A 57,127-nucleotide genomic window follows, 5' to 3' on the forward strand; every position below is an offset into this window, starting at 1 on the left:
AGTCTTCCTTGGTCAGGCGGAAGATCGAGGTGCGGATCAGCCGCTCGTTGATGCCGATCGGCTCCAGCAGGTTGATCAGGCTGCCCAGCCAGACGGTACCGCCGTGGGGTTCGATGGCATCGCCGTAAAGGGTGATGATCAGCGAACTGGCGCGGATCGGCGTCTGTTCCTGGAAGCGGGTGATCAACTGGTTCAGCGGAGCGAGGGCGGTCATGGTCGGGCTGGGCGCGGTCAAAGCCCCGACTATACCTGTCCGCCGCCCCGCCTTGCCATTGGTGCGAACCGCAACGGTCATAGGGGTTTTGCCCCTTTCGGACGGAAGCCCGAGTCGCCCATGCGCGGACGCCCGGCCTCCACTTCCGCCAGCGGCTGGCACTCGACCATGCTCGCCAGGCAGCGCCGGGTCAGTTCCTGGTACTCGCGGGTGCCGCGCTGCTTCCAGGCCACCTCGTCGTCGCTGAGCTGGCGTTTCACCGCCGCCGGCGCGCCCATCACCAGGCTCTGCGGCGGGCATTCGAAGCCGGCCTTGACGAAGGCGGCGGCGGAGACGATGGAGCGTTCGCCGATGCGCGCCTTGTCCATCACCACCGCGTTCATCCCCACCAGCGCGTCGGCGCCGATGACGCAGCCGTGCAGCACCGCGCCGTGACCGATGTGGCCGTTGCGCTCGACCACGGTGTCGCTGTCCGGGAAGCCGTGCATCACGCAGGTATCCTGCAGGTTGGCGCCCTCTTCCAGGACGATCCGCCCGAAATCGCCGCGCAATGCCGCCAGCGGACCGATATAGCAGCCCGGACCGACGATCACGTCGCCGATCAGCACGGCGGTCGGATGCACATAGGCGCTCGGGTGAACCACCGGGGTAACCCCTTCCAGGCTGTAGCACGGCATGTCAGGCGCCCTCCACCGGTGCGTGACGGCGGCTCTGCACCACCACGAAGCGCCGGGTGACGAAGGCGCCGCCGGTGATCGAGGCGTTCGCCGCGGGGTTGCCGCCGGTGGCGTGGAAGTCGCTGAAGGCCGCCGACTGGTTGACGAACACGCCACCGTCGAGGTTCACCGACAGCGCCACCGCCACTTCCTGGGCGAAGGTTTCCGCGCGGTCGAGGAATTCGGCGTCGGTGGAGTACACGCCGAGGGTCATGGCGCCCTTCTCCTTCAGTACCTCGCCGGCCACCTGCAGGCTGTGGGCGCTGTCGTCGGTAGCGATGACGAAGGCGATCGGGCCGAAGCGCTCCTCACCGAAGGCTGCGCGGTCAGCGGCATCCACCTTGAGCAGCAGCGGCGTGCGCACGCGGGCGCCGGGGAACTGCGGATGTTCGCGGCTCTCGCTGTCCAGCAGGATTTCGCCCAGCTCGCGGCAGGCGAGGATGCGCTCGGCGGTCGCCTCGGACTGGATCGCGCCGAGCACGCCACAGGCACGCTCGTTATCGGCAAGGAAGCCGCGCACGGCGGAGGCCAGCGCCTGGGCGACCGCGTCGAAACTGACGCGCTCCTCGCCATTGCGGATGCCGCCGCGCGGCACATAGATGGCCTGGGTGGTGGTGCACATCTGCCCGGAATACAGGCTGAGGCTGAAGGCCAGGTTGCGCGCCGCGGCCTTGAGGTCGCGCACGCTGTCGATGATGACGCTGTTGACGCCGGCCTTCTCGGTGAATACCTGGGCCTGGCGGGCATTTTCTTCCAGCCAGTTGCCGAAGGTGCTGGAACCGGTGAAGTCGACCAGCTTGACCCGCGGGTCGAGGGCCAGCACCTGACTCACGGGTGCCTCGGCGCTATCCACCACCAGGCTGACCAGCGCCGGATCGAAGCCCAGCTCGCCGAGCACGTCCTGCGCCACCCTGACGCTCATCGCCACCGGCAGGATCGCCGCCGGGTGCGGCTTGACCAGCACCGGGTTGCCGGTGACCAGGCTGGCGAACAGGCCCGGGTAGGTGTTCCAGGTCGGAAAGGTGGCGCAGCCGATCACCAGCGACAGGCCGCGCGGGACGATATGCCAGCGCTTGTCCAGCACCAGCGGATCGGCCTTGCCCTGCGGCTTGGTCCAGCACGCCGCTTCCGGCACTTCGGCCATGGCGCGCCAGGCGTAGGCCAGCGCCTCCAGGGCGCGGTCCTGGGCATGGGCGCCGCCGGCCTGGAACGCCATCATGTAGCCCTGCCCGCTGGTGTGCATCACCGCGTGGGCCATGGTCGGGCTCAGCGCGGCGAGGCGCCTGACGATTTCCAGGCAGGCGCCGACGCGCGCCTTGGCGCCGGCGTCGCGCCAGGCCGGCAGCGCCTGTTGCATGCGGGTCAGCAGTTCCTCGCGGTCGTACTGGTCGTAGGTCACGCCGAGATCGAAGCCGTAGGGGGAGCGCTCGGCGCCAATGCGGCCGACGGCTTTCGGTCCCTGCAGCTCGAAATGACGGTTGAGCAATCCGTCGAACGCCGCCTGGGCGCCCTTCACCGACTCTTCCGGGTACTGCTTGAGGCTTTCCCCGTGGGGCGACCAGTAGTCGCGGCGGACGATGGCTTCCACGGCGCGCTCCAGGGTGGCGCGGTGATGTTCGAACAGTTCGAGGGCGGAGGCCTGGGCGGCGGACGACATGGGGAATTCCTCTTCTAGTAGTTGTGGCGGTGCACGCAGCGCAATGGACGAAATACTTCGCAAAGCGATCAGTTTTCGTGTGAATCTTGTATCACATCATTTTGCGACGGGAAAGAACCGTCTGCCGTATCACTTCCACACCCCATCCCGGGCGTCGCCGACAAACGGCTTTCCCGGCTTCAACCCCAGCAAAACAAAGCCTCCAGCTGCTTTCCGAATGGATCATGGCGCTTTCGAACCCACCCAATACAGGACACATAAACACAAATCACTATTGTTGTTTTGTATCACTTTAGGCATATACTGCGGAAAACCCGGGATACCTCCGCCTGACGCAGGGCATACCCGCGATTCCAACAATGAGCCGGCCAGCGATGCCGTGCGTGCAGCCTGAGGACATGCAGATGCCTCGTACCCTTGTCGTCTCGACTCCCCTGCCGGGCGTGCGCCTGATCACCCTGCAGCGTCCCGAGGCCCTCAACGCGCTGAACACCGAACTGCTCGGCGAACTGGCCGCCGAACTGGACAGCGCCGAACAGGACGCCGAAACCCGCGCCGTGGTGCTGACCGGCAGCCGCAAGGCGTTCGCCGCCGGCGCCGATATCCGCGAAATGGCCGAGCGCGACCTGGTCGGCATCCTCAATGACCCGCGCGTCGCCCACTGGCAGCGCATCGCCGGCTTCTCCAAGCCGCTGATCGCCGCGGTCAACGGCTTCGCCCTCGGCGGCGGCTGCGAACTGGCCATGCACGCCGACATCCTCGTCGCCGGCGAAGACGCCCGCTTCGGCCAGCCGGAAATCAACCTCGGCATCATGCCCGGCGCAGGCGGCACCCAGCGTCTGCTGCGCGCCGTGGGCAAGTCCCTGGCCATGCAGATGGTGCTCACCGGCGAAGCCATCGACGCCCGCCACGCCCAGCGCGCCGGCCTGGTCAGCGAAGTCACCCAGCCCGAACTCACCGTCGAACGCGCCCTGCAGATCGCCGGCAGCATCGCGCAGAAGGCCCCACTGGCCGTGCGCCTGGCCAAGGAAGCGCTGCTCAAGGCGCTGGATACCGACCTCGCCAGCGGCCTGCGCTTCGAACGCCACGCCTTCACCCTGCTGGCCGGCACCCGCGACCGCGAGGAAGGCATCCGCGCCTTCCAGGAAAAACGCCGCGCCCACTTCTTGGGCAACTGACAGCCAGGGCAACTGATCCCCCGTTTTCCACCTCTATAGATGGAGCGATACCGTCGATGACTTTCGAGCACATCCTGTTTTCCATCGAGGACGGCGTCGCCCTCCTCAGCCTCAACCGCCCGGAGCAGCTGAACAGCTTCAACGCGCAGATGCATGGCGAAGTGCGCGAGGCGCTCAGGCAGGTGCGGCAGAACCCGGACGTGCGCGTGCTGCTGCTCACCGGCGAAGGCCGCGGCTTCTGCGCCGGCCAGGACCTGGGCGACCGCAATGTCGCGCCGGGCGCGGCCATGCCGGACCTCGGCGAGTCCATCGAGAAGTTCTACAACCCGCTGATCCGCACCCTGCGCGACCTGCCGCTGCCGGTGATCTGCGCGGTCAACGGCGTGGCCGCAGGCGCCGGCGCGAACATCCCGCTGGCCTGCGACCTGGTGCTGGCCGCCCGTTCCGCCAGCTTCATCCAGGCCTTCTGCAGGATCGGCCTGATCCCGGATTCCGGCGGCACCTGGACCCTGCCGCGCCTGGTCGGCATGGCCCGCGCCAAGGCGCTGATGCTGCTCGGCGATCGTCTCCCCGCCGAACAGGCGCAGCAGTGGGGCTTGATCCATCGCGTGGTGGAAGACGCCGAACTGCGCGACGAAGCGCTGAAACTGGCGCGCCACCTGGCCACCCAGCCGACCTACGGCCTGGCGCTGATCAAGCGCGCGCTGAATGCCAGCCTCGGCAACGACTTCGACGCGCAGCTCGATGTCGAGCGCGACCTGCAGCGTCTCGCCGGCCGCAGCGAGGACTACCGCGAAGGCGTCGGCGCCTTCATGGAAAAACGCACCCCGCAGTTCAAGGGACGCTGACCCATGGCCGCTCTCGACAGAACCGCAACAGTCGCCGTCATCGGCGCGGGCGCCATGGGCGCCGGCATCGCCCAGGTCGCCGCCCAGGCCGGCCATCCGGTGCGCCTCTTCGATGCCCGTCCCGGCACCGCCGCCCAGGCCATCGAAGGCATCGACCGCCAGCTCGGCCGCCTGGTCGAGAAAGGCAGGCTCACCGCCGAGGCCCGCAGCGCCAGCGTTGCGCGCCTGCAGGCCGCCGCTGCCATCGAGGAACTGGCCGACGCCCGGCTGGTGATCGAGGCCATCGTCGAGAACCTGGAGGTCAAGCGCGGCCTGCTGCGCCAGCTGGAAGCGCTGTGCGCGGACGACTGCATCCTCGCCAGCAACACCTCGTCGCTGTCCATCACCAGCCTCGCCGCCGGCCTGAACAATCCGCGCCGCGTGGCCGGCATGCACTTCTTCAACCCGGCGCCGCTGATGGCGCTGGTGGAGATCGTCTCCGGCCTGGACAGCGATCCGGCCATCGCCGAATGCCTGCACGCCACCGCCCGCGCCTGGGGCAAGAAGCCGGTGCACGCGCGCTCCACACCCGGCTTCATCGTCAACCGCGTCGCCCGCCCGTTCTACGCCGAAAGCCTGCGCCTGCTGCAGGAAGGCGCGGCCGACTGCGCCAGCCTCGACGCCCTGCTGCGCGATGCCGGCGGCTTCCGCATGGGCGCCTTCGAGCTGACCGACCTGATCGGCCACGACGTCAACTACGCCGTGACCTGCTCGGTGTTCGACGCCTACTACGGCGACTTCCGCTTCCAGCCCTCGCTGATCCAGAAGGAACTGGTCGACGCCGGCCGCCTCGGTCGCAAGAGCGGTCGCGGCTTCTACGACTACGCCGAAGGCGCTTTACGCCCACAGCCGGCCGAACTGAGCAGCGCCGCCCTGGTGGATAGCTGCGCCGTGGAAGGCGACCTCGGTGTCGCCAACGGCCTGCTGCAACGCCTGCAGGACAGCGGCGTCAGCATCGTCCGCCGCGACGGCGCCGGCCTGCTGCGCGTCGGCGACGCCGTACTGGCCCTCTCCGACGGCCGCCTGGCCAGCCAGCGCGCCCGCGAGGACGGCCTGCGCAACCTGCTGCTGATCGACCTGGCGCTGGACTACGCCAGGGCCAGCCGCATCGGCATCAGCTGGTCGGCGGACACCAGCGACACCGCCCGCGAGCAGGCCGTCGCCCTGCTGCAGCGCGCCGGCCTGAAGGTCACCGCGCTGGCCGACATTCCCGGCCTGGCCGTGCTGCGCACCGTCGCCATGCTCGCCAACGAAGGCGCCGACGCCGTGCTGCAGGGCGTCGGCACCGCCGCCGACATCGACCTGGCGATGTGCGCCGGGGTGAATTATCCGCAGGGCCCGCTGGCCTGGGCCGACCGCATCGGCGTCGGCCAGGTGCTGCGCGTGCTGGACAACCTGCAGCGCGCCTACGGCGAGGAACGCTATCGCCCGTCGCTGCTGCTGCGCCGCCTGGATGCCGAGGGGAGGAACTTCCATGACTGATCCGCAGCGTCTCGCCGAAGCCTGCGCAAACGCGATGTTCGAGCGCGACCAGGCCAGCCGGCGCATGGGCATGAACCTGCTGTCCGCCGGTCCCGGCCGCGCCAGCCTGTCGATGCGCGTGCGCGAGGACATGATCCAGGGCCACGGCACCTGCCACGGCGGCTACCTGTTCGCCCTCGCCGACTCGGCCTTCGCCTTCGCCTGCAACAGCTACGACGAAGCGACCGTGGGCCTCGGCTGCAGCATCGACTACGTCGCGCCCGCCCGGCTCGACGACCTGCTTACCGCCACGGCCATCGAGCAGAGCCGCAGCGGGCGCACCGGCAACTACGACGTGCGCATCGAAAACCAGCACGGACAGCTGATCGTCCTGTTCCACGGCAAATCCTACAAAGTGCGCGGCACCGTGCTGGCGCAGGAGACCTCCGATGAGTGAAACCCTTCTCAACGACGCCCTGATCATCGACGCCGTGCGCACGCCCATCGGCCGCTTCGCCGGCGCGCTGAGCGCAGTGCGGGCCGACGACCTCGGTGCGGTGCCGCTGCGCGCCCTGATCCAGCGCCACCCGGAACTGGACTGGAGCGCCGTCGACGACGTCTATTACGGCTGCGCCAACCAGGCCGGCGAGGACAACCGCAACGTCGCGCGCATGTGCGCCCTGCTCGCCGGGCTGCCGGTCAGCGTGCCCGGCACCACCCTCAACCGCCTGTGCGGCTCGGGTCTGGATGCCGTCGGCAGCGCCGCCCGCGCCATCCGCTGCGGCGAAGCCGGGCTGATGCTCGCCGGCGGCGTGGAGTCCATGTCCCGCGCGCCCTTCGTCATGGGCAAGGCGGAACAGGCCTTCTCCCGCTCGGCGGAAATCTTCGACACCACCATCGGCTGGCGCTTCGTCAACCCGCTGATGAAGCAGCGGTTCGGCATCGACTCCATGCCGGAAACCGCGGAGAACGTCGCCGAGCAGTTCGACATCTCCCGCGCCGACCAGGACGCCTTCGCCGTGCGCAGCCAGCAGAAGGCCGCCGCCGCCCAGGCCAACGGCCGTCTGGCGAAGGAAATCGTCCCGGTGGAAATCCCGCAGCGCAAAGGCCCGGCCAGGGTGGTCGAGCAGGATGAGCATCCGCGCGGCGACACCACCCTGGAACAGCTGGCCAAACTCGGCACGCCGTTCCGCGAGGGCGGCAGCGTCACCGCCGGCAACGCCTCCGGCGTCAACGACGGCGCCTGCGCCCTGCTGCTGGCCAGCCCGCAAGCCGCGAAACGCCACGGCCTGAAAGCCCGCGCACGGGTGGTCGGCATGGCCACCGCCGGCTGCGAGCCGCGGATCATGGGCATCGGCCCGCTGCCGGCGACCCGCAAGGTGCTGCAGCAGACCGGCCTGAGCCTGGCCGACATGGACGTGATCGAGCTGAACGAAGCCTTCGCCGCCCAGGGCCTCGCAGTCCTGCGTGAACTCGGCCTGCAGGACGACGACGCCCGGGTCAACCCCAACGGCGGCGCCATCGCCCTCGGCCATCCCCTCGGCATGAGCGGCGCGCGCCTGGTCACCACCGCCCTGCATGAGCTGGAGGAACGCGGCGGCCGCTACGCGCTGTGCACCATGTGCATCGGCGTCGGCCAGGGCATCGCGCTGATCATCGAAAGACTCTGAAAGCACAAGGGTTGCGGGGTATCCTACCCCTCAAGCACTCACGGCCCCTCGAAGGGCCGCAGCACAATAACAACGAGTGAAACCATGAATATGCACGTCACCAACATCGCCTTGCTCGACCCGATGGAAACCGCCAGCATCGACGAACTGCGCCAGCACCAGCTGGACCGTCTGCGCTGGAGCCTGAAGCACGCCTACGACAACGTGCCGCTGTACCGCCAGCGCTTCGACGCGGCGGGCGTCCACCCCGACGACCTGAAATCCCTGGAAGACCTGGCGAAGTTCCCCTTCACCGGCAAGAACGACCTGCGCGACAACTACCCCTACGGCATGTTCGCCGTGCCCATGGAACAAGTCGCGCGCCTGCACGCTTCCAGCGGCACCACCGGCAAGCCGACCGTGGTGGGCTACACGCAGAACGACATCGACACCTGGGCCAACGTGGTCGCCCGCTCGATCCGCGCCGCCGGCGGCCGCAGGGGCGACAAGGTGCACGTGTCCTACGGCTACGGCCTGTTCACCGGCGGCCTCGGCGCCCACTACGGCGCGGAACGCCTGGGCTGCACCGTGATCCCGATGTCCGGCGGCCAGACCGAGAAGCAGGTCCAGCTGATCCGCGATTTCCAGCCGGACATCATCATGGTCACCCCCTCCTACATGCTCAACATCGCCGACGAGATCGAGCGCCAGGGCGTCGACCCGCACAGCCTCAAGCTGCGCCTGGGCATCTTCGGCGCCGAACCCTGGACCGCCGAACTGCGCCGCGCGGTCGAGGAACGCATGGGCATCACCGCGCTGGATATCTACGGCCTGTCGGAAATCATGGGCCCGGGCGTGGCGATGGAATGTTTCGAAACCAAGGACGGCCCGACCGTCTGGGAAGACCACTTCTACCCGGAGATCATCGACCCGGTGACCGGCGCGGTGCTGCCCGACGGCGAGTACGGCGAGCTGGTGTTCACCTCGCTGTCCAAGGAAGCGCTGCCGATGATCCGCTACCGCACCCGCGACCTGACCCGCCTGCTGCCGGGCAGCGCGCGGCCGATGCGGCGCATCGACAAGATCACCGGGCGCAGCGACGACATGCTGATCATCCGCGGCGTGAACGTGTTCCCGACGCAGATCGAGGAGCAGGTGCTGAAGATCAGGCAGCTCGCCGAGTGCTACGAGATCCACCTGCACCGCAACGGCAACCTCGACAACATCGACGTCCACGTCGAACTGCGCCAGGACTGCCAGGGCCTGTCGGCCGAGGAACAGAAGGCGGTGGGCAACGAACTGGGCAAGCAGATCAAGACCCACATCGGCATCAGCGCCCGCGTGCTGCTGCAGCCGAGCCACAGCCTGAAGCGCTCCGAGGGCAAGGCCTGCCACGTGTACGACAATCGGCCGAAGGGTTGATTGGAGTGGTTTGAAGGAGCCCCCGATTGTCGGGGGCTTTTTCTTTTGCCGATGACGGAGGCGGATAACGCTGGTGCGGTTACACATGTAGGAGCAACTGTCTCGCGCCATGGCCAATCGCTGGTGTAGGGCGAATGAAGCGGAACGCTTCATCCGCCGACCAGGCCACGCCGATGGGATGGCGGATAGTGCTGGCGCGCTATGCGCCCTACGTGGCTGCTCATGACCCGCTTGACGCCATACCTGTAGGAGCCAGGGGGACGCCTAGTTCTTGCTGGCGATCCGGGTTTTCCCTCAACGTCGGCGTGGAAGGAGAACACGGCAATCGCCAGCAAGCTGGCTCCTACAAGTTCTGTGCGTGCTTCAGGGGCGGCGCGACTCTGTGTAGAAGCGGGCCATGCCCGCGACATCGCGACCGGTCGTGGGCATGGCCCACTCCTACAAGAACCCCCGTGACCGCCGGTCAGCTGTCCCTCATCTTTTGTCGATACCCGTCCCATCGGTACGACTATGTCCCAAAGGCGGACGGCATCCAGCCCTCCGCATTTCCGTGGAGACCGACCATGAACTACATCGATGGCTTCGTCCTCGCCGTACCCACGGCCAATCGCGAGAAGTACGAACAGATCGCCCGCGAAGCGGCGGTGGTGTTCAAGGATCACGGCGCCCTCAACGTCGTCGAGTGCTGGGGCGATGACGTCCCCGAGGGCAAGGTGACCTCATTCCCCATGGCGGTGCAGCGCAAGGATGACGAGACCGTGGTGTTCTCCTGGATCACCTGGGCCTCGAAGGAAGCCCGCGACGCCGGGATGAAGAAGGTCATGGAGGACCCGCGGATGAAATGCGACCCCGGCAGCATGCCGTTCGATGGGCAGCGGATGATCTTTGGCGGGTTCCAGGTGATCGTCGAGGCCTGAGCCTAAAGACAACAGTATTAATCAGAACATCATAAAAATCCGTATCACATCACAAGACCCCGCTCCGGCGGGGTTTTCTTTTCCTGTAGGAGCGGGCCATGCCCGCGACATCGCGCCCGGGTCGCGAGCATGGCCCGCTCCTACAAAAGCCTCCACCCCACGCCCTACCCTGCGACCATTCGTCAAATCGACACAAAAAACACATACGACACATTATTTTCTGTTTGATATTTGTTTTTGTATCGCTTAAAAATACAGCCATGGCCAAGGCCACCCCAACGAACAATGAAAGGCTGGAGACACGGCATGTATGCACAACTGGTTGAGACCGGCGTGAAGCGCGTGAAGGCGCTGGAGGAGATGTCCGCGGAGGAGCGCGCCTTCCAGGAGAAGATCGACGCCGAGATCAAGATCGAGGCGAAGAACTGGATGCCCGATGCCTATCGCCAGACGCTGATCCGGCAGATTTCCCAGCACGCGCATTCGGAAATCGTCGGCATGCTGCCCGAGGGCAACTGGGTGACCCGCGCACCGACCCTGAAGCGCAAGCTGCAGCTGATGGCGAAGATCCAGGACGAGGCCGGCCACGGCCTGTACCTGTACAGCGCGATGGAAACCCTCGGCGCCGACCGCGACGAGGAGATCGCCAGGCTGCATTCCGGCAAGGCCAAGTACTCCAGCATCTTCAACTACCCGACGCTGAACTGGGCCGACATGGGCGCGGTGGGCTGGCTGGTGGATGGCGCCGCCATCGTCAACCAGGTGGTGCTGCAGCGCACCTCCTACGGCCCCTACTCCCGCGCGATGATCCGCATCTGCAAGGAAGAGAGCTTCCACCAGCGCCAGGGCTACGAAATCCTCCTGACCATGATGCGCCACGGCACCCAGGCGCAGAAGGACATGGTCCAGGACGCCATCGACCGCCTGTGGTGGCCGGCGCTGATGATGTTCGGTCCGAGCGACGCCGATTCGCCGAACAGCGCCCAGTCCATGGCCTGGAAGATCAAGCGGCAGAGCAACGACGAGCTGCGCCAGCGCTTCGTCGACCAGACCGTGCCCCAGCTCGAACTGCTCGGCTGCACCGCCCCCGATCCGCACCTGAAGTGGAACGAGGAACGCGGTCACTACGACTTCGGCGACATCCAGTGGGAAGAGTTCTACGAGGTGCTCAAGGGCAACGGCCCGTGCAACCACGAGCGCATCGCCACCCGCCGCAAGGCCATCGAAGACGGCGCCTGGGTCCGCGAAGCCGCGGTCGCCCATGCCCGCAAAAAACAACAGAAGCGTGCCGCCGCCTGAGCCGCGAGGAGAAAAACACCATGGCTGAATGGACCCTTTTCGAAGTCTTCGTGCGCAGCAAGCACGGTCTGAATCACAAGCATGTCGGCAGCGTGCATGCCGCCGACGCCGCGATGGCCATCGAGAACGCCCGCGAGCTGTACACCCGCCGCAACGAAGGCGTGAGCCTGTGGGTGGTGCCCTCGGCGCTGATCACCGCCTCGTCCCCGGACGAGAAGGACCCGCTGTTCGACCCGGCGCAGGACAAGGTCTACCGCCACGCCAGCTTCTACGAGCTGCCGCCCGAAGTCGGCCACATGTGAGGCAACGGCGATGCATAACGACAAGATCGAATACCTGCTGCGCCTTGCCGACAGCGCCCTGATCCAGGGCCAGCGCCTCTGCGAATGGTGCGGCCACGCGCCGGCACTGGAAGAAGAGCTGGCCCTGATGAACGTCGGCCTCGACCTGGTCGGCCAGGCCCGCAACTGGTACGAGTACGCCGCCGAACTGCTGGACGATGGCCGCGACGCCGATCACCTGGCGTTCCGCCGCGACGAGCGCGCCTTCCGCAACCTGCTGCTGGTGGAACAACCCAACGGCGACTACGCGGTGACCATCGTCAAGCAGTTCCTCTACGACGCCTGGCACTTCCACGTGCTGGCCGCCCTCGCCCACTCCGGCGACGAGCGCATCGCCGGCATCGCCGCCAAGGCGCTGAAGGAAGTCACCTATCACCTGCGCCGCTCCGGCGAGTGGGTCGAGCGCCTGGGCGACGGCACCGAGGAAAGCCACCAGCGCATGCTTGCGGCCATCCCGCAGGTCTGGCGCTTCACCGTCGAGCTGTGCAACGCGGACGAGATCGAGCAGCGTCTGTTCGCCGAAGGCGTGGCGCCGAACCCGGCGGAAATCGCCAGCGCCTGGAAATCCAGGGTCGCCGACATCTTCGCCAGCGCCACCCTGCCGCTGCCCGAACCGGCGGTGAACTTCTACCTGAGCGGCCGCCGCGGCGTGCACACCGAGCACCTGGGCATCCTGCTCGCCGAGATGCAGTTCCTCCAGCGGGCCTACCCCGATGCGACCTGGTGAGCTGATCGCCAGCGACCGCGGCGCCCGTCCCGGCACGGCCACCGACGTGGCCCACGCCTGGACGGTGCTGGGTGCGGTGATGGATCCGGAAGTGCCGGTGGTCAGCGTCGTCGACCTCGGCATCGTCCGCGGCCTCGACTGGCAGGGCGGGCACCTGCACGTGGTGGTCACCCCGACCTACTCCGGCTGCCCGGCCACCGAGGTGATCGAGGACGACATCCGCCACGCCCTGGAGCACGCCGGCTTCGCCGAACCGCAACTGGAACGCCGCCTGACGCCGGCCTGGACCACCGACTGGATCAGCGACGACGGCCGCGAACGCCTGCGTGCCTACGGCATCGCGCCGCCGTCCGGCAGCACCAGCAAGCGCAGCCTGCTCGGGCAGAGCGACGAGGTCTGCTGCCCGCAATGCGGCAGCGCGCACACCGAACGCCTCAGCGAATTCGGCTCCACCGCGTGCAAGGCCCTGTACCGCTGCTGCGACTGCCGCGAGCCGTTCGACTACTTCAAGTGCATCTGAGCGCTGGAGAACAACAATGAGCAAATTCCATAGCCTGAACATTCGCGAAGTGCGTGCCGAAACCCGCGATGCGGTATCCATCGCCTTCGATATCCCGGCTGACCTGCAGGACAGCTTCCACTTCGTCCAGGGCCAGCACCTGGTGATGCGCGCCCAGCTGAACGGCGAGGAAGTGCGCCGCTCCTATTCGATCTGCAGCGGCGTCAACGACGGCGAACTGCGCGTGGCGATCAAGCGCGTGCCCGGCGGCCTGTTCTCCGCCTACGCCAACGAAAGCCTGAAGGCCGGCCAGAGCCTGGAAGTGATGCCGCCGTCCGGCCACTTCAACGTCGAACTCGACCCGGCGCGCCACGGCAACTACCTGGCGGTCGCCGCCGGCAGCGGCATCACGCCGATCCTGTCGATCGTCAAGACCACCCTGGAAACTGAGCCGCACAGCCGCGTCACGCTGCTCTACGGCAACCGTTCGAGCAACGCCGCGCTGTTCCGCGAGCAGCTGGAAGACCTGAAGAACCGCTACCTGCAGCGCCTCAACCTGATTTTCGTGTTCAGCCGCGAGCAGCAGGACGTCGACCTCTACAACGGCCGCATCGACGCCGACAAGTGCGGCCAGCTGTTCCAGCGCTGGCTGGACGTGAAGCGCCTCGACGCCGCCTTCATCTGCGGCCCGCAGGCGATGACCGAGACCGTGCGCGACCAGCTCAAGGCCAACGGCATGCCGGCCGAACGCATCCACTTCGAACTCTTCGCCGCCGCCGGCAGCACCCAGAAACGCGAGGCCCGCCAGGCCGCCGCCGCACTGGACAGCGCGAAGAGCCAGGTCACCGTGATCAGCGACGGCCGCGAGCTGAGCTTCGAGCTGGCGCGCAACAGCGTCAGCGTGCTCGACGCCGGCAACCAGCACGGCGCCGAACTGCCCTACTCCTGCAAGGCCGGCGTGTGCTCCACCTGCAAGTGCAAGGTCATCGAAGGCGAGGTGGAGATGGACAGCAACTTCGCGCTGGAGGACTACGAGGTGGCGGCGGGGTACGTGCTGTCGTGCCAGGCGTATCCGGTCAGCGACAAGGTGGTGCTGGATTTCGATCAGCTCTGATTCACACGCCACACCGAACCCTGTAGGAGCGGGCCATGCCCGCGACCACAAGAGCATCGCGGGCATGGCCCGCTCCTACACAGAAATGCCAGCCAACCGATGCTCGAGACCAAACCGCAGGGTGGAAAAACAGCGAAGCCTTTTCCACCAGCCATGCCAAGCCACGGCGACAGTGGACAAGCAGAGCGTTGTCCACCCCACGGCGATGAACCCTGTAGGAGCGAGCTTGCTCGCGAATGGATTCAAGAGCTTCGCGAGCAAGCTCGCTCCTACGGAAATCCGGGTGGCCACGAACCGCCCGTTCCACCGAGGCACCTGCGTGCGGCGCCTCTTCACAACCACACCTCGACAATTCACAACAAGAGAGGGCGTGACATGACTTCGCAAGAGCTGGAGCGTATTCGGCAACACCCGGACTTCGTCCAACTGGTCCGCCGCAAGCAGCGGCTGACCTGGTCCCTGACCCTGGCCATGCTGGCGATCTACTACGGCTTCGTGCTGCTGGTGGCGTTCTTCCCCGACGTCCTCGGCCGGCCGCTGAACGGCGGCGTTACCAGCGTCGGCATGCTGGTCGGCGTGATCATCGTCCTGCTGTCCTTCGCCCTCACCGGCATCTACGTGCGCCACACCAACAGCGTGCTCGACCCGCTCAACGACAGGCTGAAGCAGGAGTGCGCGCAATGATGCTGTCCCGTCTCCTCCTGCTGCTGGGCGGCCTCTCCGTCGCCGACCTGGCCCTGGCCGCCGACGCCGCGCGCCCGCTCAACTGGCATGCCATCGGCATGTTCATGCTGTTCGTCCTGTTCACCCTCGGCATCACCCGCTGGGCCGCCCTGCGCACCCGCTCGACCGCCGACTTCTACACCGCCGGCGGCGGCCTGACCGGCTTCCAGAACGGCCTGGCGATCGCCGGCGACATGGTCTCCGCGGCGTCCTTCCTCGGCATCTCGGCGATGATGTTCATGAGCGGCTACGACGGCCTGCTCTACGCCCTCGGCGTGCTCGCCGGCTGGCCGATCATCCTGTTCCTGATCGCCGAACGCCTGCGCAACCTCGGCAAGTACACCTTCGCCGACGTGGTGTCCTACCGCCTGGAGCAGAAGCCGATCCGCATCACCGCCGCCTTCGGCACCCTCACCGTGTCGCTGATGTACCTGGTGGCGCAGATGGTCGGCGCCGGCAAGCTGATCGAGCTGCTGTTCGGCATGAGCTACCTCAACGCGGTGCTGCTGGTGGGCGTGCTGATGGTCTGCTACGTGACCTTCGGCGGCATGCTGGCGACCACCTGGGTGCAGATCATCAAGGCGATCCTGCTGCTGTCGGGCTCCACCTTCATGGCCTTCATGGTGCTCAGGCACTTCGGTTTCAGCACCGAGGCGATGTTCGCCAGCGCCGCCGCCGTGCACGCCAAGGGCACCGGGATCATGGCGCCGGGCGGACTGCTGTCGAACCCGGTGGACGCCATCTCCCTCGGCATCGGCATGATGTTCGGCACCGCCGGCCTGCCGCACATCCTGATGCGCTTCTTCACCGTCGGCAGCGCGAAGGAGGCGCGCAAGAGCGTGTTCTACGCCACCGGTTTCATCGGCTACTTCTACCTGCTGCTGATCGTCATCGGCTTCGGCGCCATCGTCATGGTCGGCACCAATCCGGAGTTCCGCGACGCGGCCGGCGCCATCATCGGCGGCGGCAACATGGTGGCGGTGCACCTGTCCCATGCGGTGGGCGGCAGCCTGTTCCTCGGCTTCATCTCGGCGGTGGCCTTCGCCACCATCCTCGCAGTGGTGGCCGGCCTGGCGCTGTCCGGCGCCTCGGCGATCTCCCATGACCTGTACGCCTGCGTGATCCGCAAGGGCCAGGCCAGCGAGCGCGAGGAGATGCGCATCTCGCGCCTCGCCACCCTCGGCATCGGCGTGCTGGCGATCATCCTCGGCCTGCTGTTCGAGTCGCAGAACATCGCCTTCCTCTCCGGGCTGGTGCTGGCCATCGCCGCCTCGGTCAACTTCCCGGTGCTGTTCCTCTCGATGTTCTGGAAGAGCCTGACCACCCGCGGCGCGGTCGCCGGCAGCGTGGCCGGGCTGCTTTCCGCCATCGTCCTGCTGGTGCTGAGCCCGGCGGTGTGGGTGAACGTGCTGCACCACGAGCAGGCGCTGTTCCCCTACTCCAACCCGGCGCTGTTCTCCATGAGCCTGGCCTTCCTCGGCGCCTGGCTGTTCTCGGTGACCGACGCCTCGGCCCGCGCCACGGAAGAACGCGGGCGCTACATGGCGCAGTTCATCCGCTCCATGACCGGCATCGGCGCAGCCGCCGCCAGCCGCCACTGATCACGATCCGGAATACAACAACAATGACTCGGAATCGCCTCACCACGCCGCTGCTCGCGGCCCTCGCCCTGCCCATGGCCCTCCCGGCCATGGCGGGCGGTTTCATCGAAGACAGCAAGGCCAGCCTGGAGCTGCGCAATTTCTACCTGAACCGCGACTTCCGCCAGGACGGCGCGGCGCAATCGAAGGCCGAGGAATGGGGCCAGGGCTTCACCGCCCGCTTCGAATCGGGCTTCACCGAAGGCAGCGTCGGCGTCGGCCTCGACGCCATCGGCGAACTCGGGATCAAGCTGGACTCCAGCCGCGACCGTCGCGGCACCGGCCTGCTGCCGTTCGGCCCCACCAGCAGGGAGCCGGTGGACGACTTCAGCGAGCTGGGCCTGACCGGCAAGCTGCGCGCCTCGAAGAGCGTGCTGCGGGTCGGCACCCTGCAACCGCTGCTGCCGGTCGCCACCTACAACGACACCCGCCTGCTGTCCTCGACCTTCAGCGGCGGCATGCTGACCTCCCGGGAAATCTCCGGCCTGACGCTCAACGGCGGGCGCATCAGCGAAACCAACCTGCGCGACTCCTCGGGCAACGACGACATCGGCTTCGGCGCGGCGCAGAGCGATCACTTCGACTTCGCCGGTGGCAGCTACGCGATCAGCCCGCAGCTGAGCCTGAGCTACTACTACGGCAAGCTGGAAGACATCTACCGCCAGCAGTACGCCGGCCTGGTGCACAGCCTGCCGCTCGGTGGCGGCTTCAACCTGCGCAGCGACATCCGCTACTTCGACAGTCGCGGCGACGGCGAGGAGCGCGCCGGGCGCATCGACAACCGCAACTTCAACGGCATGCTCAGCCTGAGCCGCGGCGCCCACAAGGTCAGCGCGGCCTGGCAGCGCCTGTCCGGCGACAGCGCCTTCCCCTTCCTCAACGGCGGCGACCCCTACGTGGTCAACCTGGTGACCTTCAACACCTTCACCCGCGCCGACGAGGACTCCTGGCAGCTGCGCTACGACTACGACTTCGCCGCCCTCGGCATTCCCGGCCTGACCTTCATGACCCGCTACGTCGACGGCAGCCACGTGAAGACCGCCAGCGTCGACGACGGCGAGGAATGGGAACGCGACACCGACATCGCCTACGTGGTGCAAGGCGGCCCGCTGAAGGGCGTGAGCCTGCGCTGGCGCAACCTGACGTTCCGCTCCGGCAACGGACTGGATACGGCAATCGACGAAAACCGCCTGATCATCGGCTACACCCTGGCCCTCTGGTAAGGCAACCCGGCCGGGCCCGCGCGGTGCCCGGCCGTATAGAATCCTGGAGAACCCGTGATGAGTACCACCCCCACCCTGCAGAGCTTCATCGCCGGCCGCTGGATCGGCAGCCACGGCGCCCAGACCCTGCGCAGCGCCATCAACGGCCTGCCGGTCGCCCTCACCCACGAGGACTCCATCGACTTCGCCGAAGCCATGGCCCACGCCCGCACGCAAGGCATCGCCCAGCTGATGGCGCTGGACTTCCAGCAGCGCGCCGCGCGCCTCAAGGCCCTCGGCAAGTTCCTCCTCGAACGCAAGGAACAGCTCTACGCGCTGTCCCTGCACAGCGGCGCCACCCGTGGCGACAGCTGGATCGACATCGAGGGCGGCGCCGGCACCCTGTTCGCCTACGCCAGCGTCGGCTCCCGCGAGCTGCCGTCGGGCAACGTCGTCCATGAAGGCCCGGCCATTCCGCTGGGCAAGCAGGGCCGCTTCGCCGGCACGCACATCCTGGTGCCGCGCGGTGGCGTTGCAGTCCACATCAACGCCTTCAACTTCCCGATCTGGGGGATGCTGGAGAAGTTCGCGCCGAGCTTCCTCGCCGGCATGCCGTGCATCGTCAAACCCGCCACCGCCACCAGCTATCTCACTGAAGCCGCCGTGCGCCTGATGTACGAATCCGGCCTGCTTCCGGAAGGCAGCCTGCAACTGGTGATCGGCAGCACCGGCGACCTGCTCGACCGCCTGCAGGGCCAGGACGTGGTGACCTTCACCGGCTCGGCCGACACCGCCGCCAGGCTGCGGGTGAACGCCAACCTGGTGCGCAATTCGATTCCGTTCAATGCCGAGGCCGACTCGCTGAACTGCGCCATCCTCGCCCCCGACGTGACCCCGGACGACGAGGAGTTCGACCTGTTCGTCAAGGAAGTCGCCCGCGAGATGACGGTCAAGACCGGGCAGAAATGCACCGCGATCCGCCGCGCCATCGTCCCCGCGAAACACATCGACGCCGTCGCCGAGCGCCTGCGCGAGCGGCTGGCGAAAGTGGTGGTCGGCGATCCGTCGGTGGAAGGCGTGCGCATGGGCGCCCTCGCCTCCCACGCCCAGCAGGCCGACGTCGCCGAGCGCCTGGAACTGCTGCTGCAGAGCAGCGACCTGCTGTTCGGCGCGAAGGATGGCTTCGCCCCGCGCGGCGACGGTGTGGCCGAGGGCGCGTTCTTCGCCCCGACCCTGCTGCGCGCCCGCGACCCGCATGCCGAAGGCGGCGCCCACGATATCGAGGCGTTCGGCCCGGTGAGCACGCTGATGGCCTACGACGACATCGACGAAGCCATCGCCCTGGCCGCCCGTGGCAAGGGCAGCCTGGTTTCCACCCTGGTGACGAAAGATCCCATGGTCGCCGCCCGCGTGGTGCCGGCCGCAGCCGCCTGGCACGGCCGCGTGCACATCCTCGACGCCGAAGCCGCGCCGGAATCCACCGGCCACGGCTCGCCGCTGCCGCAACTCAAGCACGGCGGCCCCGGCCGCGCCGGCGGCGGCGAGGAGCTGGGCGGCCTGCGCGCGGTCAAGCACTACCTGCAGCGCACCGCCGTCCAGGGCTCGCCGAGCATGCTGATGGCGGTCACCGACGAATACGTGCGCGGCGCCAGGGTCTACGAGACCGAAGTGCATCCGTTCCGCCGCCACTTCGAGGACCTCAGGATCGGTGAATCGCTGCTGACCCACCGCCGCACCGTGACCGAGGCCGACATCGTCAACTTCGGCTGCCTGTCGGGCGACCACTTCTACATGCACTTCGACGAGATCGCCGCGCGCGACTCGCAGTTCGGCAAGCGCATCGCCCACGGCTACTTCGTGCTGTCGGCCGCCGCCGGCCTGTTCGTCTCCCCCGGCGTCGGCCCGGTGCTGGCCAACTACGGCCTGGACACCCTGCGCTTCATCACCCCGGTGGGCATAGGCGACACCATCCAGGCGCGCCTGACCTGCAAGCGCAAGATCGACCAGGGCAAGGTCAGCCCGAAAGGCGAGCCCCAGGGCGTGGTGGCCTGGGATGTGGAAGTGACCAACCAGAACGGCGAACTGGTGGCGAGCTACGACATCCTGACGCTGGTGGTGAAGCGGGAGGGGTGATCCCTCCCGCGCCACGCGGGACCACGATGATCCCTGTAGGAACGGGCCATGCCCGCGACATTCCGGCACCACCGATGCTTCGCGGGCATGGCCCGCTCCTACAGCGAAGCTTTGCCCTGCTTGTTCGCGAGCAAGCTCGCTCCTACAGGTCTGTTGACCACCCTCCTCCCAAGGTGAAAAACTGTATATCCATACAGCAATCTTCACCTCCCCCATGGCCAACCCCCACACCACCGCAGGTCCTTCCTGATGGGCGCCGTCATCGCCCTTGATGCGCTGCTCGACCAGCGCCGCATCTGGAAGGCCCAGCACAACGCTCCGCTGCCCGGTTCCCAGCCCACCGGGCATGCCGGGCTGGATGCCGTGCTGCCCAGCGGTGGCTGGCCGGAGGCGGCGCTCAGCGAGATCCTCCTGCCCCATGAAGGCGTCGGCGAACTGCAGCTGCTCTGGCCGACCCTCGCCCGCCTGAGCGCAGCCGGTGAGCAGGTGGTGCTGGTGGCGCCGCCGCATGTGCCCTACCCCCACGCCTGGCAGGCCGCCGGGGTCGACCTGCGCCAGCTGATGCTGGTCGAGGCGGACGGCCGCGACGCCCTCTGGGCCGCCGAACAGTGCCTGCGCTCGGGCAGTTGCGGCGCCGTGCTGTGCTGGCCCCGGCAGGCTGACGACCGCGCCCTGCGCCGCCTGCAGGTGGCCGCCGAGACCGGGCAGACCCTGGCCTTCGCCCATCGGCCGCTGCGCGAGGCGGTGAACCCCTCGCCGGCGGCGCTGCGCCTGGCGCTGGAGGCCAGGCCGCGCCAGCTGCGCGTGCTGAAATGCCGTGGCGGGCTGGCGCCGGCGCAGCCCATTCCCGCGTCCGCCTGGAGCTGAGGCCGCCATGCTCTGGGCCTGCATCCTCCTACCGCAGCTGGCGCTGGACGGCGTGCTGCGCAACCGGTCCGACGCCGATGCGCCGCTGGCCCTGCTCGCCGGCCCGCCGCAGAAGCGCGTGCTGCAGGCGGTCAACCCGGCCGCCCGCGCCCTCGGCCTGAAACCCGGGCAATCGCTGCTGGCCGCCCAGGCGCTGTGCCGCGACTTCGCCACCGCCGAGCATGATCCGGCGGAGATCGAGCGCTGGCAGAACTTCCTCGCCGCCTGGGCCTACGGCTTCAGCTCGCAGGTCAGCCTGCACTACCCACGCGCGCTGCTGCTGGAGGTGCAATCCAGCTTCGGCCTGTTCGGTCCCTGGCCGCGTTTCGAGGCGCGTCTGCGCGAGGAATTGAGCGGACTCGGCTTCCACCACCGCATCACCGCCGCGCCCAATCCGGCCGCCGCCCGCGTGCTGGCCAACGCCCACGACGGACTGGCGGTGAACGATCCCGCCGAGTTGCGCGACATCCTTGGCCGCCTGCCGCTGGAGCGCAGCGGCCTGCCCCGCGAGACCGCCAGCGCCTTCGCCCGCATGGGCGTGCGCAGCCTGCGCCAGTTGTTCGCCCTGCCCCGCGCCAGCCTGGCCCGGCGCTTCCCGGCGGAGCTGCTGCAGCATGTGGACAGCCTGCTCGGCCAGCGCGCGCTGGCGCTGGATTTCTACCGGCCACCGGACGAATTCGATTCGCGCATCGAGCTGAATTTCGAGGTCGAGTCGCACCAGGCGCTGCTGTTCCCGCTGCGCCGCCTCACCGCCGACCTGTCCGCCTATCTCGCCGGGCGCGACAGCGGCGTGCAGCGCTTCAGCCTGCTGCTGGAGCATCGCCAGGGCGCCACCCGGCTGGACGTCGGCCTGCTCGGCGCCGAACGCGAGGCGGCGATGCTCTTCGAGCTGACCCGCGGCCGCCTGGAGCAACTGCAACTGGACGCCCCGGTACAGGCCCTGCGCCTGGTCGCCCGCGACCTGCCGGCCTTCGTCCCCGAGCATCGCCAGTTGTTCGACGAACGCCCGCAGCAGTCGCTGTCCTGGGAACAGCTGCGCGAACGCCTGCGCGCGCGGCTTGGCGACGAGGCGGTGCACGGCATCCGCGCCGTCGCCGATCACCGTCCGGAATGCGCCTGGCAGAACGGCGATGCCGGCAAGGTCGTCCCGCCGCCACAGGCGCCACGCCCCGGTTGGCTGCTGGCCGACCCCACAGCATTGCGCGAAGCCAATCTGCGCATCCTCGCCGGTCCCGAGCGCATCGAGTCCGGCTGGTGGGACGGCGGCGACGTTCGCCGCGATTACTACCTGATCGAAACCCGCGATGGCCGCCACGGCTGGGCCTATCGCACGGTGGGCACGGAGGGGCCGCTGCTGCTGCACGGCTGGTTCGCATGAGCGCCGACTACGCCGAGCTGCACTGCCTGTCCAACTTCAGCTTCCAGCGTGGCGCCTCCAGCGCCGAGGAACTGTTCGAACGCGCCGCCCGCCTCGGCTACCGCAAACTGGCGATCACCGACGAATGCAGCCTGGCCGGCATCGTCCGCGCCTGGCAGGCGGCGAAGGCCAGCGGGGTGGCGCTGATCGTCGGCAGCGAAGTGCAGGTCGAGGCCGGCCCCAAGCTGGTCCTGCTGGTGGAAAACCTAACCGGCTACCAGAACCTCTGCCGCCTCATCACCCAGGCCCGCCGCCGCGCCGACAAGGGCAGCTACCGCCTGCTGCGCGCCGATCTCGACCAGCCGCTGGACGGCCTGCTCGCCCTCTGGCTGCCGCAGCGGGATGGCGACGCCGCCTGGCTGCGCGAACGCTTCCCGGATCGCCTGTGGCTGGGCGTGGAACTGCATCGCAGCGCGGACGACGCCGGCCGTCTCGCACAGTTGCTCGCCCTCGCCGAACGCCAGGGCATCCCGGCGGTGGCCTGCGGCGACGTGCACATGCACGCCCGCGGCCGCCGCGCCCTGCAGGACTGCATGACCGCCATCCGCCAGCACTGCCCGGTAGCCGAGGCCGGCGCATACCTGTTCCCCAACGGCGAACGCCACCTGCGCCCGCGCGAGGCATTGGCCGAGATCTACCCGGCCGAGCTGCTGGCGGAAACCCTGCGCATCGCCCAGCGCTGCACCTTCGATCTCAAGGAGCTGCGCTACCAGTACCCGCGCGAACTGGTCCCGGACGGACATACGCCGACCAGCTGGCTGCGCGAGCTGACCGAAGAAGGCATCCGCGAACGCTGGCCCGACGGCCCCACGGCGAAGGTGCGCGACGCCATCGAGAAGGAACTCGGACTGATCGCCGAACTGGGCTACGAAAGCTACTTCCTCACCGTCCAGGACATCGTCCGTTTCGCCCGCGAGCAGCACATCCTCTGCCAGGGGCGCGGCTCGGCGGCCAACTCGGCGGTGTGCTTCGCCCTCGGCATCACCGAACTCGATCCGGACCATATCGACCTGCTGTTCGAGCGCTTCATCTCGAAGGAACGCAACGAGCCGCCGGACATCGACGTCGACTTCGAGCACGAGCGCCGCGAGGAAGTCATCCAGTACGTGTTCCGCCGCTACGGCCGCCACCGCGCCGCGCTCACCGCTGTGGTCAGCACCTACCACGGCGCCGGCGCGGTACGCGACGTGGCCCGCGCGCTCGGCCTGCCGCCGGAGCAGATCGACGTCCTGGCACGCTGCTGCGGCCGCTGGAGCAGCAGCGCGCCGCCGCTGGAGCGGCTGCGCGAAGCCGGCTTCGATCCGGACAGCCCGATCCTGCGCCGGGTGCTGGCGCTCACCGGCGAACTGATCGGCTTTCCGCGCCACCTGTCGCAGCATCCCGGCGGCTTCGTCATCTCCGAGCAGCCGCTGGACAGCCTGGTGCCGGTGGAAAACGCGACCATGGCGGAGCGCACCGTGATCCAGTGGGACAAGGACGACCTCGATGCGGTCGGCCTGCTCAAGGTGGACATCCTCGCCCTCGGCATGCTCAGCGCGCTGCGCCGCTGCTTCGACCTGCTGGCGGCCTATCGCGGCAAGCGCTGGAGCCTCGCCAGCCTGCCGGCGGAAGACCCGGCGACCTACGCGATGATCAGCCGCGCCGACACCATCGGCGTGTTCCAGATCGAGTCGCGGGCGCAGATGGCCATGCTGCCGCGCCTGAAACCGAAGGAGTTCTACGACCTGGTGATCCAGGTCGCCATCGTCCGCCCCGGGCCGATCCAGGGCGACATGGTGCATCCCTACCTGCGCCGGCGGAACGGGGAGGAACCCATCGAATACGCCGCCGACGAACTGATCCCGGTGTTCAGGCGCACCCTCGGCGTACCGCTGTTCCAGGAACAGGTGATGCAGCTGGCGATCATCGCGGGCGAGTACACCCCCGGCGAGGCCGATCACCTGCGCCGCTCGATGGCCGCCTGGAAACGCCATGGCGGGCTGGAAGCGCATCGCCAGCGGCTGACCGGGCGCATGCTCGAACGGGGTTATACGAAGGAGTTCACCGAACGGATCTTCCGCCAGATCGAGGGTTTCGGCAGCTACGGCTTCCCCGAGTCCCACGCCGCCAGCTTCGCCCTGCTCACCTACGCCAGCTGCTGGCTGAAATGCCACGAGCCGGCGGCCTACGCCTGCGCGCTGATCAACAGCTGGCCGATGGGCTTCTACAGCCCCGACCAGATACTCCAGGACGCGCGCCGCCATGGCATCGAAGTGCGCCCGGTGGACGTGCGCCACAGCGACTGGGATTGCGGCCTGGAAGACGGCGGCCGCGAGCAGCCGGCGATCCGCCTGGGGCTGCGGATGATCCGCGGCTTCCGCGAGGAGGATGCGCGGCGCATCTCGGCGAGCCGCGGGCAGCGGATGTTCACCGATGTCGGCGACCTGGCCCTGCGCGCCGACCTCGACAGTCGCGCCCGCGAACTGCTGGCCGACGCCGGCGCCCTGCGTGGCCTCGCCGGGCACCGGCACAAGGCGCGCTGGGCGGTGGCCGGGGTGGAAGCGCAGATGCCGCTGTTCGCCGGACAATCGACGGAGGAAGCAGAGGTGTCGCTGCCGCTACCGACCCGCGGCGAGGACCTGCTGACCGACTACGCCGTCCTCGGCACCACCCTCGGTCCGCATCCCATGAAGCTGCTGCGCGGCGCGCTGAAGGCACGCCGTTGCCGCAGCTCCAGGGAACTGGCGGCGCTGGAACACGGCCGCCCGGTGCGCGTCGCCGGCCTGGTGGTCGGCCGCCAGCGTCCGCAGACCGCCAGCGGTGTGACCTTCATCACCCTGGAAGACGAGTTCGGCATGCTCAACGTGGTGGTCTGGCACGACCTCGCCGAGCGCCAGCGGCAGCCGTTCCTGGAAGCGCGGCTGATGCAGGTGGACGGCACGCTGGAGTCGGAGAGCGGCGTGCGCCATGTGATCGCCGGACGGCTGCTCGACCTGGGCGAACTGCTCGACGGGCTGGACGTGCGCAGCCGGGATTTCCACTGAGTCACTTCAGGGCATTGGCGAGGAATTGCCTCAGCCGCTCGCTGCGTGGCGAATCGAACAGTGCCTGCGGCGGCCCCTCCTCCTCGACCCGCCCCTGGTGCAGGAACATCACGTGGCTGGAAACCTGCCGCGCGAAGCCCATCTCATGGGTGACCACCAGCATGGTCCGGCCCTCTTCCGCGAGCTGCTGCATCACGCGCAGCACTTCGCCGACCAGTTCGGGGTCCAGCGCCGAGGTCGGCTCGTCGAACAGCATCACCTCCGGCTCCATCGCCAGCGCCCGGGCGATGGCGACGCGCTGCTGCTGGCCGCCGGAGAGATGCGCCGGATACTGCTGCTCGACCTTGCCCGGCAACCCCACCTTGTCCAGGTAGCGGCGCGCCCGCGCCAGCGCTTCGCCGCGGGGGACGCCGAGGACGCCGATCGGGCAGGCGATGAGGTTGTCCAGCACGGTCATGTGGCTCCACAGGTTGAAGTGCTGGAACACCATCGACAGCCGGCTGCGCATCCGCTGCAACTGCCGGGGATCGGCCACGCGCAGGGCGCCGCTGGCGTCGCGCCGGGTGCGCAGCTCTTCGGCGTTCACCAGGATGCGCCCGGCACAGGGCTGTTCCAGGTAGTTGATGCAGCGCAGGAAGGTGCTCTTCCCCGAACCGGAGGAACCGATGATGGAAATCACGTCCCCCGCCCGCGCCTTGAGCGAGACCCCCTTGAGCACCTCGTGGCTGCCGTACTTCTTGTGCATGTCCTCGACCATCAACTTGTACATTCAGGCTTCTCCGGAAGATCGGTGAACTTGCGGTTTCAGGTAGGCGAGCCAGCGCAGCTCGCCCTTGCGGAACAGCCAGACCAGCAGGAACGCGGTGGCGGCATACAGGGCGCCGGCGATGCCGAACGCCCAGAACGGCGAGTAGGTCGCGGAGCTGGCGTCGCGGGCGACCTTCAGCAGGTCGGGCACGGTGGCGGTGAAGGCGACCGAGGTCGAGTGCAGCACCAGGATCACTTCGTTGCTGAAGCCGGGAAGCGCCCGGCGCAGGGCCGAGGGCAGCACGATGCGCCGGTAGATGTCGAGGCGGCTCATGCCGAACGCCCTGGCGGCCTCCACCTCGCCGCTGGCGGTACCCCGGATCGCGCCGGCGAGTATCTCCGTCATGTAGGCGCAGGTATTCAGGGAAAAGGCGAGAATCGTGCAGTTCAGGCCATCGCGGAAGAAGGCGTTGAGGAAGTCCTGGCCGCGCACCAGCTCCAGGCTGTAGATGCCCGTGTAGCACAGCAGCAGTTGCAGGTAGAGCGGCGTGCCGCGCAGCAGCCAGGTGTACAGCCACACCGGCCCGCGCAGCAGCGGATTGTCGCTGACCCGGGCGATCGCCAGCGGCAGCGCCAGGGCGAAGCCGATGCAGACCGACAGGACCAGCAGCCACAGGGTCATGGCCAGGCCGGAGAGGTGCAGGCCGTCGTTCCACAGGTAGGCCTGCCAGTATTCGCCGAGAATGCCGCTCATGACGCCGCCCTCCCGACGCCCGCCGAGCAGCGCCGCTCCAGCCAGGCCAGGACGAGCTGCGAAAGGCTGGTGATGAGCAGGTACACCGCGCCGCCCACCAGGGTGAAGTAGAAGAACTGCATCGAGCCCTTGCCGGCATCCTGGGTGGCCTTCACCACATCGCCCAGGCCGATGATCGAGACCAGCGCGGTGGACTTCAGCAGCACCAGCCAGTTGTTGCCCATGCCCGGCAGCGCGTGGCGCAGCATCTGCGGCAGGAGCACCTTGCGCAGCGCCTGCCATGGGCTCATGCCGTAGGCCTGCGCGGCCTCCAGCTGCCCGCGCGGCACCGCCTGGAAGGCGCCGCGGAAGGTCTCGGTGAAGTAGGCGCCGTAGATGAAGGACAGGGTGACGACGCCGGCGAGGAAGGGATCGATATCGACCTGTCCGACGCCCAGCCAGTCGGTGAGCGCATTGAGCTGCATCTGCAGGCTGAAGAACAGCATCAGCATGATGACCAGGTCGGGCACGCTGCGGATGGCGGTGGTGTAGAAACCGGCGGCGCCCTGCAGCGCCCGCCGCCCGGACAGCTTGCACAAGGCGCCGCAGATGCCGATGACGACCGCCGCGAGCAGCGCCAGCACGGCCAGCTCCAGCGTGACGAGGGCGCCTTGGAGAATCTGCGGCCCGAAACCCTGCAGGAACATTTTCACTCTCCCGATTCTTGTCGTTGTCGGAGTGCCAGGTCGGCGCCTATTGGCCGCCGTGGAGATCGAAGTCGAAGTACTTGCGGTTGATCCGCGCGTAGGTGCCGTTGGCGAGGATTTCCGCCAGCGCCCGGTTGAGGTCCGCGCGCAGCTCCGCGTCTTCCTTGCGCAGCCCGATGGCATCGCCGACGCCGAAGTAGTCCGGATCGTTCAGCGGCTCGCCGGCGAACTCGAAGTCCTTGCCTTCGACGCGCGAGAGGAACCCGTGGCTGGCCTGGACCGCGCCCTGCAGCGAGGCATCCAGCCGGCCGACCACGAGGTCGGCGTAGACCTGGTCCTGGCTCTGGTAGGAGACGACATCCACGCCCTGCGGCGCCCAGTGAGTCCTGGCGTAGGACTCCTGCGCGGAGCCCTGTTCCACGCCGACGCGCCGGCCCTTCAGCGCCCCGGCCGTCGGCAGCAGGCCGGAACCGCGCCGGGCCAGCAGCCGCGCCGGCGCGTTGGAAACCTTGTCGGTGAAGGCGATCTGCTGCATGCGCCGGGGCGTGACCGTCATCGACGAGGCGATGGCATCGAACTTCCGCGCCAGCAGCCCCGGAATCATCCCGTCCCAGCTGCTTTCCACCCACACGCAGCGGGCGCGCAGCTGTTCGCAGAGTGCCTCGGCGATGTCCACGCCGAAGCCGGTCAGCTGGCCGTCGCGGGTCTTGTACTCCAGCGGCGGATAGCTGGGATCGACGCCGAGGCGCAGGGTTTTCCCGGACCAGTCCGCAGCGCTGGCGGAAGCGGCGACGAAGGCGAGGGATAGGGCGGCGAGGATTGTTTTCATTGTTGTGCGTACCTCTGTCGGTGCGTTGGCGGCGGGATTCGGCTCAGGCGAGGAAACGCTCGGCGAGCTTCACCCAGTAACTGGCGCCCAGCGGCAGGCAGGCGTCGTTGAAGTCGTAGCCGGGGTTGTGCAGCAGGCAGCTCTGCTCCCCCGTGCCGTTGCCGATGGTCAGGTAGGAGCCGGGACAGCGTTCGAGGATGAAGGCGAAATCCTCGCTGGCGGTGAACGGCCGCAGGTCGGCGATCAGCTCCTCCTCGCCCAGCCAGTCGACGGCGACCTGGCGGGCGAAGGCGGTCTCGGCGGGATGGTTGACCAGCACCGGGTGGCAGTGCTGGTAGTCGATTTCCGCCCGCGCGCCGAAGCTCTCGGCCTGGGCGGCGACCAGCCGGGTGATGCGCTGTTCGAGCAGCCGCCGTATCCCGGGGTCCAGCGCGCGCACGCTGAGGTTCAGCTCGGCGCTGTCGGGGATCACATTGGCGGCCTGCCCGGAGTGAATCGAGCCGACCGTGACGATGGCCGTTTCCTGCGGATCGACATTGCGCGAGACGATGCTCTGCAGGGCGATGACGATGGACGAGCAGACCACCACCGGGTCGATCGCCTTGTGCGGCACCGCGCCGTGCCCGCCGTGGCCGCTGATGCGGATGCGCACGCTGTCGGCGGAAGCCATGCAGGGTCCGCTGAGGAATCCCAGGCGCCCCGCCGGATAGCCGGGCACGTTGTGCATGGCGAAGATCGCATCGCAGGGGAAGCGCTCCAGCAGGCCATCCTCCAGCATCCGCCGCGCGCCGCCGAGGCCTTCCTCGGCCGGCTGGAAGATCAGCCGCAGCGTGCCGCGAAACTCGCGCGACTGCGCCAGGCACTTGCCGGCGGCCAGCAGCATCGCCGTGTGGCCGTCATGGCCGCAGGCATGCATGACGCCGTCGATGCGGCTGGCATAGGGCAGGCCGGTGGCCTCGCGGATCGGCAGCGCATCCATTTCCGCGCGCAACCCCAGCGCCGGGCCGGCACCGTTCTCCAGCGTGCCCACCACGCCGGTTCCGCCGATGCCGCGGGTCACCCGGTAACCCCACTCCTCCAGGCAGCGCGCCACCAGCGCACTGGTGTTGCGCTCCTCGAAGCCGAGTTCCGGATGCGCGTGGATGGCCTGGCGGATCGCGACCATTTCCTCGCGGATTTCCGCGACCTGCGGCAGGACGGCGCCGATATTCATTGTCGTTCTCCTCGGGACTTTCCATCCGCCGCCGGACCTGCCGGCGGCTGTTTCGAGGCGATCTTAGGAAAGAGGAACGCAGCCGGGGAGCCGCAGTTTGGTTATGCTGACAACCATTGGTTGTCACCTGGGTATTCCGATGAAACTGCATCAACTGCAGGCGCTGGTCGCCAGCGCCGAAACAGGCAGCATCCGTGGCGCCGCGCGTTCGCTGGGAATCTCCCAGGCCGCCGTGACCCGTGCGCTGCGCGAACTGGAGGACGCCCAGCAGCTGCCGCTGTTCGTCCGCACGCCCAGCGGGCTGTCCTTCACCGAAAGCGGAAAGGTGCTGCTGACCCATGCCCGGCTGGTACAGAAGCAGCTCGAACGCGCGCAACAGGACCTCGACCAGCTGCGTGGCGCCGCCATGGGACGGCTCTGCGTGGGCATCACGCCCTGGGTGTCGCTGACCTTCCTGCCCGAGGTGGTGCTGGCGTTCCGCGAGCGCATGCCGGAAGTCCGGCTGGAGCTGTTCGAAAGCCTGATGGCCGTCGCCCAGCCGCTGCTGCGCGACGGCAGCATGGATTTCGCGGTGGGCCAGCTGCAGCCGTCACTGGCCAGCCAGGAGTTCTCCAGCGAGGCGCTGCTCGCCTACCAGACCGCGGTGCTGCTGCGCCAGGGTCATCCGCGCCAGGATTGCCGCTCCATCCACGATCTGCTCGACCAGGACTGGGCGCTCAACTACGCGCCCGACGGCCACGATGCGCTGATGGAGGAACTGTTCTGGCGCCACGGCGCACGGATCGACGAACGCCGCATCGTCCGCGCGCATTCGCTGGCGATCTCGCAGTACATGGTCGAGCGCGCGGACATGTGCACCTGGGGCCCGGCGATTCTCACCGGCGCCCCGCCCTTCCTCGGTCGCCTGGTCTCGCCGCCACTGGTGGAGCGCTGCGAGCCTCGCCACCTGAGCATCGTCAAACGGCGCAACGGCACCCTCAGCGCTTCGGCGATGTGCTTCGTCGATTGCCTGCTGCAGGTGATCCGCCGCCACGCCCGCTCGGCGCGCCGGGAAGACCGGCAGTTGTTCGAGACGCTGGAATTGCTGGTCTGAGGGGACAGCTCCCCTCCCGATGCGGGAGAGGAGCCAGGGAGAAGGGACGCGCCAGCCTCAGCGCACCGCCTCGAACAACCCGGTCGCGCCCATGCCGCCGCCGACGCACATGGTGACGATGCCGTAGCGCAGGTTGCGCCGCTGCAGTTCGCGCACCAGGTGACCGACCTGGCGCGAGCCGGTCATGCCGAAGGGGTGGCCGATGGCGATGGAGCCGCCGTTGACGTTGTACTTCTCGTTGTCGATGCCGAGGCGGTCGCGGGCGTAGAGGCACTGCGAGGCGAAGGCTTCGTTGAGTTCCCAGAGGTCGATGTCGGCGATCTGCAGGCCCTTGGCCTCGAGCAGCTTCGGCACCGAGAACACCGGGCCGATGCCCATCTCGTCCGGCTCGCAGCCGGCGACGGTGAAGCCGCGGAAGAACGCCTTCGGCTTCAGGCCGAGCTCGATGGCCTTGTCCAGGCTCATCAGCAGGGTCATGGAGGCGCCGTCGGAGAGCTGCGAGGCGTTGCCGGCGGTGACCGAGCCGTCCTCGGCGAATACCGGCTTCAGCGAGTTCAGGCCTTCGAGGGTGGTATCCGGACGGTTGCAGTCGTCATGCTCGACCACGCCTTCCACCACGCGCTTCTCGCCGGTCGCCTTGTCTTCCACCTCGTACTTCACCGCCATCGGCACGATCTCGTCGGCGAACAGGCCCTCGGCCTGGGCGCGGGCGGTGCGCTGCTGGCTCTGCAGGGCGTAGGCGTCCTGGGCTTCGCGGCTGACGTTGTAGCGGCGCGCGACGATCTCGGCGGTCTGGCCCATCGGGTAGTAGATGCCCGGGGCTTCCAGCTGCAGGCGCGGGTTGAAGAAGTGGTCCAGGTTCCTGCTCTTCATCGTCAGGGTGATGGACTCGACGCCGCCGGCGACTATCACGTCGCTGCAGCCGGAGGCGATCTGGTTGGCGGCGATGGCGATGGACTGCAGGCCCGAGGAGCAGAAGCGGTTCAGGGTCATGCCGGCGACGTGGGTGCCGAGCTTCGACAGCACGGCGGCGTTGCGGCCGATGTTGTGGCCCTGGGCGCCCTCGTTGGAGCCGGCGCCGACCACGCAGTCGTCGACCAGCAGCGGGTCGAGGTCGTTGCGCGAGAGCAGCGCGTCGATGCAGTGGGCGACCATGTCGTCCGGACGGGTCAGGTTGAACTTGCCGCGGAACGACTTGGCCAGGCCGGTACGGACGCTGTCGACTATCACCACTTCTCGCATGGGGCACCTCGTTGCTTGTTGTTCGACTGGGCGGTCGAGCATACGGGCAGCGGATGCCGTGCGGCGATGAACATTCACCGTGGATATGCAGCGTCACAGATCGGGGTATCGAAGAAGGTCGCGGGCATGGCCCGCTCCTACAGGTTCGGCATCGCGACGATCCGTAGGAGCGGGCCATGCCCGCGACCAGGGAGCTAGACGGTATCCACCTTCACCGCATGGTCGCCGAGCAAACCGTCGAGCACCGAGGTGGTGTCGCCGGCCGAGAGCACGCCGTTGCCTGCGTGCCCGAGGTAGTGCGCGGACAGGTCGACATTGGCCAGTTCGATGCTCTGCGTCTCCGCCCCGCCCACCACGCCGGTGGGGTTGACGCCGATGGTGGTGCTGCCGGCATTGACCGAGAAGCTCAGGTAGTGCGACAGCGACGCCGCCGTGGAGGTCTCGCCCTGCAGCAGGTCGGCGAGGTTGAGCACGTCGCCTTCGCCGATGCGGAAGTCCTGCACCAGGTCATGGCCGGTCTCGCCCTTGAGCCAGGCGAACTGGTCGGCGCCGGAGCCGCCGTTGAGCACATCGTCGCCCATGCCGCCGAACAGCAGGTCCTCGCCGTCGCCGCCGAGCAGGAGGTCGTTGCCGCCCTGGCCGAACAGCAGGTCGTTGCCCGCGCCGCCGTCGAGCAGGTCGTTGCCGCCACGGGTGTCGCCGGCGCGGTTGAGCTCCCGGGCGTGGTCGACGATGTAGTCGGCGATCTGCCCGAGGTTGGGCGCGATGTTGCCGTTGCTGGCGGTGAGGTATTCGACCAGCGCCTGGTAGCCCTGGCCGTCGTGCTGGCCGGCGCCATGGCCCTGGCCGCTCCAGGCCAGGTGGTCGGTGTTGATCACGTCGCCGAAGATCACGTCGTCGCCGGCGCCGCCGATCAGCGTGTCGTGGCCGACATCGTCCGGCGTGCTGCCGCTGATGCCGTGCTGCAGCGCCGCCTGCAGTTCCTCGGCGGTGTTGATCATCTGCGGGTCGCCGACCGCGCCGGTGACGCTGCCGCCCGGCAGTTGCAGCACCACGCCCTGGCTGGTCACCAGGGTGTTGTCGAAGTACTGCAGGACATTCTCGTTGACGTTGTCGCCGATGCCGATGGCGTGCACCTGCACCTGGTCGGCGCCGCTCAGCTCGTGGCCGCCCTGGAGCATGTCGCTGCCGGCCTGCAGCGCGCGGTAGACGTCGTTGTAGTTGGTCACGCTGCCGCTGCTGCCACCGCCGCTGCCATTGTTCACCGTCGGGTTGCCGTCGGTGAGGAAGAACGCCAGGTTGGTGAAGCCGTGGGCGGCGTCGTGGCCGTCATCGACCATCTTGGCGAACCACTTGCTGGCGTCCTTGAAGGCGTCCTCGTAGTTGGTCGAGCCGTTGGCCCACAGGTCGTTGATGTCGTCGACCAGGTTGCGCACGTCCTTGGCGGTCAGTCCTTCCACCTTGGTGACGTGGGCGTTGTCGCTGAAGTCGATCAGGCTCAGGTTGATGACGCCGTCATGCCCCTTGATCTGGTCGAGCAGGTTAATCAGCGCCTGCTGGGCCAGCGCCAGGCGGCTCAGGCCGGGGGTGCCGGACGGGTCCTTCATGCTTCCCGAGGTGTCGATGATCAGCGCGATGTTGTAGTTCTTGCCCGGCTGGGCCCAGGGCGTGGCGCCGCCCCTGTCGCCGATCAGCACGTCGTTGCCGAAGCTGCCCTCGATGCGCCCGCCGGGCATCGGGTCGAGCGGGCTGGGCACGCTGTGCGGCACGCCCGATCCGTCCGCGTCGCTGGCATTGCTGCCCACCACCAGCAGCGGCAGGTTGTACTTCATGCAGATGTTCAGGTTGGCCGAGGCGCTGTCGCCGTCGCCATCGACGATGGTGTAGCGGAACACCTCGCTGATCTGCCCGCTTTCCGGGTAGCTGATGCCGGCCCTGGCGGCGTAGGTGTAGTCGCCGGCCAGGTGGCCGCCGCCGTCCTTCAGGTACAGCGTCAGGGTGCCGTGTTCGGTCTGCACGGTCAGCAGGCCGCTGGCGGGGTTGTAGGTGGCGCTGGCGCTGGAGGCGTCGGGGTGGTCGTTGGCCAGGTTGCCGTTGGCGTCGACCCTGAACGTCTCGCCGCCGATTTCCACCTGGGTGATGCGCACGGCGCCGTCGGCGCTCGCCGGCGTGTCGTTGGCCAGCAGGTTGCCGCTGACCGCATCCATGGTCACCAGGCCTTCCAGGGTGGCACTGAGGTCGCTGGGGTTCTTGACGATGATCGGCGCGCCCTGGCTGTCGATCTTCACCAGTTCGGCGTCGGTGATCGAGGTGCCGACGCCGACCGCATGGGCCTGCACAGGGTTGGTCGCGGCGTTGCCATCACCGTCGGGATTGGCGAGGAAGCCCTGCCACTGGTTCAGCGCCTTGCTGGTGTTGCCGGCGTTCGGCTCGCCGTCGGAGATGAAGTACACCCGGTTGATCGCCGACGGGTCCGCGCCCGGCGCGTTGAAGTCGGCATGGATGCTGTTCTTCGCCAGGTCCAGCGCCGCTTCGTAGTTGGTGCTGCCGTTCGCCTTGAGCCCGTTGATGGCGCTGACCAGGCTGTCGTAGCCGGCGTCGCCGGTGCCGCTGAAGCTGAAGTCGCCCTTGTCGCTGGCCGAACTGGCGAAGGTGATCAGCGAGACGTGGATGGCGATGCCCATCGTCGCGTACTGGTTGAGCATGTTGATCAGCGCCGCCTTGGCGTTGACCAGCTTGCTGCCCTCCATGCTGCCGGAGACGTCGAGCACCAGGGTCAGGTTGACCTTCGGCGGTGCCTGCGGCACCAGGCAGCGCGGCGTGTCGTCGCTGGCGCAGGGGCCGTCGTCGCGGAACACCAGGCGGCCGCCCAGGTCCAGCGACGCCGATGCCGTGTCGTCGTCGCCATCGGTGACGGTGCCGACCAGGCTGATCCGGCCGTCGGCGATGGACAGCGAGTCATTCGCGTCGCTGCCGTCGGGATGCTTCAGCGCCAGTTTCTGGTCGAGCCTGAGGTCGCCGCTGGCGGGATCGAGGGACAGGCTGAAGGCCAGCGGTCCGTCGGGGCCGCCGACCCGGCCTTCCACCAGGGTGGCGCTGACCTTGTACAGGGTGATCGGCTCGCCGGCGGTGGTGCACAGCCCGCTGTCGGCGTTGCCGCCCAGCGCCAGGCCGTAGCTGAGGCTGCCGCCGTCCGCGCCGGTATCGGCATGGAACGCCGCGCTGAAGTTCTGCACGTCGTCATGGGCCAGGTTGCTCTCGTCCACCGTCAACTGGCCGTCGAAGCAGGCGTCGAGGGCGATGCACGGGCCGTCGTCGAGGAACTGCAGCTTGCCGCCCAGGTCCAGGCTGGCGCTGTCGTGATCGCCGTCGCCATCGGCGATCCGCGCGACCAGGGCGATCCTGCCCGGGTCGAGGCTCAGCGGATCGTTCGGGTCGTGGCTGTCCGGATGCATGAAGGCGCGCGACTGTTCGAGCACCAGTTGGCCATTGACGATGCTGACGCTGAAGGCGACCGCGCCGGACTCGCCGCCGACCTTGCCGACCACGCTGTCGCCGACCTGGTAGAGGTAGATGGTCTTGCCGCTGGCGGTGTCGGTGAAGCCGCTGGAGCTGCCGTCCACCGCGCTCAGGCGGTATTCCAGGCCGCCCGGGCCGTCGGCGCCGTAGCTATGGGAGAACAGCCCGTCGAGGCCGACGCTGTCGGCGTGGCCCATGTTGCTCTCGTCCACCGCGAGGGCGAAGCCGGCTGCGCAGGGGGTGATGCACGGGCCGTCGTCGCTGAAGCCGATCCGTCCGCCGAGGTCGATGCTGCGGCTGGCGCCGACGCTGTCGCCATCGCCGTCGGTGACCTGCAGCGAGGCATGCAGGCGGATCAGGTCCGGATTCAGGCCGACGTCCTGGCCGGCGTAGTCCGAGCCGCTGCCCGGCGCCGGATGGTCGATGCCACGGTACTGGTCGAGGCTGACCGTGCCGCTGCCGGCATCGACCCGCAGGGTGAACACCCGGTTCGCCGCGCTGATCCCGGCGGCATCGGCGGCGGTGGAACCGACGATCATGCCGCCGACCAGGTACAGGTGGATCGCCGCGCCGCCGCTGGTCAGGCCGGAATCGGCGCCCTCCCCGCCGGCCAGCTCCAGCGAATAGCCGAGCTGCATGTCGCCGGGGCCGTCGGCGCCGTACTGCCCATCGGCGTGGAAGGCGCTGGAGAAGTCGGCGCTGGCGCTGTCATGGCGCCAGCCGAGGGTCTGTGCGTCGCCGGTCTGCAGGCTGGGCAGCTCGCCGGAAAGCGACAGGCCGGCGCACGGCATGTCGTCGACGATGCTGACGTCCAGCCCGCCGCTGGCCTCGGTGCCGTTGCCGTCGGTGACGCTGAAGCCGACCTGGAAGTCGAGGCTGTCTTCCATGTCGTGCAGCGGATGATCCAGCGGTTTCAGCAGGGTCAGCTGGTAGGTGCCGCTGTCGAGGTCGGTGAGGCGCAGGGTGAATACCGGGGTGTCGCCGGCCATGCCGGTCAGGGTGCGGCCGTCGGCGCTCAGCGCGTAGGTCAGCGCCACGCCGCCGGAGGTCAGCGACGGCAGGCCGTCGAGGCTCCAGCTGAAGCCGCCGGGGCCGTCCGGGCCGAAGTCGTAGTGCAGGCTGCCGCTGACGCTGGTGCCTTCGCCGGGCAGCGCCTGCAGTTGCAGGTCGCCGTTACCGCCCGGCAGGCCGCCGGGCAGGCCATCCTCGCCGAGCAGCGCGGCGGAAAGTCCCGCGCTCGGGATGCCATTGACCGGCGGCGGCGGGGGCGGTGGAGGCGGCGGTGGCTCGACGGGAGGCTCGATCACCGGCGGCTGTACCGGGGGTTGCACCGGCGGTTCTACCGGTGGCTGCACCGGCGGCTCGGGCAATGCGGCGATTTCCGGCAACGCCGGCTCGAACACCTCGCCACGCGGAAACAGCGGGCCGCCTTCCGGTGGTGCGGTGGGAAAACCGATATCCGGCGACAGCGCGCCGCCGACTTCGGAAAGCATGACGAAGGAGTGGCCACCGCCAGCCTTGGCGCTGGACGCCGCCGGCCCGGCGGCGGTGGGATCGGCGTGCTGGGTCGGGTCGACGCCGGCGGCGATGGCCGCCTGCAGGGCCTTCACGTCGCTGAGGTCCTGCTGCGTCGGCTGGGCCGGCGCCTGGCTGTCGCCGTCATCCCGGGGATGGGCGGCGGCCTGGATCTGGCTGGAGAGGTCCAGCGCACTGTCGCGGCCGAGGGTGATTTCCCCGCCCCCGGCGACCGAGACCGCCACCGCGCCATTGGCGCCGGTGACCAGCCGTTCGCCGACATACAGTCTGTCGCCCTGCTCCAGCGGCCGGCGCGATCCATCGGCAGCCTGGGCGAAGACCTCGCCGACTACCTTGCTGACGACACCCAGTAACCTGGCCATGTCTCCCTCCTCAGAGCCCGCTCGCGAGATCGCGAAAAAGGCATCTCCCAGCCCGGCGCCGATTTCGGCGCACGCCTCCGAAATCCGCCATGCCGCGAACGAAAAGGAAAAGAAGACTGGTGGGACGGGCGGCGCGTCAGAGTTTTGAAGTCTGCCGACAATTTATTGTCACGCCTGCCCCACGGTTCATCCGTCCCACCAGAAAAGTCCCCGCCCTAGTCTTCGAAGACTGCATGGCTGCAACCGCGAGCGGCATTCCCAGCTCGCCACGTTAACAATGGGCCAGTTTTCAATGGGCTCATAAGACCGTTTGCGAATAGCCCTTGTGAGGATTTTTTATTAAGGGTGCAAGAATTTTGAACTTATATACGAGGTTAGGGGCGTAGATCGCCTAGGAGAGAAAAATAGCCAATAAATTGGCGAAACAGAAGTATGGGAAGCAGGAGAAGTGTCATGCGCAGTGGGAACGCAGCATTATGGAGCGGTGTATTTCTGACGGTCTCAGCCATCCATGGTTATGCGATGACGCTTACCGAGGCCATACAAAGCACCCTGCAATACCACCCGGAAGTCAGCCAGAGCGTGAACAGCCGCCTCACCGCTGACGAGGAACTGAAGTTCGCGCGGGGTGGCTATCTTCCTACGGTAGACCTGTTGCTCGGCTATGGCCGGGAGGGTTCCGACAACCCGGACACCCGGGCGCTCGGCGATCACAACAAGGAAACCCTGAACCGCACCGATGCCGAGATTCGCCTGCGGCAGATGCTGTTCGACGGCTTCGGCACCCCCAACGAGGTGGCGCGCAACGAGGCCAACGTCAATTCCCGCGCCTACCGCGTCCTCGGCACCTCGGAAACCACCGCGCTGCGCACCGTCGAGGTCTATCTCGACGTGCTCAAGCGGCGCGAGATGGTGACCCTGGCGAAGAACAACCTGCAGGCCCACCAGCGCATCGGCGACCAGATCCGCATGCGCAGCGAGCGCGGGGTCGGCAGCGCCGCCGACAACGACCAGGCCGTCGCCCGCCTGGCCCTGGCGCAGAACAACCTGTACACCGAGGAAGTCAACCTGGCCGACGCCATGTCGAACTTCTACAGCACGGTCGGCAGGATGCCGGATGAACTGGAGGCGCCCTCCACGGTCAAGGCGATGCTGCCCGCCGACGTCGGCCAGGCGCGCCAGGAAGTGCTCAACAACAACCCGCTGCTGAAATCCGCCCAGGCCGACGTCAACGCCGCCGAGAAGCAGTACGAGGCGGCCAAGGCGCCCTACTACCCGCGCTTCGACCTGGAACTGGCCAACGCCGCGAACGACAACGTCGCCGGCCAGGAAGGCCACGCCAACAGCTGGCAGGCGCAAGTCGTGATGCGCTACAACCTGTTCAACGGCTTCCGCGACAAGTCCCGCCTCAACTCCACCTCGCACCAGCTGGCCGAATCCAGGGACGTGCGCAACAACGCCCTGCGCCTGCTCAACGAGAACCTCTCGCTGGCCTGGGACGCCATGGAAAACGCGCAGAAGCAGACCGGTCCGGCCCGCGACTACGCCGACTACACGCGCAAGGTGCGCGAGGCGTACCAGCAGCAGTTCACCCTCGGCCAGCGCACCCTGCTCGACCTGCTGGACAGCGAGAACGAACTGTTCACCGCCAACCGCCGCTACACCGAAGTGCGCTACACCGAGGAGTTCTCGCGCTACCGCGTGCTGGCTGCCATGGGCGCGCTGCTGCACTCCCAGGGCGTGGTCGCGCCGCACGAGAGCATCGCGCTGTCCGAGGTGAAGACCGATGCGCATCTGCCGGATATGCGCTGAGGCGGGGGCGGACACCTTCGCGGCGGGTTGCACCCGCCCTACGCGGAGCACAGGGGATCAGCGAAACGTAGGGTGGATGGTGCTCTTCCATCCACCATTCCGGGGCCGCCTGCGCGGCCGTGGTGGATCGGTGGAGCGTGATCCACCCTACGCACTACCGTCACCCCCGCGAACGCGGGGGCCCAATAGATAGAAGGGGCCGCACGTCCCCGGGAGCAGTACCGTGACGGCGATTCTCCAGGAACGCGGCGAAGTCGCCGCCGACGATCCACGTCTCGGCCACGACGATCCGCTACTCGACGGGCTGCTGATCCTCTGCCGCCTGCATGGCTGCAACGCCAGCCGCGCCAGCCTCGCCAGCGGCCTGCCGCTGCCCGAACAGCGCCTCTCCGCCCAGCTGCTGCCCCGCGCGGCGGCCCGCGCCGGACTGCAGGGGCGGGTGCTGCGCCGCGAGCTGAAGAGCATTTCCGCGCTCAACCTGCCAGTGCTGCTGCTCCTGCGCGATGGCCGCAGCGCCGTGCTGCGCCGCTGGGGCGAGGACGGCACGGCGCTGATCCTGCCCTGCGAGACCGAGGGCGGCGAGCAGTGGGTGGAAGCCGACGAACTGGCCGAGCAATACGCCGGCCAGGCGCTGTTCGCCCGCCCCCGGCATGAACTGGAGGCGGCGCGCCAGCCGCTGCTGCCGCGGGTCGAGGCCTGGTTCCGCGATACCCTCAAGCTGTCGCGCTGGCTGTACACCGACGCGCTGGTCGCCAGCCTGATGATCAACCTGCTCGGCCTGCTGGTGCCGCTGTTCGTCATGCAGACCTACGACCGCGTGGTGCCCAACCAGGCCGTGTCGACCCTCTGGGTGCTCGCCGCCGGCCTGCTGCTCGGCAGCCTGTTCGAACTGCTGCTGCGCGTGCTGCGCTCGCACCTGCTCGACCTCGCCGGCAAGAAGACCGACGTGGTGCTCTCCGCCACGCTGTTCGAGCGCATCACCGGCATGGCCATGAAGGCGCGGCCGGCCACGGTCGGCGGCTTCGCCCAGAGCATCCACGACTTCCAGGGCCTGCGCGAATTCCTCACCGCGCTGACCCTGACCAGCCTGATCGACCTGCCCTTCGCCCTGCTGATGATCGCCGTGATCGGCCTGCTCGGCGGCCCGCTGGTGGCGATCCCGCTGCTGGCCTTCCCGCTGACCATGCTGTTCGCCTTCGTCATCCAGGTGCGCCTGCGCGACACCGTGCAGAAGAGCCTGACCCTCGGCGCCGAGCGCCAGGCGCTGCTGATCGAGACCCTCGGCGGCCTGGAAACCCTCAAGGCCTGCGGTGCCGAAAGCGAACTGCAGTACCGCTGGGAAACCACCCACGGCGCCGTCACCCGCCTGGACAACCACGCGCGCTTCCTCTCCGCGCTGGCCAGCAACGGCACCCTGTTCATGCAGCAGTTCGCCGGCATGGCGATGATCGTCGCCGGGGTCTACGCCATTCTCGACGGCAACCTCAGCGTCGGCGCCCTGGTCGCCTGCTACATGCTCGGCAGCCGCGTGCTGGCGCCGCTCGGGCAGATCGCCGGGCTGATCACCCGCTACCAGCAGGCGCGCCTGACCATGAAGAGCACCGACGCGCTGATGACCCTGCCGCAGGAGCGCGAGCCCGGCCAGCGCCCGCTGGAGCGCACCCGGCTGCACGGCGCGCTGGAAATCCGCCAGCTGCAGTTCCGCTATCCGGAGCAGAGCGCGCCGGCGCTGCGCGATCTCAACCTGCGCGTGGCGCCGGGCGAGAAGATCGGCATCGTCGGCCGCAGCGGCTCCGGCAAGAGCACCCTCGGCCGCCTGCTGATGGGCTTCTACCAGCCGGACGAGGGCCAGGTCCTGCTCGACGGCCTAGACCTGCGCCAGCTCGACGTCGCCGACCTGCGCCAGCAGATCGGCTACGTCGCCCACGACCTGCCGCTGCTGGCCGGCAGCCTGCGCGACAACATCACCCTCGGCGCGCGCCATGTCAGCGACGCGCGGATGCTCGAAGTGGCCGAGCTGACCGGCGTCGCCGAACTGGCCCGGCAGCATCCGCTGGGCTTCGACCGCCCGGTGGGCGAGCGCGGCCAGCTGCTCTCCGGCGGCCAGCGCCAGGCCGTGCTGCTGGCCCGCGCGCTGCTGCTCGACCCGCCGATCCTGCTGCTCGACGAACCGACCAGCGCCATGGACAACAGCAGCGAGGAGCAGCTCCGCCAGCGGCTGCAGCGGTATTGCGCGGACAAGACGCTGCTGCTGGTCACCCACCGCACGGCGATGCTCGCGCTGGTCGACCGGCTGGTGGTGCTCGACGGCGGCCGCATCGTCGCCGACGGACCGAAGGATGCAGTGATCGAGGCCCTGCGCAAGGGCCAGGTCGGCACGGCAGCGGGGTGATCGCCATGCAACGGGACAACACCATCGGCAACTACCTCGGCGGCGGCAGGGGCCGCGACCACGAGTTCATGGCGGAACTGCCCGGCACCCTGCTGGAGGACGCGCCGCGCTTCGCCCGCCTGACCCTGTGGACGGTGCTGGCGCTGTTCATCGCCGCGCTGGTCTGGGCGAAGTTCGCCCTGATCGAGGAAGTCACCCGGGGCGAAGGCAAGGCCATCCCCTCCAGCAAGGTGCAGACCATCCAGAACCTGGAAGGCGGCATAGTCGAGGAAATCTTCGTCCGCGACGGCCAGGTGGTGGACAAGGGCCAGCCGCTGCTGCGCCTCGACGACACCCGCTTCGCCTCGAACCGGGACGAGACCGAGGCCGACCGCAACGCCCTGGTGGCGCGCATCGAACGGCTGAACGCGGAGATCGACGGCCGCGAGCCGAAGTTCCCCGCCGAGCTGGCGGCGGACGAACCGCAGGTGGTGGCCGACCAGCTCGCCCTCTACCAGTCGCGCCAGCAGCGCCTCGGCAGCGAGATCGACATCCTCGAACAGCAGCTGCGGCAGAAGAACCAGGAACTCCAGGAGTTCCGCGCCAAGCAGCAGCAGTACCGTTCCAGCCTCGGGCTGGTGCAGCAGGAGCTGAACATGTCCGCGCCGCTGGTGAAGAGCGGCGCCGTGTCGCCGGTGGAACTGCTGCGCCTGCGCCGCAGCGCGGTGGAGATCAACGGCGAACTGAACGCCACCACCCTGGCGATCCCGCGCGCCGAGGCGGCGGTGAAGGAGATCGAGCGCAAGGTCGAGGAAACCCGCCTGGGCTTTCGCACCGACGCGCTGAAGGAACTCAACGAGGCGCGCACCGGGCTGAACAAGCTCACCGCCAGCAGCCGCGCCATCGACGACAAGGTCAGCCGCACCCTGGTGACGGCGCCGCTGCGCGGCATCGTCAAGCAGCTCAAGGTCAACACCATAGGCGGCGTGGTCCAGCCCGGCAGCGACATGGTGGAAATCGTCCCGCTGGAGGACAACCTGCTGGTGGAGGCGAAGGTCCGCCCGCAGGACATCGCCTTCCTGCATCCCGGCCAGCCGGCCACGGTGAAGTTCACCGCCTACGACTACACCATCTACGGCGGCCTCAAGGCCCGCCTGGAAATGATCAGCGCCGACACCATCAGCGACGACAAGGGCAACAGCTTCTACCTGATCCAGCTGCGCACCGAGAAGAACCACCTCGGCAGCGACGCCAAGCCGCTACTGATCATTCCCGGCATGGTGGCGACGGTGGACATCATCACCGGCGAGAAGAGCGTGCTCGACTATTTGCTCAAGCCGGTGCTGAAGGCGAGGTGGGAGGCGTTGCGGGAGAGATGAAAACGGTATGTTTCGTAGGGCGCATGACGCCCCAAGCGTCATCCGCCAATCCCACCGGCCCAAACGGCGGATAACGCTGGCGCGTTATTCGCCCTACATAACCCGCTTCTTACCGCTCACCCGACTTCAACTCCAACGCCATGTCGCCCGCCCAATCCACCGAGTAAATCCCCTCCGCAACAGCGCGGTGGAACGTGGAATACGGCCAATCCTTCACCCGCGTTACCAATCCATGCTTCACCGGATTGATATGGATGTAATCGAAATGCCGCCGGTAATCGGCCTCATCGCGGATCAGATGTTCCCAGTAACGCGTCTGCCAGACGCCTCGCTGACCCCGTCGCTGCTGGGCGACGGAGCGCGGCTCATCCTTCGGAAGACGGCGAACGAAGCCGGTCTTGATGATCTTCCAGCGCATTGCGAAATCCGCGTCGCCGGGCGGCAGGGTCCAGAGGCAATGCATATGCTCCGGCAGCACCACCCAGGCATCGATGCGAAAGGGATGATGGCGCTTGGTCCTGGCGAAGACGAAACGCAGATGCTCGATTTCCCTGACCAGCAAATCTGAACTCCGATCCCGCAGGGTAACCGTGAAGAAATAGGTGCCGCCGGGAATCCAGGCGCGTCGGTAGTTCGGCATGACGGACCATCCGTGTGTCCATGAGGACCACAGAGCTTACGCCGCCCACCGGCGGATAACGCTGGCGCGTTATTCGCCCTACAGGAATTGCAGCCACGGTGTAGGGCGCATGACGCCTAAGCGTCATCCGCCAACTCCAACCACCGGCCTCATCGGCGGATAACGCTGGCGCGTTATTCGCCCTACAGGGGTTGCAGGCAGGGTGTAGGGCGCATGACGCCACCGGCGTCATCCGCCATCTCTTACACCGCCAACACCACCAGCACCGCGCACTCGGTCAACTCCACCAGCGCCCCCGCCGTATCGCCGGTGGTGCCGCCGAGACGGCGCATCAGCTGGCCGCGCAGCCAGACGAACATCACCAGCGCCACCACGATGGCGAGCAGTCCGCTCAGGCCGGCGAGGGTCATCAGTGCGACGTTGGCCGCCAGCACCCAGGGCAGCGCTCGGCGTGGCAGGTGGTCGGCGAGGGCCTGGCCGAGGCCGCCGGGGCGGGCGTAGGGGGTGGTGTGGAACAGCAGCGGCAGCGCGCTGCGCGCCAGCCAGGGGGCGAGCAGCAGCGGCCAGATATTGTGGGAGCCGAGCAGCGAAACGATGGCGGCGAACTTCAGCAGCAGCACCAGCAGCAGCGTCACCACCGCCACCGGGCCGCAGCCGGGGTCCTTCATGATCGCCAGGGTGCGTTCGCGGTCGCCGAGGCCGCCGACCCAGGCGTCCGCGGTGTCGGCCAGGCCGTCGAGATGCAGCGCGCCGCTGAAGCCGACCCACAGCGCCAGCAGCAGCGCCGCGTGCAGCAGCAGGTGGGCGCCATACAACAACTCGCCCACCCCGAACAGCAGCGCGCCGAGCAGCAGGCCGATCAGCGGGTAGAACAGCGTCGCGCGGCCGAACTGCTCGGGCGTGGGCATCTGCGCCAGGCGCACCGGCAGGCGGGAGAGAAATTGCAGGGCGATCAGCGGAAGCTGCAGGAAACTCATCGCGCAGCCACCTCGCTCAACCGCCAGCCATCCGCCGCCGGCTCGATGCAGAGCGCCAGCAGCTCGCCATGGCCGACCGCCACTTCCAGCAGGCGCTGGCGTGGCAGTCCACGGGCGACGGCGCCGAGCAGGCGCATCACGCCGCCGTGGGTGACCGCCAGCACATGGCGGCCGGCGTGCGCCCGGTACAGCCGGTCGAGCGCGGCGAAGACCCGTGCCTCGAAATCCGCCAGCGGTTCGCCGCCGGGCGCCGGGAAGGCATAGGGATCGCTCCAGAAACGGCCCAGCGCATCGGCGTCGCTTTCCATCAACTCCGCTGCCGAACGACCTTCCCAGTCGCCGAAATCCAGCTCGCGCAGATCGGCCTCCAGGCTCAGCGGCAGGCCGTGGCGCTGCGCCACTTCGCCGGCGAAGGCCGCGCAACGGCGCAGCGGCGAGCTGACCAGCGCCTGCCACGGACAGCCATCGCCCAGCGCCGCGCGCATCTGCCCAAGGCCGATGGCGGTCAACTCATCGTCGATGCGCCCGCGAAAACCGTCGCCCCGCTCGGTTTCGCCGTGGCGCAGCAGGTCGAGGCGCAGGGTCATGGCGTGCGGCCGGAAATGGCCGCCTCGGCGAAGGTCGCCATCTGTGCGTGCAGCCGGCAGGCCTGGCGCAGCAGCGGGACCGCCAGCGCCGCGCCGCTGCCCTCGCCCAGGCGCAGGCCGAGGTCGAGCAGCGGCCGGGCTTCCAGCGCTTCCAGCACGCGGCAATGGCCCGGCTCGGCGCCGGCGTGGGCGAACAGCAGCCAGTCGCGGCAGGCGGGTTTCAGGCGCACCGCGCAGAGCGCGGCGACACTGGCGATGAAGCCGTCCACCAGCACGGCGATGCCCTTCTGCGCGCAGGCCAGGTAGGCGCCGGCCAGCGCGGCGATCTCGAAGCCGCCGAGGCGGCACAGCGCCTCGAAGGGGTCGGCGCAGTGCGCGCCGTGCAGCGCCAGGGCGCGTTCGATCACCTCGGCCTTGTGCGCCACGCCGCGCGGATCGAGGCCGGTGCCGGGACCGACCAGCCGTGCCGCCGGCTCACCGAGCAGACCGCAGGCCAGCGCCGCCGCCGCGGTGGTGTTGCCGATGCCCATCTCGCCGCCGATGAACAGCTCGCAGCCGGACTGGCGCGCGCGGCGCACGGCTTCGCGGCCGGCCTCCAGGGAGATCAGGCACTGCGCGGCGGTCATCGCCGGCTCGCGGACGAAGTTCGCCGTGCCGGCGCCGACCATCACGTGCAGCACGCCGGACAGCGGCTCCAGCGGCGTCGCCGTGCCCAGGTCGATGACTTCCAGCTGCGCATCGAGATCGCGGGCGAGCACGCTGATCGCCGCGCCGCCGCGGACGAAATTGCGCAGCATCTCCACCGTTACCGCCTGTGGATAGGCCGACACGCCCTCCTCCACCACGCCGTGGTCGGCGGCGAACAGGGCGATGCCGACCCGTTCCGCCTGCGGGCACTCGCGGCCCTGCAGGGCGGCCAGCTGGATCACCAGTTCCTCCAGCCGGCCCAGCGCGCCACGCGGCTTGGTCAACTGGTCCTGGCGGGTGGCGGCCTTGTCGCGCGCCACGTGGTCACTCGGCTGGCAGGACGCCAGCCACCATTGCAGACTCATGGATTCTCCCCCTTGAGCACCATCGGCAGGCCGGCGACGGTGAAGATCACCCGCTCGCTGCGTTCGGCCAGCGCCTGGTGCAGCCAGCCGGCCTCGTCGACGTAGCGTCGGCTCAGCTCGCCCAGCGGCACCACCCCCAATCCGGTTTCGTTGCTGACCAGGATGATCCGCCCGGGCAGTTGCGGCAGCGTCGCCAGCAGCGCGTCGCGCTCGCTGTCCAGGCGGGCGCCGTCGTCGTGGAGCAGCAGGTTGGTCAGCCACAGGGTCAGGCAGTCCACCAGCAGGCAACGGTCCGGCGCGGCCAGCTCCTCCAGCATAGCCGCCAGCGCCAGGGGTTCCTCGCGGGAATCCCATTCGGCCGGGCGGCGGCGGCGGTGCTCGGCGATGCGCGCGGCCATTTCGCCGTCGCCGGCCTGGGCGGTGGCGATGTAGGTCACCGCCAGGCCGCTTTCCCGCGCCAGGCGCTCGGCCAGGCGGCTCTTGCCGGAACGGGCGCCGCCAAGGATCAGTTCAAGCATGTGTCTCTCGCTGGTAAGGGGTGACCGTAGGATGGGTTGAGCGCAGCGATACCCATCGTTTCGGACGCGGGAGCGTGGGAACGATGGGGCGCGGCACGGCGTTTCCCTGTAGGAGCGCACCTGGGCGCGACCGGTCGCGGGCATGGCCCGCTCCTACAGGTTGCACAGCGCCCGCAGCCTGGCGGTATCCAGATACGCCTCGACCTGGTCGGCCAGGCGTTCGATATCGCGTTCGCGCAGGGCGTGGTAGTCCATTTCCTGAACCTCGCCGAGGCCGGCCCAGCGCAGCAGGGCGGCGCAGGCGGCGGGGGATTCGAAGAGGCCGTGCAGGTAGGTGCCGAGGATCTGCCCGTCGGCGCTGGTGGCGCCGTCGCGGCGACCGTCGTCGAGGGTCACCGCCGGGCGTTCCAGCGCGGGGCCGAAGGTGACGCCGGCGTGGATTTCGTAGCCGCTCACCGGCGCCTCTTCCAGGCGCAGGCGGCCACTGGCGTTGCGCAGCTGCTTTTCCGGCTCCAGCACGGTGGCGAAGTCCAGCAGGCCGAGCCCGGCGCTCTCCCCCGCCGCGCCTTCCAGGCCGTGGGGATCGGCGATGCGCCGGCCGAGCATCTGCAGGCCGCCGCAGATACCCAGCAGCTTGCCGCCGTAGCGCAGGTGGCGCTGGATGGCCGCGTCCCAGCCCTGCTCGCGCAGGTGCGCGAGGTCGGCGCGCACGCTTTTCGAGCCGGGCAGGATGATCAGGTCGGCCGCTGGCAGCGGCTGGCCGGGGCCGACGAAGGTCAGCTGCACCTGCGGATGCAGGCGCAGCGGGTCGAAGTCGGTGTGGTTGCTGATGCGCGGCAGCACCGGCACCACCACCTTCAATGCTTCGCCCTGCTTGGCGGCCTGGCGCTGGTCGATGGCGTCCTCGGCTTCCAGGTGGAAGTCGGTGAGATAGCGCAGCACGCCGAGCACCGGGATGCCGGTGCGATCTTCCAGCCAGTCGAGCCCCGGCTGCAGCAGGCCGATGTCGCCACGGAAGCGGTTGATGACGAAGCCTTGCACCCGCGCCCGCTCGGATTCGGAAAGCAGCTCCAGGGTGCCGACCAGATGGGCGAACACGCCGCCGCGGTCGATGTCGGCGATGAGGATCACCGGGCAGTCCACCGCCTCGGCGAAGCCCATGTTGGCGATGTCGTTGGCGCGCAGGTTGATCTCGGCGGGCGAGCCGGCGCCTTCCACCATCACCACCTCGTACTGCGCGGAGAGTCGCTGGTGGGACTCCAGCACCGCGTCGAGGGCGACCCGCTTGTAGTCGTGGTAGGCGGCGGCATCCATGCTGCTCACCGCGCGGCCGTGGATGATCACCTGGGCGCCGATGTCGCTGTTCGGCTTGAGCAGCACCGGGTTCATGTCGGTGTGCGGCGCGAGGCGGCAGGCCTGGGCCTGTACCGCCTGGGCGCGGCCGATCTCGCCGCCGTCGGCGGTCACCGCGCTGTTCAGCGCCATGTTCTGCGGCTTGAACGGCGCCACCGCCACGCCCTGGCGCCGCAGCCAGCGGCACAGCGCGGTCACCAGGGTGCTCTTGCCGGCGTCGGAGGTGGTGCCCTGCACCATCAGGGTGGTCATGGATGGCTTTCCAGTTCGGCGAGCGCGCGCTGCAGCCGCTGCCAGCCGGATTCGTCCGGCGGCAGGCCGAAGCGCAGGCCCGGGGGATTGTCGAAGAGGCGCACGAGGATGCCGCGTTGCGCCAGATGTTCCGCCACGGCGTGGCTGCGTTCGCTACGCAGCCACTGGAACAGCGCCGTGCCACCCTGTGGGGCGAGGCCGTGGCGGGCGAGCAGTTCGGCCAGGCGCTGGCTGGCGGCCTGCAGTTCACGGCGACGAAGCAGGTGCCCGTCGCCATCGGCCAGCACGCTCTGGGCGATGACTCGCGTCGGCCCGCTGACCGGCCAGGGGCCGATCGCTTCGCCCAGTTCGCCGAGCAGGCGCGGTTCGGCGAAGGCGAAACCCAGCCGCGCGCCGGCCAGGCCGAAGAACTTGCCGAACGAACGCAGCACGATCAGCCCGGGACGGCAGCCAACCGCCAGCAGGCTGTGGCCGGGCATGCAGTCCATGAACGCCTCGTCCACCAGCAGCCAGCCGCCGCGGCGCTGCAGGCGGGCGTGCCAGTCGAGCAGCGTCGATGGATCGAGCAGGCGGCCGGTGGGGTTGTTCGGGTTGACCACGACCAGTACGTCGAGCCGGTCCAGATGTTCATCCACCCGGTCCTCGCTCAGCTCGTGCAGATCGTGCCCGGCGCTCTTCCAGCCATGGGCGTGCTCGGCGTAGCACGGCGACAGCACGCCGACCCGCCCCGGCGCACGCAGGCGCGGCAGGGACTGGATCGCCGCCTGGCTGCCGGGCAATGGCAGCAGGTGTTCGGCACCGTAATGAAGGCGCGCGGCCTGCTCCAGGCCGTCGTCGTCCTCGGGGAGACGCAGCCAGGCGCTGGCGGGAATCTCCGGCAGCGCCCACGGCCAGGGCGCGATGCCGGTGGACAGGTCGAGCCAGTCCGCCAGCGGGATGCCATGTTTCTCCGCTGCCCTGCGCAGCCGACCGCCGTGTTCAGGCATTCAGCATCCCCAGCAGCAGGATGACCGCCAGCCACAGCAGCACGCCCTGGCGGACCAGCGCCAGGGCGCGCCAGATATCGGCGGCCCGGGGCGGTTCGCCGGTGCCGAGTTGTGGCCGCTCATGTACTTCGCCGTGGTAGCGCGCCGCACCGCCGAGGGCCACGCCCAATGCTCCGGCGCCGGCGGCCATCACCGGGCCGGCGTTGGGGCTGTCCCACTGCGGCGCCTGTTCGCGCCAGCAGCGCAGGGCCTGGCGGGTCCTGCCGAGCAGCGCGTAGGTCAGCGCCACCAGCCGCGCCGGGATGAAGTTCAGCACGTCGTCGATCTTCGCCGCGGCCCAGCCGAAGCGTTCGAAGCGCGCATTGCGGTAGCCCCACATGGCGTCGAGGGTATTGCTCAGGCGGTACAGCACCACGCCCGGCGCGCCGGCCACGGCGAACCAGAACAGCGCGGCGAACACCGCGTCGCTGCCGTTTTCCAGCACCGATTCGGTGGCGGCTTTGGCGACGGCGGTTTCGTCCAGTTCGGCGGTTTCCCGGCTGACCATATGGCCGACGCGGCGGCGGGCCTCTTCCAGGTCATTGGCGCGCAGGGCCAGGGCGACGGGTTCGGCGTGTTCGCCGAGGCTGCGCAGGCCGAGGGCGGCGTAGAGCGCGAGGGCCTGGATGAGCCAGCCGACGTGCGGAATCAGGCTGAGAAGCCAGGCCAGCAGGGTCAGCGGAAGGACGGCGATGGCCCAGGCGGTGACGCCGTGGCTGCGCCAGCCGAGGCCGGGAATATGTGCCGGCGACGGGGAGTCGTCGTCCCGGGCACGGTTGAAGCGTCGTTCCAGCCGGTTCGCCAGCGCGCCGAACGCCACCAGCGGATGCCAGCGTTTCGGCTCGCCGAAGATCGCGTCGAGAACGACGCCCAGTACGCTCAGCACGGCAAGGTTCATGAAGAGTTACCCCAACGATTGTCGAACAGCAGTTCATCCAGCGGACGCGGTTCGGTCCAGCCTTCCAGTACCAGCATCGGGGCGGGATAGAAGTGCTCGACCGGCCCCAGGCAGATGATCGCCACCGCTTCCGCGCCTTGCGGCAGGCCGAGCAGTTCGCCCAGCGCGGCCGGGTCGAACAGCGAGACCCAGCCCATCCCCAGCCCTTCGGCGCGGGACGCCAGCCAGAGATTCTGGATCGCGCAGGATAGCGAAGCGAGGTCCATCTGCGGCAGGGTGCGGCGGCCGAAGATGTGCGCCTCGCGGCCATCCATCAGGGCGGCGACCAGCAGTTCGGCGCAGTCGCGGATGCCTTCCACCTTCAGCCGCATGAATTCGGCGGAGCGTTCGCCCAGGGCTTCGGCGGTGCGCTGGCGCTCGTCTTCCACCAGCCTGTGGATGGATTCGCGCAGGGCCGGGTCACTGATGCGGATGAAACGCCACGGCTGCATCAGCCCGACGCTGGGGGCCTGGTGCGCGGCCTCCAGCAGGCGCGCGAGCAACTCCGGCGCCACGCTGCCGCCGCTGAAATGACGCATGTCGCGGCGTTCGGCGATGGCGCGGTAGACGGCGGCGCGTTCGGCGGGGGTGAAGGCGTGGCTGGTCATGGTCGGATTGCTCGAGGGGCGGCATTCATGGCGGGTTGCACCCGCCCTACGTGCGTAGGGGTGGGGCCTGCGTAGGGTGGATCACGCTCCATCGATCCACCATGGCCGCGCAGGCGGCCCCGCAATGGTGGATGAAAAAAGCCTCATCCACCCTACGTTTCCGCGCCCCCTCAGAACTCCACCCCCCGCTGCGCCTTGATCCCCGCCTTGAACGCATGCTTCACCAGACCCATCTCGCTCACCGTATCGGCCGCCTCGACCATCCCCGGCAGCACGCCGCGACCGGTCACCACCACATGTTGCATCGGCGGGCGGGAGGCGATGTCGGCGAGCACCGCATCCAGTTCCAGGTAGCCGTGCTTGAGCGCAATGTTCAGCTCGTCGAACACCACCAGCCCGTACCCGGGATCGGCCAGCAGGCTCCGGGCGACGTTCCATGCCTCCTGGGCCTTGGCGATGTCGCGCTGGCGGTCCTGGGTTTCCCAGGTGAAGCCCTCGCCCATCACGTGGAAGCTCACCTCCTCCGGGAAGCGCCGGAAGAACGCTTCCTCGCCGGTGGTGGCGGCGCCCTTGATGAACTGCACCACGCCAACCTTCATGCCGTGGCCCAGCGCGCGCGCGACCATGCCGAAGGCGGAGCTGCTCTTGCCCTTGCCGTTACCGGTGTGCACCAGCAGCAGGCCGCGCTCGTCCTGGGCCAGGGCGATCTTCTCGTCGACCACCGCCTTCTTGCGCTGCATGCGCGCGCGGTGGCGTTCGTCCTTTTCGGGGGATTCGTTCATGTCTCGTCCTCGTGGGTTCAAAGGGCCTGGTAGCGCACGCCGAAGAACACCGCCGTGCCCGGCTGTTCGTAGCCGAAGGCGGTCTGGTAGTCGGCGTCCAGCAGGTTGCTCAGGCGCGCCTGCAGGCGCCATTCCTCGGTCAGCCAGTACTCGCCGCGCAGGTCGAGGGTGGCGAAGCCGCTCAGGCGCCGGGTGTTGGCGACGTCATCGTAGCGGTGTCCTTCGGCGTGCAGCGTCGCGCCGAGGGCGAGGTCGCCGAAGCGCCGGTCGACGTCCAGGTTGAACAGCTGGCGGGCGCGGCGCGCCAGGTCGTTGCCGTGGTTGGCGCCGCTGGCGCGGTTCTCCGGGTCGAGCAGGCTGGCGTTGGCGTTCCAGTCCCAGCCCAGCCACTGGCTGCCGAGCAGCAGTTCCAGGCCGCGGATTTCCGCCTCGTCGATGTTGTTCGGCGCCTGCAGGCGCGAGTCGTAGGAGATCAGGTCGTCGATCCGGGTGCGGTAGGCGTTCAGGCCCCAGTGGCCCCAGCCGTGCTCGCCGCTCAGGCCGACTTCGATGCTGCGCGAGGTTTCCGCGTCGAGGTCGGGGTTGCCGTAGTCCGGGAAGTACAGTTCGTTGAAGGTCGGCGCCTTGAACGCGGTGCCGTAGCTGGCGGTGAAGCGCAGCGCGTCGGTCAGCGCGTAGCCCCAGCCGATGTTGCCGGTGTCGTGGGTGCCGAACTGCTCGTTGTCGTCGCGGCGCAGGCTCATCTGCCAGTCGTGGCGGCCGTGGCTGCCGAGGTACTGGGCGAACCAGCCCTTGTTGTCGCGGGAATCCACGGCGTAGTCGGTGTCGCCGTTGACCTCGTCCTTCTGCCAGTCGTAGCCGAGGGTCAGGGTGTGGCCCGCGGCGAGGGTCAGGTCGTTCTGCCAGGAGGCGGTGTCGCGGCGGCTGTCGAAGCGCGAGTAGAACCTGCCGTCCTGGTAGGCGTCGGACTTGTCCTCGCTGCGCCCGGCAGACAGGGTCACCAGCCAGGGATCGAGCGGAGCGAAGCGCGCGCGGCCGCCGACCACCTTCTGCTCGCCGTCGGCATTGGCGTCGAAGCCGGAGGTGCGGCGGCTGTTCACCGCGTCGAAATCGTTGTGCGATTTGGCCTGCAGCAGCGTGCCGTCCAGTTCCAGGCCGTTGTCGAAGCGGTAGCCGGCGCGCAGCGAGCCGGACAGGTTGCGGTAGCCGTCGCGGTCCGGTTCGGAGCCGCTGACGCCGTTCTCCTTGGCGTCGATGCCGTCGGTATCCAGGCTGGACACGCCGAGGTTGAACCAGCCGCGGCCGTCGCCGCCGGAAACCCCGGCGCTGCCTTCCTGGCTGTCGTGGCTGCCGTAGCCGGCCGAGGCGTAGGGCTTGAAGCCCTGGCGGTCGCCCTTGCGGGTGAAGATCTGGATCACCCCGCCGATGGCTTCCGAGCCATAGAGGCTGGAGCGCGGGCCGCGGACCACCTCGATGCGCTCGATCAGCTCCACCGGCAGGTCCTGGAACGCCGTGCTGCCGGCGGTGACCGAGCCGACCTTGACGCCATCGATCATCACCAGCACATGGTCGGATTCGGTGCCGCGCATGAACAGCGCGGTGGTCTTGCCCGGCCCACCGTTGTTCGCCAGGGACACGCCCGGCAGCCTGCGCAGCAGCTCGGGGACCGACTTCGCCTGGCTGCGCTCGATTTCCGCGCGGTCCAGCACGCTGACCGAAGCCAGGCTCTGCGAGACGCTCTGTTCGGTACGGGTGGCGGTCACCAGCTGGTCGTCGAGGGCCAGCGGCTCGGCGCCGGCGATCGGGGATATGCAGGAAACGCCGCACAGCGCGAAGGCTGCCGGCCATTGCAGGGAATTGCTCATCAGGACTCTCTCCGCCGCTCTCACCCGCGCGGCTCAAACCAGGGGAGGCATGCGGAGGACAGGAGGGGCCGGGCACCGACAAGGGAAGAACCCGACCATCCGGCGCCGCCCCCCGCGTTGCCATGCGATGCGACAGGCCGGTCTCCGGGCTTGCGAGTGAAGGTCTCCCGACCTTGCGGAACCGCGCCTTCCCATGCCTGCGGCACAGTGGCTGGATGCGGTTCTTCGACTCGCCTACCGTTGCGGGGGCAGCGCCGGAATGGTCGATGCGCGTGGCGTCGAATTCACCGGCTTCCCTGTTTCACCCCCGTCGCGTCGGCGGGGGCACCTGAAGCAGGCGCGCACTTTAGTGATCGTGCCGGCGCCAGTCAATCGGACAACTCGTCACGTTCTGCCAACAAATGCTGGTATGGAGCCATCAGGCAACTCCGCTAGACTCAGCGCATGACGAACAACGCCCACGCCGGACAGCTCCAGCTGGACGCTTCCGCCACCTCCCCCGTGCTGCGCATCAGCGGCGACTGGACCCTTTCCCACTACGCCGAACTGGTGCGCCAGGTCGAGGCGCTGGGTGCGGTCCGGGGCTCGCCCGCGGCCTTCGATTTCCGTGCGCTCGGCGCCCTCGACACGGCCGGCGCCGGCCTGCTCGCCGACGTGCTCGGCAACGCCGCCATCGACGACCTCGACAGCGTCGCCGCCGACCTGCCGCCGGAACGCCGCAACCTGCTGCGCGCGGTCGGCGTGTCGCAGCGCCAGTGCCGCCTCGCCGAACGCTCGCCGCCGCCGGGCAACGCCCTGGTCGACGTGCTCGAACACATCGGCCGCAGCATGCTGGTGCTGCGCGGGCATACCATCGGCCTGTTCGGCTTCATCGGCCTGACCCTGGAAAGCATGCTGCGCGTGCTCCTGCGGCCGGGGCGCTGGCGCATGACCTCGCTGGCCGCGCACATGGAGCAGACCGGCCTCGACGCCGTGCCCATCGTCGCCCTGCTCACCTTCATGGTCGGCGCGGTGGTGGCCTTCCTCGGCGCCACCGTGCTGCAGCAGTTCGGCGCGGCCATCTATACCGTCGACCTGGTGGGCTTCTCCTTCCTCCGCGAGTTCGGCGTGCTGCTCACCGCCATCCTCCTCGCCGGACGCACCGCCAGCGCCTTCACCGCGCAGATCGGCTCGATGAAGTCGAACCAGGAGATCGACGCGATCCGCGCCCTCGGCCTCGATCCCATCGAGCTGCTGGTGCTGCCGCGGGTGTTCGCCCTGCTGCTGACCCTGCCGATGCTGACCTTCCTCGCGATGATCTGCGGCATCCTCGGCGGCGCGGTGGTCTGCGCGGTGTCGCTGGACATCTCGCACACGGTGTTCCTCGGCATGCTGCGCGACGACATCGGCGTGCGGCATTTCGTGGTCGGCATGCTCAAGGCGCCGGTGTTCGCCTTCGTGGTCGCGGTGATCGGCTGCCTGGAAGGCTTCCGCGTCAGCGGCAGCGCGCAGTCGGTGGGCGAGCACACCACCTCCGCCGTGGTGCAGTCGATCTTCGTGGTGATCCTGCTGGACGCGGTGTTCGCCCTGTTCTTCATGGAGATCGGCTGGTGAGCGAAGCGATCATCCAGGTACGCGGGCTGGCCAACCGCTTCGGCAGCCACGCGGTGCACGAAAACCTCGACCTCGACGTGATGCGCGGCGAGATCCTCGGCGTGGTCGGCGGCTCCGGCACCGGCAAGTCGGTGCTGCTGCGCAGCATCGTCGGCCTGCGCCGGCCGAGCGAGGGGCAGGTCCAGGTGTTCGGCGAGAACCTGCAGGAACTCTCCCCCGAGCGACGCTCGCAGATCGAACGGCGCTTCGGCGTGCTGTTCCAGAACGGCGCGCTGTTCTCCTCGCTGACCGTCAGCGAGAACGTCTGCCTGCCGCTGATCGAGCACGCCGGCCTCAGCCGCCCCCACGCCGAGCACGTCGCCAAGCTGAAGATCAGCCTCGCCGGCCTGCCGCCGGACGCCGGCGACAAGTACCCGTCCGAGCTCTCCGGCGGCATGGTCAAGCGCGCCGCGCTGGCCCGGGCGCTGGCGCTGGACCCGGATATCCTGTTCCTCGACGAGCCCACCGCCGGCCTCGACCCGATCGGCGCCGCCGCCTTCGACCAGCTGATCCTGACCCTGCGCGACGCCTTCGGCCTCACCGTGTTCCTGGTCACCCACGACCTCGACACCCTCTACACCATCTGCGACCGCGTCGCCGTGCTGTCGCAGAAACGCGTACTGATCGCCGACCGCCTGGACGTGGTCGCCGCCACCGACGATGCCTGGGTGCAGGACTATTTCCACGGCCCGCGCGGCCGCGCCGCCCAGCAAGCCGCAGACAAGCTGCGGGAGGAAACCTGAGATGGAAACCCGAGCCCATCACGTGCTGATCGGCCTGTTCACCGTACTGCTGTCCGCCGCCGCCCTGCTCTTCGGCCTGTGGCTGGCGAAATCCAGCAACGACCAGGCCTACAAGCTCTACGACGTGATCTTCACCGAGGCGGTGACCGGCCTGTCCGAGGGCGCCACCGTGCAGTACAGCGGCATCCGCGTGGGCGACGTGCTCACCCTGCGCCTCGATCCGAAGGACCCGCGCAAGGTCCGCGCGCGCATCCGCGTGTTCCAGGACACCCCGGTGCGCCAGGACACCCGCGCCAAGATGACCCTCACCGGCGTCACCGGCATCGCCATCATCCAGCTTTCCAGCGGCTCGCCCTCCAGCCCGCCGCTGGAGGGCGAGGAAGGCGAAATCCCGGTGATCCCCACCATTCCCTCGCCGCTCAGCGCGCTGCTCGCCAGCGGCGGCGACATCGTCTTCAACATCAACACCCTGGTGGAAAACGCCACGCGCGTCCTCTCGCCGGAGAACGTCGACCGCTTCAGCCGTACCCTCGACCACATCGACCGGGCCACCGGGGTGGTCGCCGAACAGCGCGACGACATCCGCCGCACGGTGCAGGAGCTCGCCAGGGCCAGCCAGCAGGCCAGCGAAACCCTGGCCAACGCCAGCAAGCTGCTGGCCAGCACCAACCAGCTGGTGAGCAGCCAGGGCCCGGAAATCATGCGCGAAGCCCAGCGCACCCTCGCCTCCCTGCAGAGCAGCAGCGAGAAGATCGACCGCCTGCTCGGCGACAACTACGACGCGCTGAACGGCGGGCTCGGTGGTTTCAACGAGATCGGCCCGGCGGTGCGCGAACTACGGGAAACCCTGCAGAGCCTGCGCGGCGTGACCCGCCGCCTGGAGGAAAACCCGGCGAATTACCTGCTCGGCCGCGAGCGCACCAAGGAGTTCCAGCCATGACCAAGACCCTGCGCCTGATCGGATGCTGCGCAGCCCTCGCCCTGCTCGGCGCCTGCTCGATCCTGCCCGAGGCCGAGACCCCGGACATCTACCTGCTGCCCGCCACGGCGGCCAGCGCCAGCGGCGGGCCGAAGCAGGACTGGTCGCTGCAGGTCGACACGCCCAAGGCCAGCCATGCGCTGGACCGCAACCGCATCGCCGTGGTGCCGACGGACAACCAGTTGAGCAGCTACCAGGGCGCGCGCTGGAGCAGCCCGGCCCCGGAACTGCTGCGCGACCGCCTGGTGGACGCCTTCGTCGCCGACGGCCGGGTCGGCCGGCTCAGCAGCGACGCCTACAACCTGGCCGCCGACCTGGAACTGGCCGGCGACCTGCGCGCCTTCCAGAGCGAGTACCGCAACGGCCGGCCGGAAATCGTCATCCGTCTCGACGCCCGGCTGATCCATGGCGCCGCCCCACGCATCGTCGCCGCACGCAGCTTCGAAGTGCGCCAGGCGGTGGACGGCGAACAGGTGCCGCAGGTGGTGGCGGCCTTCGGCAGGGCGGCC

The 57,127-nt window shown here is 68.6% G+C and carries 48 protein-coding genes and 1 riboswitch (2 of these 49 running past the window's edge); of the genes, 27 read left to right on the forward strand and 21 right to left on the reverse strand.

The window, feature by feature from the left end; translation table 11 throughout:
- From paaX to paaN, 3 genes are all read right to left on the reverse strand, one after another.
- Nucleotides 1–214, reverse strand: the beginning of a protein-coding gene (gene paaX, locus BLR75_RS12925; protein ID WP_084309785.1) for a phenylacetic acid degradation operon negative regulatory protein PaaX. Its footprint begins 710 nt before the window's first position; the window shows 214 of its 924 coding nt (coding positions 1–214); the start codon lies at nt 212–214; its stop codon lies beyond the left edge, outside the window.
- A gap of 77 nt (nt 215–291) precedes the next feature.
- Nucleotides 292–891: a phenylacetic acid degradation protein PaaY gene (gene paaY, locus BLR75_RS12930; RefSeq protein WP_084309720.1), complete on the reverse strand. Its 600-nt coding sequence runs from the start codon at nt 889–891 to the stop codon at nt 292–294.
- 1 nt (nt 892) lies between these two features.
- Nucleotides 893–2,587 carry a phenylacetic acid degradation protein PaaN gene (gene paaN / locus BLR75_RS12935; RefSeq protein WP_084309719.1) on the reverse strand — a complete coding sequence of 565 codons (1,695 nt, stop codon included), beginning with the start codon at nt 2,585–2,587 and terminating at the stop codon, nt 893–895.
- A gap of 404 nt (nt 2,588–2,991) precedes the next feature.
- Here paaN and paaF point away from each other — a divergent pair, with 404 nt between their 5' ends.
- The 19 genes from paaF (at nt 2,992) to dnaE2 (ending at nt 25,125) form a co-directional block, all read left to right on the forward strand.
- Nucleotides 2,992–3,765 (forward strand): 2,3-dehydroadipyl-CoA hydratase PaaF, encoded by a 774-nt coding sequence (paaF, locus tag BLR75_RS12940; protein ID WP_084309784.1) that lies wholly within the window; start codon nt 2,992–2,994, stop codon nt 3,763–3,765.
- A 56-nt stretch (nt 3,766–3,821) separates the two neighbouring features.
- Nucleotides 3,822–4,613, forward strand: coding sequence for a 2-(1,2-epoxy-1,2-dihydrophenyl)acetyl-CoA isomerase PaaG (paaG, locus tag BLR75_RS12945; RefSeq protein WP_084309718.1), 792 nt, complete (start codon nt 3,822–3,824; stop codon nt 4,611–4,613).
- Between the two features lie 3 nt (nt 4,614–4,616).
- Nucleotides 4,617–6,134: a 3-hydroxyacyl-CoA dehydrogenase PaaH gene (gene paaH, locus BLR75_RS12950; protein ID WP_084309717.1), complete on the forward strand. Its 1,518-nt coding sequence runs from the start codon at nt 4,617–4,619 to the stop codon at nt 6,132–6,134.
- Entirely contained in the window at nt 6,127–6,570 is a 444-nt protein-coding gene (gene paaI / locus BLR75_RS12955; protein WP_084309716.1) for a hydroxyphenylacetyl-CoA thioesterase PaaI, read from the forward strand. The genes paaH and paaI overlap by 8 nt, the downstream gene beginning before the upstream one ends.
- A complete protein-coding gene (gene pcaF, locus BLR75_RS12960; protein WP_084309715.1) occupies nt 6,563–7,783 on the forward strand; it encodes a 3-oxoadipyl-CoA thiolase in 1,221 nt (406 codons plus the stop codon). Before paaI ends, pcaF begins: the two co-directional genes overlap by 8 nt.
- Nucleotides 7,784–7,867: 84 nt before the next feature.
- Nucleotides 7,868–9,184 carry a phenylacetate--CoA ligase PaaK gene (gene paaK, locus BLR75_RS12965; protein WP_084309714.1) on the forward strand — a complete coding sequence of 439 codons (1,317 nt, stop codon included), beginning with the start codon at nt 7,868–7,870 and terminating at the stop codon, nt 9,182–9,184.
- A gap of 563 nt (nt 9,185–9,747) precedes the next feature.
- On the forward strand, nt 9,748–10,101 hold the full coding sequence (locus BLR75_RS12970; RefSeq protein ID WP_084309713.1) for a DUF1428 domain-containing protein: 354 nt from the start codon (nt 9,748–9,750) through the stop codon (nt 10,099–10,101).
- A gap of 306 nt (nt 10,102–10,407) precedes the next feature.
- Nucleotides 10,408–11,400 (forward strand): 1,2-phenylacetyl-CoA epoxidase subunit PaaA, encoded by a 993-nt coding sequence (gene paaA, locus BLR75_RS12975; protein WP_084309712.1) that lies wholly within the window; start codon nt 10,408–10,410, stop codon nt 11,398–11,400.
- A gap of 20 nt (nt 11,401–11,420) precedes the next feature.
- A complete protein-coding gene (gene paaB / locus BLR75_RS12980) occupies nt 11,421–11,702 on the forward strand; it encodes a 1,2-phenylacetyl-CoA epoxidase subunit PaaB (protein WP_009622486.1) in 282 nt (93 codons plus the stop codon).
- A 10-nt stretch (nt 11,703–11,712) separates the two neighbouring features.
- The gene (paaC, locus tag BLR75_RS12985) at nt 11,713–12,468 is read left to right on the forward strand and encodes a 1,2-phenylacetyl-CoA epoxidase subunit PaaC (RefSeq protein WP_084309711.1); all 756 of its coding nucleotides are present in this window, start codon (nt 11,713–11,715) and stop codon (nt 12,466–12,468) included.
- A complete protein-coding gene (paaD, locus tag BLR75_RS12990; RefSeq protein ID WP_084309710.1) occupies nt 12,455–12,988 on the forward strand; it encodes a 1,2-phenylacetyl-CoA epoxidase subunit PaaD in 534 nt (177 codons plus the stop codon). Before paaC ends, paaD begins: the two co-directional genes overlap by 14 nt.
- A 16-nt stretch (nt 12,989–13,004) precedes the next feature.
- Entirely contained in the window at nt 13,005–14,081 is a 1,077-nt protein-coding gene (paaE, locus tag BLR75_RS12995) for a 1,2-phenylacetyl-CoA epoxidase subunit PaaE (protein WP_084309709.1), read from the forward strand.
- A gap of 375 nt (nt 14,082–14,456) precedes the next feature.
- Nucleotides 14,457–14,765: a DUF485 domain-containing protein gene (locus tag BLR75_RS13000; protein ID WP_084309708.1), complete on the forward strand. Its 309-nt coding sequence runs from the start codon at nt 14,457–14,459 to the stop codon at nt 14,763–14,765.
- Between the two features lie 2 nt (nt 14,766–14,767).
- Nucleotides 14,768–16,405 carry a cation acetate symporter gene (locus BLR75_RS13005; RefSeq protein ID WP_084309783.1) on the forward strand — a complete coding sequence of 546 codons (1,638 nt, stop codon included), beginning with the start codon at nt 14,768–14,770 and terminating at the stop codon, nt 16,403–16,405.
- A gap of 23 nt (nt 16,406–16,428) precedes the next feature.
- A complete protein-coding gene (locus BLR75_RS13010) occupies nt 16,429–17,667 on the forward strand; it encodes an OprD family porin (RefSeq protein ID WP_084309707.1) in 1,239 nt (412 codons plus the stop codon).
- A 57-nt stretch (nt 17,668–17,724) separates the two neighbouring features.
- Nucleotides 17,725–19,779, forward strand: a complete 2,055-nt coding sequence (paaZ, locus tag BLR75_RS13015; protein ID WP_084309706.1) for a phenylacetic acid degradation bifunctional protein PaaZ — start codon at nt 17,725–17,727, stop codon at nt 19,777–19,779.
- Between the two features lie 249 nt (nt 19,780–20,028).
- The gene (imuA, locus tag BLR75_RS13020; RefSeq protein WP_084309705.1) at nt 20,029–20,646 is read left to right on the forward strand and encodes a translesion DNA synthesis-associated protein ImuA; all 618 of its coding nucleotides are present in this window, start codon (nt 20,029–20,031) and stop codon (nt 20,644–20,646) included.
- A 7-nt stretch (nt 20,647–20,653) separates the two neighbouring features.
- Nucleotides 20,654–22,063: a Y-family DNA polymerase gene (locus tag BLR75_RS13025; RefSeq protein WP_084309704.1), complete on the forward strand. Its 1,410-nt coding sequence runs from the start codon at nt 20,654–20,656 to the stop codon at nt 22,061–22,063.
- Nucleotides 22,060–25,125, forward strand: a complete 3,066-nt coding sequence (gene dnaE2 / locus BLR75_RS13030) for an error-prone DNA polymerase (RefSeq protein ID WP_084309703.1) — start codon at nt 22,060–22,062, stop codon at nt 25,123–25,125. The genes BLR75_RS13025 and dnaE2 overlap by 4 nt, the downstream gene beginning before the upstream one ends.
- Before the next feature lies 1 nt (nt 25,126).
- On the opposite strand, the gene BLR75_RS13035 is transcribed toward dnaE2, so the two are convergent.
- The 5 genes from BLR75_RS13035 to BLR75_RS13055 are packed head-to-tail and all read right to left on the reverse strand — an operon-like array spanning nt 25,127 to nt 29,354.
- Nucleotides 25,127–25,894, reverse strand: coding sequence for an ABC transporter ATP-binding protein (locus tag BLR75_RS13035; protein ID WP_084309702.1), 768 nt, complete (start codon nt 25,892–25,894; stop codon nt 25,127–25,129).
- A complete protein-coding gene (locus tag BLR75_RS13040) occupies nt 25,895–26,626 on the reverse strand; it encodes an ABC transporter permease (protein ID WP_084309701.1) in 732 nt (243 codons plus the stop codon).
- Complete coding sequence (locus BLR75_RS13045; RefSeq protein ID WP_084309700.1) at nt 26,623–27,312, reverse strand: ABC transporter permease; 690 nt, start codon at nt 27,310–27,312, stop codon at nt 26,623–26,625. Before BLR75_RS13045 ends, BLR75_RS13040 begins: the two co-directional genes overlap by 4 nt.
- A 46-nt stretch (nt 27,313–27,358) precedes the next feature.
- Nucleotides 27,359–28,141 (reverse strand): ABC transporter substrate-binding protein, encoded by a 783-nt coding sequence (locus BLR75_RS13050; RefSeq protein ID WP_084309699.1) that lies wholly within the window; start codon nt 28,139–28,141, stop codon nt 27,359–27,361.
- A 43-nt stretch (nt 28,142–28,184) separates the two neighbouring features.
- Complete coding sequence (locus tag BLR75_RS13055; protein WP_084309698.1) at nt 28,185–29,354, reverse strand: M20 aminoacylase family protein; 1,170 nt, start codon at nt 29,352–29,354, stop codon at nt 28,185–28,187.
- Between the two features lie 139 nt (nt 29,355–29,493).
- On the opposite strand from BLR75_RS13055, the gene BLR75_RS13060 reads away from it, so the two are divergent.
- Nucleotides 29,494–30,447 carry a LysR substrate-binding domain-containing protein gene (locus BLR75_RS13060; protein WP_084309697.1) on the forward strand — a complete coding sequence of 318 codons (954 nt, stop codon included), beginning with the start codon at nt 29,494–29,496 and terminating at the stop codon, nt 30,445–30,447.
- A gap of 57 nt (nt 30,448–30,504) precedes the next feature.
- Here BLR75_RS13060 and BLR75_RS13065 read toward each other — a convergent pair whose 3' ends face one another.
- Nucleotides 30,505–31,689 (reverse strand): thiolase family protein, encoded by a 1,185-nt coding sequence (locus BLR75_RS13065; RefSeq protein WP_084309696.1) that lies wholly within the window; start codon nt 31,687–31,689, stop codon nt 30,505–30,507.
- A 194-nt stretch (nt 31,690–31,883) separates the two neighbouring features.
- Nucleotides 31,884–37,106 (reverse strand): retention module-containing protein, encoded by a 5,223-nt coding sequence (locus BLR75_RS13070; protein ID WP_084309695.1) that lies wholly within the window; start codon nt 37,104–37,106, stop codon nt 31,884–31,886.
- 522 nt (nt 37,107–37,628) lie between these two features.
- On the opposite strand from BLR75_RS13070, the gene BLR75_RS13075 reads away from it, so the two are divergent.
- The 3 genes from BLR75_RS13075 to BLR75_RS13085 all read left to right on the forward strand — a co-directional run bounded on the left by BLR75_RS13075 (nt 37,629) and on the right by BLR75_RS13085 (nt 42,668).
- Nucleotides 37,629–38,918 (forward strand): TolC family outer membrane protein, encoded by a 1,290-nt coding sequence (locus tag BLR75_RS13075; RefSeq protein WP_245726143.1) that lies wholly within the window; start codon nt 37,629–37,631, stop codon nt 38,916–38,918.
- Nucleotides 38,919–39,150: 232 nt separating this feature from the next.
- Entirely contained in the window at nt 39,151–41,310 is a 2,160-nt protein-coding gene (locus BLR75_RS13080) for a type I secretion system permease/ATPase (protein ID WP_090416077.1), read from the forward strand.
- A 5-nt stretch (nt 41,311–41,315) separates the two neighbouring features.
- Nucleotides 41,316–42,668, forward strand: coding sequence for an HlyD family type I secretion periplasmic adaptor subunit (locus BLR75_RS13085; protein WP_084309782.1), 1,353 nt, complete (start codon nt 41,316–41,318; stop codon nt 42,666–42,668).
- A gap of 109 nt (nt 42,669–42,777) precedes the next feature.
- Here the strand turns inward: BLR75_RS13085 and BLR75_RS13090 are convergent, their stop codons facing one another.
- The 11 genes from BLR75_RS13090 to btuB all read right to left on the reverse strand — a co-directional run bounded on the left by BLR75_RS13090 (nt 42,778) and on the right by btuB (nt 53,264).
- A complete protein-coding gene (locus BLR75_RS13090) occupies nt 42,778–43,308 on the reverse strand; it encodes an REP-associated tyrosine transposase (protein ID WP_084309692.1) in 531 nt (176 codons plus the stop codon).
- Nucleotides 43,309–43,550: 242 nt separating this feature from the next.
- On the reverse strand, nt 43,551–44,285 hold the full coding sequence (locus BLR75_RS13095; RefSeq protein ID WP_084309691.1) for an adenosylcobinamide-GDP ribazoletransferase: 735 nt from the start codon (nt 44,283–44,285) through the stop codon (nt 43,551–43,553).
- Nucleotides 44,282–44,872, reverse strand: coding sequence for an alpha-ribazole phosphatase family protein (gene cobC / locus BLR75_RS13100; protein WP_084309690.1), 591 nt, complete (start codon nt 44,870–44,872; stop codon nt 44,282–44,284). Before cobC ends, BLR75_RS13095 begins: the two co-directional genes overlap by 4 nt.
- Nucleotides 44,869–45,924, reverse strand: coding sequence for a nicotinate-nucleotide--dimethylbenzimidazole phosphoribosyltransferase (gene cobT, locus BLR75_RS13105; protein ID WP_084309689.1), 1,056 nt, complete (start codon nt 45,922–45,924; stop codon nt 44,869–44,871). Before cobT ends, cobC begins: the two co-directional genes overlap by 4 nt.
- Complete coding sequence (gene cobU, locus BLR75_RS13110; RefSeq protein WP_084309688.1) at nt 45,921–46,442, reverse strand: bifunctional adenosylcobinamide kinase/adenosylcobinamide-phosphate guanylyltransferase; 522 nt, start codon at nt 46,440–46,442, stop codon at nt 45,921–45,923. Before cobU ends, cobT begins: the two co-directional genes overlap by 4 nt.
- Nucleotides 46,443–46,595: 153 nt before the next feature.
- Nucleotides 46,596–48,047 carry a cobyric acid synthase gene (locus BLR75_RS13115; RefSeq protein ID WP_084309687.1) on the reverse strand — a complete coding sequence of 484 codons (1,452 nt, stop codon included), beginning with the start codon at nt 48,045–48,047 and terminating at the stop codon, nt 46,596–46,598.
- Nucleotides 48,044–49,033 (reverse strand): threonine-phosphate decarboxylase CobD, encoded by a 990-nt coding sequence (cobD, locus tag BLR75_RS13120; protein ID WP_084309686.1) that lies wholly within the window; start codon nt 49,031–49,033, stop codon nt 48,044–48,046. The genes BLR75_RS13115 and cobD overlap by 4 nt, the downstream gene beginning before the upstream one ends.
- The gene (cbiB, locus tag BLR75_RS13125; protein ID WP_084309685.1) at nt 49,026–49,970 is read right to left on the reverse strand and encodes an adenosylcobinamide-phosphate synthase CbiB; all 945 of its coding nucleotides are present in this window, start codon (nt 49,968–49,970) and stop codon (nt 49,026–49,028) included. The genes cobD and cbiB overlap by 8 nt, the downstream gene beginning before the upstream one ends.
- Nucleotides 49,967–50,617: a 5,6-dimethylbenzimidazole synthase gene (gene bluB / locus BLR75_RS13130; protein WP_084309684.1), complete on the reverse strand. Its 651-nt coding sequence runs from the start codon at nt 50,615–50,617 to the stop codon at nt 49,967–49,969. The genes cbiB and bluB overlap by 4 nt, the downstream gene beginning before the upstream one ends.
- A gap of 170 nt (nt 50,618–50,787) precedes the next feature.
- A complete protein-coding gene (cobO, locus tag BLR75_RS13135) occupies nt 50,788–51,399 on the reverse strand; it encodes a cob(I)yrinic acid a,c-diamide adenosyltransferase (protein ID WP_084309683.1) in 612 nt (203 codons plus the stop codon).
- 17 nt (nt 51,400–51,416) lie between these two features.
- Nucleotides 51,417–53,264, reverse strand: coding sequence for a TonB-dependent vitamin B12 receptor (gene btuB, locus BLR75_RS13140; RefSeq protein WP_084309682.1), 1,848 nt, complete (start codon nt 53,262–53,264; stop codon nt 51,417–51,419).
- A gap of 118 nt (nt 53,265–53,382) precedes the next feature.
- Nucleotides 53,383–53,611: riboswitch (cobalamin riboswitch) on the reverse strand.
- A 97-nt stretch (nt 53,612–53,708) separates the two neighbouring features.
- Between btuB and BLR75_RS13145 the strand changes: the two genes are divergently transcribed.
- The 4 genes in view from BLR75_RS13145 to BLR75_RS13160 are tightly spaced (at most 1 nt apart) and all read left to right on the forward strand, a layout consistent with a single transcriptional unit that may run on beyond the window.
- Nucleotides 53,709–54,857, forward strand: coding sequence for an ABC transporter permease (locus BLR75_RS13145; RefSeq protein ID WP_084309681.1), 1,149 nt, complete (start codon nt 53,709–53,711; stop codon nt 54,855–54,857).
- Nucleotides 54,851–55,639: an ABC transporter ATP-binding protein gene (locus BLR75_RS13150; RefSeq protein WP_245726144.1), complete on the forward strand. Its 789-nt coding sequence runs from the start codon at nt 54,851–54,853 to the stop codon at nt 55,637–55,639. Before BLR75_RS13145 ends, BLR75_RS13150 begins: the two co-directional genes overlap by 7 nt.
- 1 nt (nt 55,640) lies before the next feature.
- A complete protein-coding gene (locus tag BLR75_RS13155; RefSeq protein WP_084309679.1) occupies nt 55,641–56,579 on the forward strand; it encodes an MlaD family protein in 939 nt (312 codons plus the stop codon).
- A protein-coding gene (locus tag BLR75_RS13160; RefSeq protein ID WP_084309678.1) for an ABC-type transport auxiliary lipoprotein family protein crosses the window boundary here: on the forward strand, nt 56,576–57,127 show its 5' portion. 60 nt of this gene lie beyond the right edge of the window; only the first 552 of its 612 coding nucleotides appear in the window; it begins with the start codon at nt 56,576–56,578; the stop codon falls past the right edge of the window. The genes BLR75_RS13155 and BLR75_RS13160 overlap by 4 nt, the downstream gene beginning before the upstream one ends.

Origin of the sequence: Pseudomonas jinjuensis, from assembly GCF_900103845.1 — a bacterium.
GTDB lineage: Bacteria > Pseudomonadota > Gammaproteobacteria > Pseudomonadales > Pseudomonadaceae > Pseudomonas > Pseudomonas jinjuensis.

Excerpts from the sequence above, each read along its gene's own strand:
- paaY (WP_084309720.1), bottom strand. The coding sequence starts at position 891 with ATGCCGTGCTACAGCCTGGAAGGGGTTACCCCGGTGGTTCACCCGAGC.
- paaN (WP_084309719.1), bottom strand. The coding sequence starts at position 2,587 with ATGTCGTCCGCCGCCCAGGCCTCCGCCCTCGAACTGTTCGAACATCAC.
- paaF (WP_084309784.1), top strand. The coding sequence starts at position 2,992 with ATGCCTCGTACCCTTGTCGTCTCGACTCCCCTGCCGGGCGTGCGCCTG.
- paaG (WP_084309718.1), top strand. The coding sequence starts at position 3,822 with ATGACTTTCGAGCACATCCTGTTTTCCATCGAGGACGGCGTCGCCCTC.
- paaH (WP_084309717.1), top strand. The coding sequence starts at position 4,617 with ATGGCCGCTCTCGACAGAACCGCAACAGTCGCCGTCATCGGCGCGGGC.
- paaI (WP_084309716.1), top strand. The coding sequence starts at position 6,127 with ATGACTGATCCGCAGCGTCTCGCCGAAGCCTGCGCAAACGCGATGTTC.
- pcaF (WP_084309715.1), top strand. The coding sequence starts at position 6,563 with ATGAGTGAAACCCTTCTCAACGACGCCCTGATCATCGACGCCGTGCGC.
- paaK (WP_084309714.1), top strand. The coding sequence starts at position 7,868 with ATGAATATGCACGTCACCAACATCGCCTTGCTCGACCCGATGGAAACC.
- BLR75_RS12970 (WP_084309713.1), top strand. The coding sequence starts at position 9,748 with ATGAACTACATCGATGGCTTCGTCCTCGCCGTACCCACGGCCAATCGC.
- paaA (WP_084309712.1), top strand. The coding sequence starts at position 10,408 with ATGTATGCACAACTGGTTGAGACCGGCGTGAAGCGCGTGAAGGCGCTG.
- paaB (WP_009622486.1), top strand. The coding sequence starts at position 11,421 with ATGGCTGAATGGACCCTTTTCGAAGTCTTCGTGCGCAGCAAGCACGGT.
- paaC (WP_084309711.1), top strand. The coding sequence starts at position 11,713 with ATGCATAACGACAAGATCGAATACCTGCTGCGCCTTGCCGACAGCGCC.
- paaD (WP_084309710.1), top strand. The coding sequence starts at position 12,455 with ATGCGACCTGGTGAGCTGATCGCCAGCGACCGCGGCGCCCGTCCCGGC.
- paaE (WP_084309709.1), top strand. The coding sequence starts at position 13,005 with ATGAGCAAATTCCATAGCCTGAACATTCGCGAAGTGCGTGCCGAAACC.
- BLR75_RS13000 (WP_084309708.1), top strand. The coding sequence starts at position 14,457 with ATGACTTCGCAAGAGCTGGAGCGTATTCGGCAACACCCGGACTTCGTC.
- BLR75_RS13010 (WP_084309707.1), top strand. The coding sequence starts at position 16,429 with ATGACTCGGAATCGCCTCACCACGCCGCTGCTCGCGGCCCTCGCCCTG.
- paaZ (WP_084309706.1), top strand. The coding sequence starts at position 17,725 with ATGAGTACCACCCCCACCCTGCAGAGCTTCATCGCCGGCCGCTGGATC.
- imuA (WP_084309705.1), top strand. The coding sequence starts at position 20,029 with ATGGGCGCCGTCATCGCCCTTGATGCGCTGCTCGACCAGCGCCGCATC.
- BLR75_RS13025 (WP_084309704.1), top strand. The coding sequence starts at position 20,654 with ATGCTCTGGGCCTGCATCCTCCTACCGCAGCTGGCGCTGGACGGCGTG.
- dnaE2 (WP_084309703.1), top strand. The coding sequence starts at position 22,060 with ATGAGCGCCGACTACGCCGAGCTGCACTGCCTGTCCAACTTCAGCTTC.
- BLR75_RS13035 (WP_084309702.1), bottom strand. The coding sequence starts at position 25,894 with ATGTACAAGTTGATGGTCGAGGACATGCACAAGAAGTACGGCAGCCAC.
- BLR75_RS13040 (WP_084309701.1), bottom strand. The coding sequence starts at position 26,626 with ATGAGCGGCATTCTCGGCGAATACTGGCAGGCCTACCTGTGGAACGAC.
- BLR75_RS13045 (WP_084309700.1), bottom strand. The coding sequence starts at position 27,312 with ATGTTCCTGCAGGGTTTCGGGCCGCAGATTCTCCAAGGCGCCCTCGTC.
- BLR75_RS13050 (WP_084309699.1), bottom strand. The coding sequence starts at position 28,141 with ATGAAAACAATCCTCGCCGCCCTATCCCTCGCCTTCGTCGCCGCTTCC.
- BLR75_RS13055 (WP_084309698.1), bottom strand. The coding sequence starts at position 29,354 with ATGAATATCGGCGCCGTCCTGCCGCAGGTCGCGGAAATCCGCGAGGAA.
- BLR75_RS13060 (WP_084309697.1), top strand. The coding sequence starts at position 29,494 with ATGAAACTGCATCAACTGCAGGCGCTGGTCGCCAGCGCCGAAACAGGC.
- BLR75_RS13065 (WP_084309696.1), bottom strand. The coding sequence starts at position 31,689 with ATGCGAGAAGTGGTGATAGTCGACAGCGTCCGTACCGGCCTGGCCAAG.
- BLR75_RS13070 (WP_084309695.1), bottom strand. The coding sequence starts at position 37,106 with ATGGCCAGGTTACTGGGTGTCGTCAGCAAGGTAGTCGGCGAGGTCTTC.
- BLR75_RS13075 (WP_245726143.1), top strand. The coding sequence starts at position 37,629 with ATGACGCTTACCGAGGCCATACAAAGCACCCTGCAATACCACCCGGAA.
- BLR75_RS13085 (WP_084309782.1), top strand. The coding sequence starts at position 41,316 with ATGCAACGGGACAACACCATCGGCAACTACCTCGGCGGCGGCAGGGGC.
- BLR75_RS13090 (WP_084309692.1), bottom strand. The coding sequence starts at position 43,308 with ATGCCGAACTACCGACGCGCCTGGATTCCCGGCGGCACCTATTTCTTC.
- BLR75_RS13095 (WP_084309691.1), bottom strand. The coding sequence starts at position 44,285 with ATGAGTTTCCTGCAGCTTCCGCTGATCGCCCTGCAATTTCTCTCCCGC.
- cobC (WP_084309690.1), bottom strand. The coding sequence starts at position 44,872 with ATGACCCTGCGCCTCGACCTGCTGCGCCACGGCGAAACCGAGCGGGGC.
- cobT (WP_084309689.1), bottom strand. The coding sequence starts at position 45,924 with ATGAGTCTGCAATGGTGGCTGGCGTCCTGCCAGCCGAGTGACCACGTG.
- cobU (WP_084309688.1), bottom strand. The coding sequence starts at position 46,442 with ATGCTTGAACTGATCCTTGGCGGCGCCCGTTCCGGCAAGAGCCGCCTG.
- BLR75_RS13115 (WP_084309687.1), bottom strand. The coding sequence starts at position 48,047 with ATGACCACCCTGATGGTGCAGGGCACCACCTCCGACGCCGGCAAGAGC.
- cobD (WP_084309686.1), bottom strand. The coding sequence starts at position 49,033 with ATGCCTGAACACGGCGGTCGGCTGCGCAGGGCAGCGGAGAAACATGGC.
- cbiB (WP_084309685.1), bottom strand. The coding sequence starts at position 49,970 with ATGAACCTTGCCGTGCTGAGCGTACTGGGCGTCGTTCTCGACGCGATC.
- bluB (WP_084309684.1), bottom strand. The coding sequence starts at position 50,617 with ATGACCAGCCACGCCTTCACCCCCGCCGAACGCGCCGCCGTCTACCGC.
- cobO (WP_084309683.1), bottom strand. The coding sequence starts at position 51,399 with ATGAACGAATCCCCCGAAAAGGACGAACGCCACCGCGCGCGCATGCAG.
- btuB (WP_084309682.1), bottom strand. The coding sequence starts at position 53,264 with ATGAGCAATTCCCTGCAATGGCCGGCAGCCTTCGCGCTGTGCGGCGTT.
- BLR75_RS13145 (WP_084309681.1), top strand. The coding sequence starts at position 53,709 with ATGACGAACAACGCCCACGCCGGACAGCTCCAGCTGGACGCTTCCGCC.
- BLR75_RS13155 (WP_084309679.1), top strand. The coding sequence starts at position 55,641 with ATGGAAACCCGAGCCCATCACGTGCTGATCGGCCTGTTCACCGTACTG.